This window comes from Streptomyces sp. NPDC048461 (assembly GCF_055587105.1).
The window spans coordinates 1-57220 of sequence record NZ_JBVJGW010000001.1 but is presented as its reverse complement, the minus strand read 5'-3'; the positions used below and the strand labels follow the sequence as shown (position 1 = coordinate 57220).

50 protein-coding genes (1 of these 50 cut by a window edge) are annotated in these 57220 nt (G+C 71.8%); 17 read left to right on the top strand and 33 right to left on the bottom strand.

The window, feature by feature from the left end:
- The 13 genes from ACZ6S8_RS00250 to ACZ6S8_RS00190 all read right to left on the bottom strand — a co-directional run.
- Positions 1-671, bottom strand: the 5' portion of a protein-coding gene (locus ACZ6S8_RS00250; RefSeq protein ID WP_469451079.1) for an ABC transporter ATP-binding protein. Its footprint begins 367 nt before the window's first position; 671 of the gene's 1038 nt are visible here — the first part of the coding sequence; the start codon lies at positions 669-671; its stop codon lies off the left edge, out of view.
- Entirely contained in the window at positions 664-1638 is a 975-nt protein-coding gene (locus tag ACZ6S8_RS00245; protein WP_469451077.1) for an ABC transporter ATP-binding protein, read from the bottom strand. Before ACZ6S8_RS00245 ends, ACZ6S8_RS00250 begins: the two co-directional genes overlap by 8 nt.
- Before the next feature lie 12 nt (positions 1639-1650).
- Complete coding sequence (locus ACZ6S8_RS00240) at positions 1651-2691, bottom strand: ABC transporter permease (RefSeq protein ID WP_469451075.1); 1041 nt, start codon at positions 2689-2691, stop codon at positions 1651-1653.
- Entirely contained in the window at positions 2684-3607 is a 924-nt protein-coding gene (locus ACZ6S8_RS00235; RefSeq protein ID WP_469451073.1) for an ABC transporter permease, read from the bottom strand. Before ACZ6S8_RS00235 ends, ACZ6S8_RS00240 begins: the two co-directional genes overlap by 8 nt.
- A 30-nt stretch (positions 3608-3637) precedes the next feature.
- Entirely contained in the window at positions 3638-5266 is a 1629-nt protein-coding gene (locus ACZ6S8_RS00230; RefSeq protein ID WP_469451072.1) for a peptide ABC transporter substrate-binding protein, read from the bottom strand.
- 108 nt (positions 5267-5374) lie between these two features.
- Positions 5375-6313 (bottom strand): GNAT family N-acetyltransferase, encoded by a 939-nt coding sequence (locus ACZ6S8_RS00225; RefSeq protein WP_469451070.1) that lies wholly within the window; start codon positions 6311-6313, stop codon positions 5375-5377.
- Between the two features lie 125 nt (positions 6314-6438).
- The gene (locus tag ACZ6S8_RS00220; protein WP_469451068.1) at positions 6439-7491 is read right to left on the bottom strand and encodes an ABC transporter ATP-binding protein; all 1053 of its coding nucleotides are present in this window, start codon (positions 7489-7491) and stop codon (positions 6439-6441) included.
- The gene (locus ACZ6S8_RS00215; protein ID WP_386522883.1) at positions 7484-8539 is read right to left on the bottom strand and encodes an ABC transporter ATP-binding protein; all 1056 of its coding nucleotides are present in this window, start codon (positions 8537-8539) and stop codon (positions 7484-7486) included. The genes ACZ6S8_RS00220 and ACZ6S8_RS00215 overlap by 8 nt, the downstream gene beginning before the upstream one ends.
- A gap of 13 nt (positions 8540-8552) precedes the next feature.
- On the bottom strand, positions 8553-9503 hold the full coding sequence (locus ACZ6S8_RS00210; RefSeq protein WP_469451060.1) for an ABC transporter permease: 951 nt from the start codon (positions 9501-9503) through the stop codon (positions 8553-8555).
- Positions 9496-10440, bottom strand: a complete 945-nt coding sequence (locus ACZ6S8_RS00205; RefSeq protein WP_469451058.1) for an ABC transporter permease — start codon at positions 10438-10440, stop codon at positions 9496-9498. The genes ACZ6S8_RS00210 and ACZ6S8_RS00205 overlap by 8 nt, the downstream gene beginning before the upstream one ends.
- 95 nt (positions 10441-10535) lie before the next feature.
- Complete coding sequence (locus ACZ6S8_RS00200; protein WP_469451056.1) at positions 10536-12158, bottom strand: peptide ABC transporter substrate-binding protein; 1623 nt, start codon at positions 12156-12158, stop codon at positions 10536-10538.
- A gap of 461 nt (positions 12159-12619) precedes the next feature.
- Complete coding sequence (gene typA / locus ACZ6S8_RS00195; RefSeq protein WP_383917850.1) at positions 12620-14524, bottom strand: translational GTPase TypA; 1905 nt, start codon at positions 14522-14524, stop codon at positions 12620-12622.
- 348 nt (positions 14525-14872) lie between these two features.
- Positions 14873-17236: an ABC transporter family substrate-binding protein gene (locus tag ACZ6S8_RS00190; protein ID WP_469451054.1), complete on the bottom strand. Its 2364-nt coding sequence runs from the start codon at positions 17234-17236 to the stop codon at positions 14873-14875.
- Between the two features lie 458 nt (positions 17237-17694).
- Between ACZ6S8_RS00190 and ACZ6S8_RS00185 the strand changes: the two genes are divergently transcribed.
- From ACZ6S8_RS00185 to ACZ6S8_RS00160, 6 genes are all read left to right on the top strand, one after another.
- Entirely contained in the window at positions 17695-17901 is a 207-nt protein-coding gene (locus tag ACZ6S8_RS00185) for a hypothetical protein (RefSeq protein ID WP_469451841.1), read from the top strand.
- Positions 17902-18063: 162 nt separating this feature from the next.
- A complete protein-coding gene (locus tag ACZ6S8_RS00180; RefSeq protein WP_469451052.1) occupies positions 18064-18888 on the top strand; it encodes a hypothetical protein in 825 nt (274 codons plus the stop codon).
- Between the two features lies 1 nt (position 18889).
- Positions 18890-20818, top strand: a complete 1929-nt coding sequence (locus tag ACZ6S8_RS00175) for a fumarate reductase/succinate dehydrogenase flavoprotein subunit (protein ID WP_469451051.1) — start codon at positions 18890-18892, stop codon at positions 20816-20818.
- On the top strand, positions 20815-21591 hold the full coding sequence (locus ACZ6S8_RS00170) for a succinate dehydrogenase/fumarate reductase iron-sulfur subunit (RefSeq protein WP_469451049.1): 777 nt from the start codon (positions 20815-20817) through the stop codon (positions 21589-21591). Before ACZ6S8_RS00175 ends, ACZ6S8_RS00170 begins: the two co-directional genes overlap by 4 nt.
- 161 nt (positions 21592-21752) lie before the next feature.
- Positions 21753-23825, top strand: a complete 2073-nt coding sequence (locus ACZ6S8_RS00165; protein ID WP_469451839.1) for a TPM domain-containing protein — start codon at positions 21753-21755, stop codon at positions 23823-23825.
- Between the two features lie 98 nt (positions 23826-23923).
- On the top strand, positions 23924-24643 hold the full coding sequence (locus ACZ6S8_RS00160; RefSeq protein ID WP_469451048.1) for a PspA/IM30 family protein: 720 nt from the start codon (positions 23924-23926) through the stop codon (positions 24641-24643).
- A 145-nt stretch (positions 24644-24788) separates the two neighbouring features.
- Here the strand turns inward: ACZ6S8_RS00160 and ACZ6S8_RS00155 are convergent, their stop codons facing one another.
- From ACZ6S8_RS00155 to ACZ6S8_RS00120, 8 genes are all read right to left on the bottom strand, one after another.
- Positions 24789-27410: a SpoIIE family protein phosphatase gene (locus ACZ6S8_RS00155; protein ID WP_469451046.1), complete on the bottom strand. Its 2622-nt coding sequence runs from the start codon at positions 27408-27410 to the stop codon at positions 24789-24791.
- Positions 27411-27558: 148 nt separating this feature from the next.
- Positions 27559-27987: an ATP-binding protein gene (locus ACZ6S8_RS00150; protein WP_469451045.1), complete on the bottom strand. Its 429-nt coding sequence runs from the start codon at positions 27985-27987 to the stop codon at positions 27559-27561.
- A gap of 153 nt (positions 27988-28140) precedes the next feature.
- The gene (locus ACZ6S8_RS00145) at positions 28141-28611 is read right to left on the bottom strand and encodes a (deoxy)nucleoside triphosphate pyrophosphohydrolase (protein WP_469451043.1); all 471 of its coding nucleotides are present in this window, start codon (positions 28609-28611) and stop codon (positions 28141-28143) included.
- 42 nt (positions 28612-28653) lie between these two features.
- The gene (locus tag ACZ6S8_RS00140; RefSeq protein ID WP_361590483.1) at positions 28654-28839 is read right to left on the bottom strand and encodes an SPOR domain-containing protein; all 186 of its coding nucleotides are present in this window, start codon (positions 28837-28839) and stop codon (positions 28654-28656) included.
- Between the two features lie 160 nt (positions 28840-28999).
- Positions 29000-30685 carry a purine-cytosine permease family protein gene (locus tag ACZ6S8_RS00135; protein ID WP_469451040.1) on the bottom strand — a complete coding sequence of 562 codons (1686 nt, stop codon included), beginning with the start codon at positions 30683-30685 and terminating at the stop codon, positions 29000-29002.
- Positions 30686-30975: 290 nt separating this feature from the next.
- Entirely contained in the window at positions 30976-31728 is a 753-nt protein-coding gene (locus ACZ6S8_RS00130; protein WP_469451039.1) for a GntR family transcriptional regulator, read from the bottom strand.
- 137 nt (positions 31729-31865) lie between these two features.
- Entirely contained in the window at positions 31866-33041 is a 1176-nt protein-coding gene (locus tag ACZ6S8_RS00125; protein WP_469451037.1) for a DUF4190 domain-containing protein, read from the bottom strand.
- 142 nt (positions 33042-33183) lie between these two features.
- Entirely contained in the window at positions 33184-34758 is a 1575-nt protein-coding gene (locus ACZ6S8_RS00120; protein ID WP_469451035.1) for a S8 family peptidase, read from the bottom strand.
- A 220-nt stretch (positions 34759-34978) separates the two neighbouring features.
- On the opposite strand from ACZ6S8_RS00120, the gene ACZ6S8_RS00115 reads away from it, so the two are divergent.
- The 3 genes from ACZ6S8_RS00115 to ACZ6S8_RS00105 all read left to right on the top strand — a co-directional run bounded on the left by ACZ6S8_RS00115 (position 34979) and on the right by ACZ6S8_RS00105 (position 38063).
- Positions 34979-36091: a pyridoxal-phosphate dependent enzyme gene (locus ACZ6S8_RS00115; protein WP_469451033.1), complete on the top strand. Its 1113-nt coding sequence runs from the start codon at positions 34979-34981 to the stop codon at positions 36089-36091.
- A gap of 160 nt (positions 36092-36251) precedes the next feature.
- Entirely contained in the window at positions 36252-37070 is an 819-nt protein-coding gene (locus ACZ6S8_RS00110) for an isocitrate lyase/PEP mutase family protein (protein WP_469451032.1), read from the top strand.
- A gap of 57 nt (positions 37071-37127) precedes the next feature.
- Positions 37128-38063, top strand: coding sequence for an EamA family transporter (locus ACZ6S8_RS00105; RefSeq protein ID WP_469451030.1), 936 nt, complete (start codon positions 37128-37130; stop codon positions 38061-38063).
- A gap of 74 nt (positions 38064-38137) precedes the next feature.
- Here ACZ6S8_RS00105 and ACZ6S8_RS00100 read toward each other — a convergent pair whose 3' ends face one another.
- The 4 genes from ACZ6S8_RS00100 to ACZ6S8_RS00085 all read right to left on the bottom strand — a co-directional run bounded on the left by ACZ6S8_RS00100 (position 38138) and on the right by ACZ6S8_RS00085 (position 42171).
- On the bottom strand, positions 38138-38929 hold the full coding sequence (locus ACZ6S8_RS00100) for a trypsin-like serine peptidase (RefSeq protein ID WP_469451028.1): 792 nt from the start codon (positions 38927-38929) through the stop codon (positions 38138-38140).
- On the bottom strand, positions 38926-40002 hold the full coding sequence (locus tag ACZ6S8_RS00095; RefSeq protein ID WP_469451026.1) for an alpha/beta hydrolase: 1077 nt from the start codon (positions 40000-40002) through the stop codon (positions 38926-38928). Before ACZ6S8_RS00095 ends, ACZ6S8_RS00100 begins: the two co-directional genes overlap by 4 nt.
- Before the next feature lie 292 nt (positions 40003-40294).
- The gene (locus ACZ6S8_RS00090; RefSeq protein WP_469451837.1) at positions 40295-41338 is read right to left on the bottom strand and encodes an alpha/beta hydrolase; all 1044 of its coding nucleotides are present in this window, start codon (positions 41336-41338) and stop codon (positions 40295-40297) included.
- 395 nt (positions 41339-41733) lie between these two features.
- A complete protein-coding gene (locus tag ACZ6S8_RS00085; RefSeq protein WP_469451024.1) occupies positions 41734-42171 on the bottom strand; it encodes a MarR family winged helix-turn-helix transcriptional regulator in 438 nt (145 codons plus the stop codon).
- Positions 42172-42264: 93 nt separating this feature from the next.
- Here ACZ6S8_RS00085 and ACZ6S8_RS00080 point away from each other — a divergent pair, with 93 nt between their 5' ends.
- Complete coding sequence (locus tag ACZ6S8_RS00080) at positions 42265-43329, top strand: SMP-30/gluconolactonase/LRE family protein (protein ID WP_469451022.1); 1065 nt, start codon at positions 42265-42267, stop codon at positions 43327-43329.
- Positions 43330-43335: 6 nt separating this feature from the next.
- Here ACZ6S8_RS00080 and ACZ6S8_RS00075 read toward each other — a convergent pair whose 3' ends face one another.
- The 4 genes from ACZ6S8_RS00075 to ACZ6S8_RS00060 form a co-directional block, all read right to left on the bottom strand.
- Positions 43336-43788, bottom strand: a complete 453-nt coding sequence (locus tag ACZ6S8_RS00075) for an NUDIX domain-containing protein (RefSeq protein WP_469451834.1) — start codon at positions 43786-43788, stop codon at positions 43336-43338.
- A 98-nt stretch (positions 43789-43886) separates the two neighbouring features.
- Positions 43887-46070, bottom strand: a complete 2184-nt coding sequence (locus ACZ6S8_RS00070) for a DEAD/DEAH box helicase (protein WP_469451020.1) — start codon at positions 46068-46070, stop codon at positions 43887-43889.
- A gap of 276 nt (positions 46071-46346) precedes the next feature.
- The gene (locus tag ACZ6S8_RS00065; RefSeq protein ID WP_469451018.1) at positions 46347-46601 is read right to left on the bottom strand and encodes a Txe/YoeB family addiction module toxin; all 255 of its coding nucleotides are present in this window, start codon (positions 46599-46601) and stop codon (positions 46347-46349) included.
- The gene (locus ACZ6S8_RS00060) at positions 46598-46879 is read right to left on the bottom strand and encodes a type II toxin-antitoxin system Phd/YefM family antitoxin (protein ID WP_469451016.1); all 282 of its coding nucleotides are present in this window, start codon (positions 46877-46879) and stop codon (positions 46598-46600) included. The genes ACZ6S8_RS00065 and ACZ6S8_RS00060 overlap by 4 nt, the downstream gene beginning before the upstream one ends.
- A gap of 188 nt (positions 46880-47067) precedes the next feature.
- Between ACZ6S8_RS00060 and ACZ6S8_RS00055 the strand changes: the two genes are divergently transcribed.
- Positions 47068-47649: a Uma2 family endonuclease gene (locus tag ACZ6S8_RS00055; RefSeq protein WP_469451014.1), complete on the top strand. Its 582-nt coding sequence runs from the start codon at positions 47068-47070 to the stop codon at positions 47647-47649.
- Between the two features lie 88 nt (positions 47650-47737).
- Here ACZ6S8_RS00055 and ychF read toward each other — a convergent pair whose 3' ends face one another.
- Positions 47738-48826, bottom strand: coding sequence for a redox-regulated ATPase YchF (ychF, locus tag ACZ6S8_RS00050; protein WP_469451833.1), 1089 nt, complete (start codon positions 48824-48826; stop codon positions 47738-47740).
- Between the two features lie 208 nt (positions 48827-49034).
- Here ychF and ACZ6S8_RS00045 point away from each other — a divergent pair, with 208 nt between their 5' ends.
- Positions 49035-49484, top strand: a complete 450-nt coding sequence (locus ACZ6S8_RS00045) for a DUF6542 domain-containing protein (RefSeq protein ID WP_469451012.1) — start codon at positions 49035-49037, stop codon at positions 49482-49484.
- Positions 49485-49537: 53 nt separating this feature from the next.
- Here the strand turns inward: ACZ6S8_RS00045 and ppgK are convergent, their stop codons facing one another.
- Together ppgK and ACZ6S8_RS00035 are read right to left on the bottom strand one after the other, a co-directional pair.
- Positions 49538-50275, bottom strand: a complete 738-nt coding sequence (gene ppgK, locus ACZ6S8_RS00040; protein ID WP_469451010.1) for a polyphosphate--glucose phosphotransferase — start codon at positions 50273-50275, stop codon at positions 49538-49540.
- A gap of 21 nt (positions 50276-50296) precedes the next feature.
- Positions 50297-51301 carry a 4-hydroxy-3-methylbut-2-enyl diphosphate reductase gene (locus tag ACZ6S8_RS00035; protein ID WP_469451008.1) on the bottom strand — a complete coding sequence of 335 codons (1005 nt, stop codon included), beginning with the start codon at positions 51299-51301 and terminating at the stop codon, positions 50297-50299.
- An 86-nt stretch (positions 51302-51387) separates the two neighbouring features.
- On the opposite strand from ACZ6S8_RS00035, the gene ACZ6S8_RS00030 reads away from it, so the two are divergent.
- From ACZ6S8_RS00030 to ACZ6S8_RS00015, 4 genes are all read left to right on the top strand, one after another.
- Positions 51388-52779 (top strand): APC family permease, encoded by a 1392-nt coding sequence (locus ACZ6S8_RS00030; RefSeq protein WP_469451007.1) that lies wholly within the window; start codon positions 51388-51390, stop codon positions 52777-52779.
- A gap of 33 nt (positions 52780-52812) precedes the next feature.
- Positions 52813-54111 (top strand): exodeoxyribonuclease VII large subunit, encoded by a 1299-nt coding sequence (gene xseA / locus ACZ6S8_RS00025; protein ID WP_469451005.1) that lies wholly within the window; start codon positions 52813-52815, stop codon positions 54109-54111.
- Positions 54112-54165: 54 nt separating this feature from the next.
- A complete protein-coding gene (locus ACZ6S8_RS00020) occupies positions 54166-54384 on the top strand; it encodes an exodeoxyribonuclease VII small subunit (RefSeq protein ID WP_469451004.1) in 219 nt (72 codons plus the stop codon).
- A 105-nt stretch (positions 54385-54489) separates the two neighbouring features.
- Entirely contained in the window at positions 54490-55083 is a 594-nt protein-coding gene (locus ACZ6S8_RS00015; protein ID WP_383917763.1) for a malonic semialdehyde reductase, read from the top strand.
- Positions 55084-55220: 137 nt separating this feature from the next.
- Here ACZ6S8_RS00015 and ACZ6S8_RS00010 read toward each other — a convergent pair whose 3' ends face one another.
- Positions 55221-55754 (bottom strand): DUF4245 domain-containing protein, encoded by a 534-nt coding sequence (locus tag ACZ6S8_RS00010; RefSeq protein WP_469451831.1) that lies wholly within the window; start codon positions 55752-55754, stop codon positions 55221-55223.
- 237 nt (positions 55755-55991) lie between these two features.
- Here ACZ6S8_RS00010 and glpX point away from each other — a divergent pair, with 237 nt between their 5' ends.
- Positions 55992-57023 carry a class II fructose-bisphosphatase gene (gene glpX, locus ACZ6S8_RS00005; RefSeq protein ID WP_469451001.1) on the top strand — a complete coding sequence of 344 codons (1032 nt, stop codon included), beginning with the start codon at positions 55992-55994 and terminating at the stop codon, positions 57021-57023.
- Positions 57024-57220 lie beyond the last annotated feature (197 nt).

The following is a 57220-nucleotide window of genomic DNA, read 5'->3' as shown; positions in this document are numbered from 1 at the left end:
ATGTGCCGGACGATCGACAGGTCGTGGGCGATGAAGACGTAGGACAGGTCGAACTCGTCCTGGAGCCTCTCCATCAGGTTGATCACCTGGGCCTGCACGGAGACGTCGAGCGCGGAGACCGGCTCGTCGGCGACGATGACCTCCGGCTGCAGGGCCAGGCCGCGGGCGATGCCGATGCGCTGGCGCTGGCCGCCGGAGAACTGGTGCGGGTAGCGGTTGATGTACTCGGGGTTGAGTCCGACCACGTCCAGCAGGTCCTGGACCTTGCGCCGCCGGTCGCCCTTGGGGGCGACCTCGGGGTGGATCTCGTACGGCTCGCCGATGATGTCGCCGACCGTCATGCGCGGGTTCAGCGAGGTGTACGGGTCCTGGAACACCATCTGGATGTTGCGGCGGACGGCCTTCAGGGCCCGCCCGGACAGCCGGGTGATGTCCTCGCCCTTGTACGAGATCGTGCCCGCGGTCGGCCGCTCCAGGTTGACCAGCATCTTGGCGACGGTCGACTTGCCGCAGCCGGACTCGCCGACGATGCCCAGCGTCTCGCCGGCCTTCAGGGAGAAGGAGACCCCGTCCACGGCCTTGACCGCGCCGATCAGTTTGCGGAAGACGACGCCCTGGGTCAGCGGGTAGTGCTTGACCAGGTCCTTCACTTCGAGCAGGGACTCAGCCATGGAGGCACTCCGTCCAGAAGAAGCAGGCGCTGGTCCGCTCCTCGGCGACCCGCGCGAGCGGCGGCACCTCCGTGCGGCAGACGGGCCGGGCCATCGGACAGCGCGGGTTGAAGGCGCAGCCGGGCGGGATGGCCAGCAGGTTGGGCGGCAGGCCCTTGATGGCGTACAGCTCCTGGCCCTTCTGGTCCAGGCGCGGGATCGAGTCCAGCAGGCCGCGGGTGTACGGGTGGGCGGGCGCCCGGTAGATCTCGTGGACGGGGGCCGCCTCGACGATCCGGCCCGCGTACATGACGGCGATCTTGTCGGCGACGTCGGCGACGACGCCGAGGTCGTGGGTGATCAGGATCAGGCCCATGTTCAGTTCGCGCTGGAGCTCCGCGAGCAGGTCCATGACCTGGGCCTGGACCGTCACGTCGAGGGCCGTGGTCGGCTCGTCCGCGATGATCAGCGAGGGCTCCAGGGCCAGCGCCATGGCGATCATGATGCGCTGGCGCATGCCGCCGGAGAACTGGTGCGGGTAGTCCCCCACCCGCTCCTTGGCCGCCGGGATCTTCACCCGGTCCATCAACTCGACGGCCTTGGCCCGGGAGTCCTTGCGGGACATCCCCCGGTGGACCTCGTACATCTCGCCGAGCTGGGCGCCCACGCTGAGGACGGGGTTCAGGGAGGACAGCGCGTCCTGGAAGATCATCGCCATCTCGGCGCCGCGGATCTTCCTGCGCCGCTCCTCCTTCATCTTCAGCAGGTCCTCGCCCTTGAAGAGGATCTCGCCGCCCGCGATGCGCCCGGGGGGCGAGTCCAGGATGCCCATCACGGCCTGCGCGGTGACCGACTTGCCCGAGCCGGACTCGCCGAGCACCGCGAGGGTCTCGCCCTCGTCCACCGAGTAGTCGACGCCGTTGACCGCCTTCGCGACTCCGTCGCGCGTCTTGAATTCCACGTGCAGGTCGCGGACTTCGAGCAGCATGTGCGGGGCTCCTCAGCGCAGCTTGGGGTCGAGGGCGTCGCGCACCGCGTCGCCGAGCATGATGAAGGCGAGCACGGTCAGGCTGAGCGCGCCCGCGGGGTAGAGCAGCATGTGCGGGGCGTTGCGGATCTGCGGGGCCGCGTTGGAGATGTCGATCCCCCAGGAGACGGTGGGCGGGCGCAGGCCGACGCCGAGGAAGGACAGGGTGGCCTCCAGGGCGATGTACGTGCCCAGGGCGATGGTGGCGACGACGATGACGGGCGCGACGGCGTTCGGCGCCACGTGCCGCAGCAGCATCCGGCCGTTTCCGGCGCCCAGGGCGCGGGCGGCCTGGACGTAGTCGTGCTGTTTGGCGGTGATCACCGAACCGCGGGCGATGCGGGCGATCTGCGGCCAGCCCAGCAGCACGATGAAGCCGACCACCGGCCAGACGGTGTCGCTGGTGACCACGGACAGGAAGACGAGTCCGCCGAGGACGACCGGGATGCCGAAGAAGATGTCGGCGACCCGGGAGAGCAGCGAGTCCGACCAGCCGCCGAAGAATCCGGCGAGTCCGCCGAGCGCGGAGCCGAGCAGGGCGGCGCCCAGGGTGGCGCAGATGCCGACGGTGATGGAGGCGCGGGCTCCGTAAACAGTGCGGGTGTAGACGTCGCAGCCCTGGGTGTCGTAGCCGAAGGGGTGTCCGGGGGACGCGCCCTGCTGGGACTTGGACAGGTCGCACTGGAGCGGGTCGCCGTCGGCGATGAGCTGGGGCCAGATCGAGATGACGATCAGGAAGAGGATCAGCAGGGAGGAGATCACGAAGACCGGATTGCGGCGCAGCTGGTGCCAGGCGTCGGACCACAGGGAGCGGGCCTTCTCCTGGGCTCCGGTGCCGCCGGCGGGTCCCGGTCCGGGGCCCTTCTCCAGGCTCTCGGCCTCCTCCAGGGCCAGATCCATGGCGCCTCCCTGGCCGGTGGGTGAGATCGCCTCGTGCCGGCGGGGGCCGACGGGGTCGTAGCCGCCGGGTCCCTCCGCGCGCTCGGGGCCCTCGGGACGCTCGGGCTCAGGCATAACGGATCCTCGGGTCCAGGACCGCGTAGAGCAGGTCGACGAGCAGGTTCGCCACCAGGAAGACGATGACGAGGATGGTCACGAAGCCGACGACCGTGGGGGCGTTGTTGCGCAGGATGCCCTGGTAGAGCTGGTAGCCGACGCCGTGGATGTTGAAGATCCGCTCGGTGACGATGGCGCCGCCCATGAGGGCGCCGATGTCGGTGCCGATGAAGGTCACCACGGGGATGAGGGAGTTGCGCAGCAGGTGCCGGGTGACGACCCTGCGGCGCGGCAGCCCCTTGGCCACGGCCGTGCGGACGTAGTCGGCCTTGACGTTCTCGGCGATCGAGGTGCGCGAGAGCCGGGTGACGTAGGCGAGGGAGACGAGGGCGAGCACGATGCCCGGCAGGATCAGCTCGCCGAACGGGGCGTCCGGGGAGACGGTGGGCCGGACCCAGCCCCATTTGACGCCGAAGAGGTACTGGAGCAGGTAGCCGGTGACGAAGGTCGGCACGGAGATGACGACGAGGGTCAGCACCAGCACGCTGGTGTCGACGGTCCTGCCGCGGCGCAGGCCGCTGACGACGCCGAGGGTGATGCCGACGACGACCTCGATGACGATGGCGACGATCGTCAGGCGCAGGGTGACGGGGAAGGCGGTCGCCATCAGGGAGGTGACGCTCTGCCCGTTGAAGGCGGTGCCGAAGTCGCCCTGGAAGATCTGGCCCATGTAGTGCAGGTACTGCTTCCACAGGGGCTGGTCGAGGTAGAGGTCCTTGCGGATGCGCGCGGCGGTGGCGGGGTCGGGGGCCTTGTCTCCGAAGAGGGCCGCGACGGGGTCGCCGAGCGCGTACACCATGAAGAAGATCAGGAACGTGCTGCCGATGAACACCGGGATCATCTGGAGCAGCCGCCGGATCACATAACGTCCCATGGACTGCTCCAGGATCGATCCGTCGGGGGGTCAGCTGACCTTGATCTGGTCGTAGACCGGGACGCTGAACTGGTTCAGGGTCACGTCCGAGAGCCGCTCGGAGTAGCCGGCGCTGCCGTTCTGGTACCAGAGCGGGATGGACGGCATCTGCTCGGCGAGGATCTTCTCGGCGTCGCGGAACGTGGCCGTGGCCTTCGCCGTGTCGCTCTCCTGGTTGGCCTGGTCGACGAGCTTGTCGAACTCCGCGTTGCTGAACTTGCCGTAGTTCGAGGAGGCGCCCGTGTAGTACAGCGGCTCCAGGAAGTTCTGGATCAGCGGGTAGTCGGCCTGCCAGCCGGAGCGGAAGGGGCCGGTGAGCTTGAAGCTGCTCTGCTGGTTGCGGAAGTCGGCGAAGGTGCCGATGGGGTTGACCGTGCAGACCGGGCCCTCGCCGAGGGCGTTGTTGATGCTGTTGCAGACGGCGTCCATCCACTCGCGGTGCGAGCCGGTGTCGACGTTGGAGGTCAGCGTGACCTTGCCGCCGGGCAGGCCGCCGCCCTCCTGGATGAGCTTCTTGGCCTCGGCGGGGTCGTAGACGCAGGCGTCGCCGCAGGCGGTCGCGGAGAAGCCGCCCTGCTCGCCGAGGGCGGGCGAGGTCCAGTCCTTGGCGGGGGTGCGGGTGTCCCGGAAGATCTGCTTGGTGATCTCGTCGCGGTTGATCGCCCGCGAGATGCCCTGGCGGACCTTCTCCATGCCCGCCTTGCCCCACTGGGGGTCGTACAGCGGGAAGGTGAGGGTCTGGATGATGAGGGCCGGCTGGTTGATGTAGCGGTCGCCGAGGTCGTTCTGGACGTTCTTGAGCTGCTGGGCCGGGACGTCGTCGACGAGGTCGAGGTTCCCCGAGATCAGGTCGGTGTAGGCGGTGTTGTTGTCGGTGTAGACCTTGAGGTCCACGCCGCCGTTCTGCGCCTTGTCGGGGCCGGTGTAGGCGTCCCACGCGCGCAGCTTCATGCCGGTGCCCTTGGTGTACGAGTCCACCGTGTACGGGCCGTTGCCGACGGGCTTGTTCAGCCAGCCGGCGTGATCGGTGAAGAAGGCCTTCGGCAGCGGGGAGAAGGCCTGGTAGCCGAGGGTCTCGGGCCAGGTGGAGAACTTCTCCTTCAGGGCCACCGTGAACGTCTTGGGGTCCTTGACCACCAGGCCGGACATCGTCTTGGTCTTGGGGTCGCCGGACTTCGGGTGCAGGTCGTCGTAGCCGACGATGTCGGAGAAGAACGGCGAGTTGTTCTGCTTGTTGCGGACGTCCGCGCCGTAGTTCCAGGCGTCGACGAAGGACTGCGCGGTGACGGGCTCGTCGTTGCTGAACTTCCAGCCGTCCTTCAGGGTGACCGTGAAGTTCTGGCTGTCCGTCGTCTCGATCTTCTCGGCGACCATGTCCTTGGCCTCGCCGGTCTTCGGGTCGTACCGCTTCAGGCCCCGGAAGATCATGTCGAGGACCTTGCCGCCCTGCACCTCGTTGGTGTTGGCCGGCTCCAGCGGGTTCTGCGGATCGCCCCACGAGGAGCTGACGACCCCGGCGCCGTCGCCGCCCCCGCTGTCGCCTCCGCCGCCGCAGGCCGTCGCCGCGAGGGCGACGGCCACGGCACATGCGGTCCACTTGGCGTGGGTGACTCCGCGCATGGAGTGCCTCCTCTGGGATCCCAAGACTCACGTAGGGGCCAATGTCACCCGATCCGGGGTCCCGCACACTCCTGGTTGGACCGATTGCACCCTCGCGTCACCCGCCTGTCACCCCTGTGGGTGCAATGGCAGCTCCCAGGTGTCCACCGCGTAGTGCAGCCCCATCCCGTGCGCCTCGTAGAGCGCCAGCGCGCCGGTTTCGTTGTGGGTGTCCACGCCGAGGCCGACCGTGTCGCGGCCCCGCGCCGCGTAGGCGGCGAAGCCGTGGCGCAGCAGGAAGCCGCCGATGCCGCGGCCGCGCAGGTCCTCGCGTACGCCGATGTGGCTGAGCCATCCCATGCTGGTGCGGTCGTCCCGGGTGAGGAGCACGGCCGCGTCGCCCGCGCCGGGCAGGCTCGCGATCCACACCAGCGACCAGTCGAGCTGCCGGGCGTCGAGGTGGTCCAGCCAGGGCTCGTACGCGCGGTCCACGTGCCCGAAGTGCGCCGCGAAGGTCTCCTCGACCAGGGCGTGGGCGCGCCGGCGGTCGGCCTCGTCGGCGCCGCAGTGGCGCAGGGTCAGTCCGGCGGGCGGGACGGGCGCCGGATCGGCGGCCGGGGACAGGGACTTGGTCATGACCTGGTAGCGGCGGATGGTGCGGTAGCCGCGGCCGGTCAGGAGCGGGAGGTCCAGGGTGGGTTCCACGTTGAGCTGGATCCGCAGTCCACCGGGGCCGGCGCCGGCGGCCAGCTCGCGGGCCCGCGCCTCCATGCGGTCCAGCAGGAGCGCGGCGGCCTGCGGGTGGCCGGGCAGGACGTAGTGGTCGCCGTCGACGCGGCCGGGGCCCGCGTCGGCCCAGACGAGGGCGTAGGCCAGGAGCCGGCCGCCCTCGAAGGCCAGCCAGGAGTCGGTGGCGAGGTCGACGCCGGGATGGTTGAGGTCGGCCTCGACGGTCCCCAGGTCGGTCTCCGGGCGGCCGATCTCGATCACGTCGACGGCGTTGAGCAGGGCGCAGATGTCGGACGCGTCCCCGGGCCCGGCGGGCCGGACGGTCAGCATGGCGGTCATCGGCCCACTCTCGGCCCGGCCGGCCGCCCGGTGCAACCGCCTTTCCCGTACGGGGAACGCCGGAGCGCCCGGTGCCGGAGGGATCCGGCGCCGGGCGCTCTGGGGGCGTACGCCCTCTGCGGGGGTCAGACGGCCAGGATGGCCTTCTCCTCCGCGAAGTGGCACGCCGATTCGTGCGCGGCCAGGACGTCCTGGCCCTTGAACCGCTCCGGGATCGCCAGCAGGGGCTCCTGCGTGGAGCAGATGTCCTGGGCCTTCCAGCAGCGGGTGCGGAAGCGGCAGCCCGACGGCGGGTTGGCCGGGGACGGCACGTCACCGGTGAGGATGATGCGCTCGCGGCCCTCGCGGGCGTCCGGGTCCGGCACCGGCACGGCCGACAGCAGCGCCTGGGTGTACGGGTGCGTCGGGTGCTCGTAGATCTCGCCGTCCGTACCGATCTCGGCCATCTTGCCGAGGTACATGACGCCGACGCGGTCCGAGATGTGCCGGACGATCGACAGGTCGTGCGCGATGAAGAGGTAGGACAGGTTGAACTCGTCCTGGAGCTTCTCCATCAGGTTGATGACCTGGGCCTGCACCGAGACGTCGAGCGCGGAGACCGGCTCGTCGCAGATGATGATCTCCGGGTTGAGCGCGAGGCCGCGGGCGATGCCGATGCGCTGGCGCTGTCCGCCGGAGAACTGGTGCGGGTATCGGTTGATGTACTCCGGGTTCAGGCCCACGACGTCCAGGAGGTCCTGGACCTTGCGGCGCCGTCCGCCCTTCGGGGCCACCTCGGGGTGGATCTCGAAGGGCTCCCCGATGATGTCGCCGACCGTCATGCGCGGGTTCAGCGAGGTGTACGGGTCCTGGAACACCATCTGGATGTTGCGGCGGACGGCCTTCAGGGCCCGCCCGGACAGCTTGGTGATGTCCTGGCCCTTGTAGAAGACCTCACCGGCGGTGGCGGACTCCAGGCTCATCAGCAGCTTGGCGACGGTGGACTTGCCGCAGCCGGACTCGCCGACGATCCCGAGGGTCTCGCCGCGGTAGAGGTCGAAGGAGATCCCGTCGACCGCCTTGACCGCGCCGACCTGCTTCTTGAACAGGATGCCCTGGGTCAGCGGGAAGTGCTTGACCAGGTTGCGGACCTGGAGGATCGGCTCGCGCTCGGTGACGTTCTTGGTGAGCTCAGCCATGGATCTGCTCCTTCCAGAAGTGGCACGCGCTGGTGCGGCCGGGCAGGTCGGCGCCGTCCCGCTCGGTCACCGGGTGCAGGACCGGCACGTCGGTGCGGCAGATGTCCTGCGCCTTGGGGCAGCGCGGGTTGAAGGCGCAGCCCGACGGGATGTTGAGCAGGTTGGGCGGCAGGCCCTTGATCGCGTAGAGCTCCTGGCCCTTCTGGTCCAGGCGCGGGATCGAGTCCAGCAGGCCACGGGTGTACGGGTGCGCGGGGCGCTTGTAGATCTCGTGGACCGGGGCGTTCTCGACGATCCGGCCGCCGTACATGACGGCGATCTTGTCCGCGACGTCGGCGACGACGCCGAGGTCGTGGGTGATCAGGATCAGGCCCATGTTCATCTCGCGCTGGAGCTCCGCGAGCAGGTCCATGACCTGGGCCTGGACCGTCACGTCGAGAGCCGTGGTGGGCTCGTCGGCGATGATCAGGTCGGGCTCCAGGGCCATCGCCATGGCGATCATGATGCGCTGGCGCATGCCGCCGGAGAACTGGTGCGGGTAGTCCCCCACGCGCGCCTTGGCGGCGGGGATCTTCACGCGGTCCATGAGCTCGACGGCCTTGGCCGTGGCGTCCTTCTTGGACATGCCGCGGTGGACGCGGAACATCTCGCCGAGCTGGGCCCCGACGGTGTGCACCGGGTTCAGCGAGGAGAGCGCGTCCTGGAAGATCATGGCGATCTTCTGGCCGCGGACCTTGCGGAACTCCTCGGCGGGCAGCTTCAGCAGGTCGGTGCCCTGGAACAGGATCTCGCCGTGCGGGATCTTGCCGGGCGGCATGTCGAGGATGCCCATGATGGCCTGCGCCGTCACGGACTTGCCCGAGCCGGACTCGCCGAGGACGGCGAGGGTCTCGCCCGCGTTCACGGAGTACGAGACGCCGTTCACGGCCTTGGCGACACCGTCGCGGGTGTGGAACTCGACGTGCAGGTCGCGCACTTCGAGCAGGGGGGTCCCCTCCGGCGCCGAACGGGGCGCGGGGACGTTCGAGGTCTTGTCGATGATGGTCAACGTACGCCCTTCCTCAGCGCAGCTTCGGGTCGAGGGCGTCGCGGACCGCGTCGCCGACCATGATGAACGCGAGCACGGTGACGCTCAGCGCTGCGGCCGGGAACAGCAGTACGTGGGGAGCCTGGAGCCAGCGGACGGAAGCGTCGCTGACCATCAGACCCCACGAGATCCCCGGCGGCTGGACACCGATGCCGAGGTACGACAGGGCCGCCTCCGCGGAGATGTACACACCCAGGCTGATCGCGCCGACCACGATGACGGGGGCGACGGCGTTCGGCAGGATGTGCCGGACCGTGATGCGCCAGGTGCCGGCGCCGAGGGCGCGGGCGGCCATCACGTAGTCGTTGTTCTTGTTCTGCAGCACCGAGGAACGCATGATGCGGAAGATCTGCGGCCAGCCCAGCGTCGCGAGGACGACCGAGACGGTCCAGGCGTTGCCCTGCAGGCCGGACATGATCAGCATGCCGCCGAGGAGCACCGGGATGGCGAAGAAGATCTCGGTGAAGCGGGACAGGACGCTGTCCACGACCCCGCCGACCCAGCCGGCGACCAGGCCGAGCGCGCTGCCGACGATCAGCACCAGGCTCGTGGTGGTGATGCCGACGATCACGGAGTTGCGGGCCGCCCACACGGTGCGCGTGTAGACGTCGCAGCCCTGGATGTCGTAGCCGAACCAGTGGCTGGCGCTGGGGGTCTTGAGGGAGTCCTGGAGCTTGCACGCGGTGGCGTCGAACGGGCTGCCGGTGGTGAACAGCTGCGGGACGGCGGCCAGGACGAGCAGGAACAGCACGAGGACGGCGCCGATGATGAACACCGGGTTGCGCCGGAGGTCGCCCATCGCGTCGGACCAGAGGCTGGCCTCGCGTTCCTTCTTCGCGGGCTTGGCGTGCTTGCTCGCCGAGGGTGCCGGGGCGGTCTGGGTGTCGGTCGTCAACTCGTCCCCCACCGTTGTCGTGTCACGCATAGCGGATCCTCGGGTCGAGCACGGCGTAGAGCATGTCCACGGCCAGGTTGGCGACGAGGTACACGAGGATCAGCAGCGAGACGACGCCGACGATCACCGTGCCCTCCTTCCGGTAGACCGATTCGGCCAGCAGGCCGCCGATCCCGTGGATGTTGAAGATCTTCTCGGTGATGACGGCGCCGCCCATGAGGGAGCCGAGGTCCGCACCGAGGAAGGTGACGATCGGGATCAGCGCGTTGCGCAGGGCGTGGCGGCCCACGACGCGGCTGCGGGGCAGGCCCTTGGCCGTCGCGGTGCGCACGTAGTCGGCGCGCATCGTCTCCATCAGGCTGGTACGGGTCAGTCGTGCCACGTACGCCAGGGAGGTCGAGGCGAGCACCAGCGCCGGGAGGAGGTAGGCGCGGATGCCGTCGGCCTCGTTGAAGGAGACCGGGAAGAAGTCGAAGCCGAAGTCGGTCTTGAGCTTCACGCCGAGGCTGAGCTGGAGCACGAAGCCGGTGACGAAGACGGGCACCGAGATGACCAGGAGGGTGGAGAGCAGCACCAGCTGGTCGAGGAACCTGCCGCGGCGCAGGGCCGCCATGATGCCGGCGAGGACGCCGACGACGGCCTCGATCGCGAAGGCGATGAGGGCCAGGTTGACCGTGTAGGGGAAGGCTTCGGTGATCTTGTCCCACACCGAACGGCCGGTGAGCGTCTCGCCGAAGTTCCCCTGGGCGAGGTTGGTGATGTAGTGCCAGTACTGCGCCAGGAAGGACTGGTCGAGGTGGTACTTCTCGCGCAGCATCGCCGCGACGAGGGGGTCGGCCTTCTTCTCGCCGGCCAGCGCCTGGATCGGGTCGCCGGGCAGCTTGAAAGCCAGCCAGTAGATGAGGAACGTGGCACCGATCAGGACAGGGATCGCCTGTATGAGTCGGCGGATGAGGTAGCGGCCCATCAGACCTCCAACAGAAGAGCAGGGGGAAGGGGCAGACAGGCGGAAACCTGCTTCCGCCTGCCCGCCCCGGTGTCCCCTTGGTGTGAAGAGGGGTGTTAGTTGCGCTCGACCTTGGCCAGGTCCATGCGGCCCTGGGCGTCGATCTCAACGTTCTTCACGGACTTGGAGTAGGCCGAAGAAGACATGTAGGTGAAGACCGGGATGTACGGCAGGTCCTTGATGATGACGTCATCGGCCTGCTGGTACAGCTTGAGGGCCTCCGCCGGGTCGGCGGTCTTGTCGGCCTGGTCAAGCAGGGTCTCGAACTCCTCGTTGACGTAGGCGCCGTAGTTGGAGCCGTTGTCGATCGCGACCTTCGAGAAGATCGGACGGAGGTAGTTCTCGGCCGCCGGGTAGTCCATGGACCACGCCATGCGGAAGGCGCCCTTGTACTTCTGGTCGCCCAGCTCGGTCAGCATGTCGCCGAACTTGGTGAACGGCTTGGCGGTGACCTCGATGCCGAGGTTCGCCTTCAGCTGGTTGGCGACGGCCTCGATCCACTCCTTGTGGCCGCCGTCGGCGTTGTAGCCGAGCTCGATCTTGTTGCCCGGGACGCCGCCGGCCTGGGTGTAGAGCTCCTTGGCCTTGGTCGGGTTGTACGTACCCGACTCGCCCAGCGCGCCCTTGCGGTAGCCCGGGATGATCGGGCTGATGAAGTCGTCCGCCGGCTTGCGGGTGCCGTTGAAGATGGTCTTCGTGATGGCGTCCCGGTCGATGGCCATCGAGATGGCCTTGCGGATCTCGGGCTTGCCGAACGCCTCGGCGTTCGTCTTCAGCGGGAGACCGATGTAGCCGACGCCGGACTCGGGCTTGTAGATGTAGCGGTCGCCGAACTCCTGCGAGACGCTGGCCATCGCCGAGACGGGGAGCTTGTCGACGATCTGGAGCGTGTCGGCGCGCAGGTCGTTGTACGCGGTGTCCAGGTTGTCGTAGATCTTGAAGGTGACGCCCTCGAGCTTGGCGCGACCCTCGGCCGGGTACTTGTCGTACCGCTTGACCTTGATCTGCTTGTTGTGCTCCCAGGCGCCGTCCATCTGGAAGGCGCCGTTGCCGATGGGGGCCTCGCCGAACTTCTTCGGGTCGGCCTCGAAGGCCTTCGGCAGCGGGTAGAAGGCGTTGTAGCCCAGCATGGTCTTGAACTGGGAGAACGGAGCCTTCAGCTTGACGGTGAAGGTCTTCTCGTCGACGACCTTCAGGCCCTTGAGCTCGGTGGCGGTGGGCTTCTTGTCCTTGCCCGGCGCCAGCTCGTCGGAGCCCTCGATCTTCGCGAAGAAGGGCAGGCCCTCGGCGGCGTTGTCCTGGTTGGCACCCCAGGTCCAGGCGCGGACGAACGACTGCGCGTCGACCTTCTCGCCGTTGTGGAAGGTGTAGCCGTCCTTGAGCTTGATGGTCCAGGTCTGCGAGTCCGTGGTGTCGATGGACTCGGCGACCGCGAGCTTCGGCTCGTTGGTCTTGTTGTCGTACTCGACCAGACCGGTGAAGAGGGCGTTGAGAACCTCGGCGCCCTCGGACTCCGCGGTGTTCTGGCCCACAAGACCGTGCTGCGGCTCGCCGAGCACCACGGTGATGCTGCCACCGGCACTGTTGCCGGCGTCGTCCTTGCCGGTACCACAAGCCGTGGCAGCCATCGCCACGATGACGGCACCCGCGACCCACTTGGCGCTCGTTGCTCCGCGCATGGGTAATTGCCTCCTCAGGAGTCACTGTCGATAAGTGAAGGGCCCGGCTGCGCTGACACCCCTGACAGCGAAATCCGGCCCCATCGTGCGTGCTCGTGAGTCGGCGCTCCCCACAGCGCCTTGACCCATTGACCCGAGCTCAATGGAGCCATCCTCAGGGACGCCCAGACCGTAAACCACACTTAAGTGGTCTCGTTTTCACAACATCACTCCATGACCAAAACCCGAAATCCGGACAAACGGATAGGAGACAGACACGTGCGAAACGGACGGTTAGCTCACCTTCCGGAGTGTCACGGTCGGTATGCGGACGCCTGAACCAAAAAATCCGGTTGACAAAAGCGAACAGCCCCTCCCGTCACGGACTCCGTGACGGGAGGGGCTGCCGATGCTCGCGGGTATTTCGGCCACCGCGTGCGCCGTCCAAGCGGCGCATGGGGTACGGCCGGGCTACTCCGGTACTACTTGGCGGACTTGGCGCGCGAAGCGGTGCGCGAGCGGTCCTTCTGGTCCAGGACGACCTTGCGGATGCGGACGGCCTCCGGGGTCACCTCGACGCACTCGTCGTCGCGGCAGAACTCCAGGGACTGCTCCAGGGAGAGCTTGCGCGGGGGCACCACGTTCTCGGTGTTGTCCGCGGAAGCCGCACGCATGTTGGTGAGCTTCTTCTCCTTGGTGATGTTCACGTCCATGTCGTCGGAGCGCGAGTTCTCGCCGACGATCATGCCCTCGTACACCTCGGTGCCGGGGTCGGTGAACAGGACGCCGCGCTCCTGGAGGTTGATCATCGCGAACGGCGTGACCGAACCGGAGCGGTCGGCGACCAGGGAACCGTTGTTACGGGTCACCAGGGGGCCGAACCACGGCTCGTGGCCCTCGTGGATGGAGTGGGCGATGCCGGTGCCGCGCGTGCCCGTCAGGAACTCCGTACGGAAGCCGATCAGGCCGCGGGACGGGACGACGAACTCCATGCGGACCCAGCCGGAGCCGTGGTTCGACATGTTGTCCATGCGGCCCTTGCGGACGCCCATGAGCTGCGTGACCGCACCCATGTGCTCCTCGGGGACGTCGATGGTCATGCGCTCGACCGGCTCGTGCACCTTGCCGTCGATCTCCTGCGTGACGACCTGCGGCTTGCCGATGGTCAGCTCGAAGCCCTCGCGGCGCATCTGCTCGACCAGGATGGCGAGCGCGAGCTCACCACGGCCCTGGACCTCCCAGGCGTCCGGGCGCTCGGTGTCGAGCACGCGGAGCGAGACGTTGCCGACGAGCTCGCGGTCGAGGCGGTCCTTGACCTGGCGCGCGGTGACCTTGCGGTCCTTGACCGCGGACTTGGCGTCCGCGCCCTTGCCGCTGCCGCCGCGGCCGACCATCGGGGAGGTGTTCGTACCGATGGTCATGGAGATCGCCGGCTCGTCCACCGAGATCAGCGGGAGCGCGATCGGGTTCTCCGGGTCGGCCAGGGTCTCGCCGATCATGATGTCGGGGAAACCGGCGACCGCGCAGATGTCACCCGGGCCCGCCACCTCGGCCGGCTTGCGGGTGAGCGCCTCGGTCATCATCAGCTCGGTGATGCGGACGTTCGACATCGTGCCGTCACGCTTGATCCACGCGACCGTCTGGCCCTTGCGCAGCTCGCCCTGCTCGACGCGGACGAGCGCGATGCGGCCGAGGAAGTTGTCGGCGTCCAGGTTGGTGACGTGGGCCTGGAGGGGGGCCTCCTCGTCGTACACCGGGGCCGGGACGTGCTCCAGGATGGTGGAGAAGAAGGGCTCCAGGCTGTCGCTGTCCGCGGGGACGGTGCCGTCCTCCGGCTTGGTCAGCGAGGCCACGCCGTCACGGCCACAGGCGTAGACGATCGGGAACTCGATCTGCTCCTCGTCCGCGTCCAGGTCCAGGAAGAGGTCGTACGTCTCGTTGACGACCTCGTCGATCCGGGAGTCGGGGCGGTCGGTCTTGTTGATGCACAGGATGACCGGCATCTTCGCCTGCAGGGCCTTGCGCAGGACGAAGCGGGTCTGGGGCAGCGGACCCTCGGAGGCGTCCACCAGCAGGACGACGGCGTCCACCATCGACAGACCGCGCTCGACCTCACCACCGAAGTCGGCGTGGCCGGGCGTGTCGATGATGTTGATCGTGATCGGGGCCCCGCCGTCCTTGGGGTGATACTTCACCGCCGTGTTCTTGGCGAGGATCGTGATGCCCTTCTCACGCTCCAGGTCGTTCGAGTCCATCATGCGGTCGTCGAGGTGCTGGTGGGCGGCGAAGGCACCGGCCTGCTTGAGCATGGCATCGACGATGGTCGTCTTGCCATGGTCGACGTGGGCGACGATGGCGACGTTACGGATGTCGTGGCGCGTGGGCACTTCGGCGCTTCTCCCGGGATCGTGGATGGCGTCGCGTACGGCCTGGCACGCGCGCCTCGACCGGGCGGAAACCTGCCACGGCCTTACCCCATCGTACGTCGCGCAGCGGGAACCGCCTGCCGGGGGGTCTGTCAAGAGGCCGGACGAATGAGGACGGCCGGGTGTGGAGCGGGGTGCCCCGACCGCCCGTCCTGCCGGTGTTCATGCGGGTCAACGGGTATCCACGACCTTGCCCGCCGGGGATCCGGCGGGCAAGGAACTTGAGTCACTTCTGAGCTTGTGACTCGCCGGTCACCCTCTCTGGAACCGGTTTGTCACCACTTCTTCTCGCCTTCTTCTCTCCTTCTTCTACTTCCGCTTGTCCTTGGCGCCCGCCGCCTTCTTCCAGCCGATGTCCTGGAAGCGCGGGGCGCCGAGGCCGAAGGCTCCGGCGTTGACCAGACCCGGCTTGGCCGCCACCAGCTCCGGGCGCTGGTAGAGCGGGATGGAGCCGGCGGCGGCCCAGATCCGGGCGTCCGCCTTGCGCACCAGCTCCCGCGACTGCTCCTCGTCCAGCTCGCCGACCGCCTGGTCGAAGAGCTGGTCGATGTGGTCGGTGCCGACCCGGGTGTAGTTCTGTTCGACGAGCAGCGAGCCGTCCGCGGCCGGCTCCGGCTTCGCGAAGATCGGCCGGGCGTCGGTGGCCGGGTACGCGGTCGCCGGCCACGAGTAGAGCGCCAGGTCGTACTGGCCCGAGGCGATGTGGTCCTTGAAGAAGCTCTCGTCGGCCACCTTGGTGATCTCGGTGCTCACCCCGAGCTTCAGCAGCATCTGGCTGATCCGCTCGCCGACCGCCCGCAGCGACTCGGAGCCGGGTCCCGACGGGAGGACGAACCGCAGGGCCAGCGCCTTGCCGTCCTTGGCGAGCACCGATCCGGAGGTGCGGGCCGCCTGCTTGGCCGGGGGCGGGGAGGTCGGGACCCCCTCGGCCGCGTCCACCTCGGCGACTCCGGCCGCCTCGGCGTCGAGGGCCGGGCTGCGCTTGCCGTCGTCCACCGACGCGGCCGACGCGGCCTGGGTCAGCAGCGAGGCCCGCTGCTCGGCGGCGAACGGCGCGGGGGCCAGCACCGGGGAGGGGCCGTCCTGCTCGGCCTCCGCGCCCGGGGCGAAGGCGTCGGCGTCGACGATCTCGCCGTCGGGGGCGTGCCGCGGGTCCTCGGCGACGAGGCCGGCGCCGTTGCGCCCGTCGTCCCGGCCCACGATGTAGAGGCCGTCGTTCCCGGTGCCCGGGCCCGACGGGGTCTTCCCGTCGTCCTTGCCCTCGGCCTCGGCGCCCGCCTTCGCGCCCGCCGGCTCGGTCAGCCTGCCGCCGCGGCGCCAGCCCGCGTCCGCCAGGAGGGCCTGGGCCGCCTGGGTGTCCTGGCCGCCGAGCGCCCCGCTGTTGTCGGCGTACGCCCGCTGCCCGGCGAGGGCCACGTGGCTGCCGACGGGCTTCGCGGGCAGGCCGAGGGGCTTCAGTACGATCTCCGCCAGCGCCTGGCGGTCCAGGGCGCGGGCGATCGCGCGGCGCACCCGCTCGTCGGCCAGCGGGCCGGAGGCCCCGTTCATGGCGAGCTGCGTGTAGGCAGGCTCCAGGGACTTGCGGACGGTGAAGGTGCGCAGGGCCGCCTGCTCGTCGGCGTACTTCTTGGCCGCCTCGGCGTTCTTCTGCCGGGACTCCTGCTCGGCCGCGGCCTTGCCCTCGTCCGCGCCGAAGGCGACGGCCCACGACAGGGTGGCCTGGGCGGCCGTCACCGACGCGCCCGGACCGTGGGCCGGGGCCCCGCCCGAACCGGCGGCCGCGCCCGTGGCGCCGCCGCGGCCGGCGTCCCGGCGGGCCAGTGCGATCCGGTCGGCGCCCGCGCGGTCGATCTCCGCCAGGTCGACCTTCCCGGCGGCCAGCGCGGCCGGGCGGTCGGCCCGCGGCACGGCCGTCAGGACCAGGGAGTCCAGCTTGGCCGTCTTGCCCCACCAGCGGGGGTTGCGGGTCAGGGCGACGGAACCGGTCTTCTTGTCGACCGCGCCGAGGTTGAAGGGTCCCGCGGTGACCTTGAGGGCCCCGCGGGCGCCCTCGTTGAAGGCGTCCGGGGTACCGGTGACCTGCTTGGGGTAGAGCGGGCTGAACAGGGAGCGCCAGTCCGTGTACGGCTTGGCGAAGGTGACCTTGACCTCCAGGTCGGTCTTGCCGCGCTCGATCTTCTCGATCCGCTCGTAGCCCGCGTTGCGGGCGGTCCAGTACGCGGAGTCCTTGCCGTTGAGGGCCCTCCACTGCGCCAGGAAGTCGGCGGCGCCGATCTCCCGGCCGTCGCTCCACACCGCCTGCTGGTTGAGCTTGTACAGGACCACCTGCTTGGGCTCGCGCTCGACGACCTCGGCCTTCTCCAGGTAGTCGGGGTTGGCCACCGGCCGGCCCTTGCCGTCCAGGACGAACAGCTGGGGCAGCACGGCCCCGGCGATCCGGCCGGTGGTGGCGTCCGCGTCGGCCTGGAAGGCGTTCAGGGTCTCGGGGAGGGCGTCCACCGCCCAGCGCAGCACGCCCCCGTCGGCGACCCGGTCGCGGGCGGTCGTGGCGATGTCCTGCCCTGCGGCGGCCGGACCGCCCTCGTCGTCGCCCGCGCCGCAGCCCGCGAGCAGCGGCAGTGCGAGGACTCCCGAGGTCAGGAGCGCCAAGGACCTGCGCCTTCTCTGGGACATGGGTCGTACCTCCGGGGGCGGGGCGTGGGGGAAGCATGATCACGTTTGGCGGTATATGGAGCTGATCACACCGGTTGCCGGGACCCACTGAAATCGACGGCCCCCCACGCCTCCCGCAGCCGCCTCGCGCCACGCCGCGAACCCCACCCGTGCGGACCAATCCACCCCGCGGAACGGGCGGGCGTTCCCCCGGAAGGGGGACGGAACCGGGTGCGGGGGCGCACGGATCGAGCCTGCGCGCCCGTAATCGCTGCACGTCCCTTCACACCGGGGACAGGAGGCGCAACACTCTCAGGCGCACACGAGCGTTGCCACCGCACCCTGCGGAAGTGAGGGCAGGAACCATGTCCCTGAACGACTCACCGCACGACGCACCGCACGACGCACCGCACGCCCCGGCGCCCGACTCGCCGCCCGACTCGCCGCCCGGCTCGCCGCCCGGCTCGCCGCACGACGAGCTGAAGGCCGTACGGCGCACCCTCGACGAGCTGACCCGCACGGTCGAGCGCCTGGAGCAGCGGGCCGGGCGGGGCAGACCCGCGGGCCCGTCCGCCGTGACCGACCCGTCCCTGATGGTGACGGTCCCGGACACCCCGTACGACAGCAGCCTGTGGACGGACTCCGACGACGAGGGCCTCGGCGCCCGCGACCGCCGCGCCCCCTGACGCGGGACCTCTGCCCCCGGCACCCGACCCTGCCCTCGGCGCGGGCCCTCCCGGCCCCGCCGCGCGGACCCGTACCCCGTCCGGCCCGCACCCCATCGGACCCGGCCGCCCCGGCGGCCGGGTCTCCTGGGCCACCCCTCATCACTCCACCCGGAGTCCCCTTTGGCCACAGGCACGGAACCACCCCGACAGCGGCCCTCCGGCGTCCACGGCGCCTCGCGGGCCGCCATCGCCGCCCGGCACCTGCGGACCGACCGGTGGTGGCTGGCCCCGGCCGGCACCGCGGCCGGGCTGTTCGCCTTCATCGTCTACTCGACCTGGCGGGCCTTCGCCAACGCCGACTACTACGCGGCCCCGTACGTCTCGCCGTTCTACTCCCCGTGCCTCGCGGAGAACTGCCAGGAGATGCGCGGCGGCCCCAACTGGGACCTGTTCGGAAGCTGGTGGGGCCTGTCCCCCGCGCTGCTGATCCTGATCTTCCCGCTCGGCTTCCGGCTGACCTGCTACTACTACCGCAAGGCCTACTACCGGGGCTTCTGGGCCTCGCCGCCCGCGTGCGCCGTCGCCGAGCCGCACGCCGCGTACACCGGGGAGACCCGGTTCCCGCTGGTCTTCCAGAACGCGCACCGCTACTTCTTCTACGCGGCGGTCCCGGTCGCGGGCATCCTCACGTACGACACCGTGCTGACCTTCCGCGACGAGCACTACGCCTGGGGCCACATGGGCCTCGGCACGCTGCTGTTCCTCGTCAACATCGCCCTGATCTGGGCGTACACGCTGTCGTGCCACTCCTGCCGGCACATCATGGGCGGCAAGCTCAAGCACTTCTCGAAGCATCCCGTGCGCTACCGGCTGTGGGGCTGGGTCAGCCGGCTCAACGCCCGCCACATGCAGCTGGCGTGGGCCTCCCTGATCAGCGTCGCGCTGTGCGACTTCTACGTCTACCTGGTGGCCAGCGGCGCCTTCACCGACCCGAGGATCTTCTGAGATGACCCAAGTGGAACGGCAGCAGTGGGACGTGGTCGTGGTCGGCGCGGGCGGTGCCGGGCTGCGTGCCGCGATCGAGGCCCGGGAGCGCGGCGCCCGGACGGCCGTGATCTGCAAGTCCCTCTTCGGCAAGGCCCACACGGTGATGGCGGAGGGCGGCATCGCCGCCTCCCTGGGCAACGTCAACGAGGGCGACAACTGGCAGGTGCACTTCCGCGACACGATGCGCGGCGGCAAGTTCCTCAACCAGTGGCGGATGGCGGAGCTGCACGCGAAGGAGGCCCCGGACCGGGTCTGGGAGCTGGAGACCTGGGGAGCGCTCTTCGACCGCACCCCGGACGGCCGGATATCCCAGCGCAACTTCGGCGGCCACGAGTACCCGCGCCTCGCCCACGTCGGCGACCGGACGGGCCTGGAGCTGATCCGGACCCTCCAGCAGAAGATCGTCCAGCTCCAGCAGGCGGACTTCGAGGAGTTCGGGGACTACGAGGCCCGGCTCAAGGTCTTCCAGGAGTGCACGGTCACCCGGGTCCTGAAGGACGACGGCCCCGCGGGCGGCGGGCGGGTGGCGGGCGCCTTCTGCTACGAGCGCGAGTCGGGCCGCTTCTTCGTCCTGGAGGCCCCCGCGGTCGTCCTGGCCACCGGCGGGATCGGCAAGTCCTTCAAGACCACGTCCAACTCCTGGGAGTACACGGGCGACGGGCACGCGCTGGCGCTGCTGGCCGGGGCGCCGCTGCTGAACATGGAGTTCGTGCAGTTCCACCCGACGGGCATGGTCTGGCCGCCGTCGGTGAAGGGCATCCTGGTCACCGAGTCGGTGCGCGGCGACGGCGGGGTGCTGCGCAACAGCGACGGCAAGCGGTTCATGTTCGACTACGTCCCGGACGTCTTCAAGGAGAAGTACGCCGAGTCGGAGGAGGAGGGCGACCGCTGGTACGACGATCCGGACCACAACCGGCGGCCCCCCGAGCTGCTCCCCCGCGACGAGGTGGCCCGGGCCATCAACTCCGAGGTGAAGGCCGGCCGCGGCTCCCCGCACGGCGGGGTCTTCCTGGACGTGTCCACCCGGATGCCGGCGGAGCGGATCCGCCGGCGCCTCCCCTCGATGTACCACCAGTTCAAGGAGCTGGCGGACGTGGACATCACGGCCGAGCCGATGGAGGTCGGCCCGACCTGCCACTACGTGATGGGCGGCATCGCGGTCGACTCGGACACCGCCGCCACGGCCGGCGTGCCGGGGCTGTTCGCCGCGGGCGAGGTCGCGGGCGGCATGCACGGCTCCAACCGGCTCGGCGGGAACTCCCTGTCCGACCTGCTCGTCTTCGGCCGGCGCGCCGGTCTGCACGCCGCCGGGTACGCGCAGGAGCACGCCTCCTCCCCGGCCGGGCGGCCGGCCGTCTCCCAGGCCCGGATCGACGAGGCGGCGGCGGAGGCGCTGGCCCCGTTCCACGCCGCCGAGGGTGCGGAGAACCCGTACACGCTCCACCAGGAGCTCCAGAGCACCATGAACGACCTGGTCGGGATCATCCGGCGGGAGGGCGAGATGGCGCAGGCGCTGGAGCGGCTGGCGGCCCTGCGCGTACGGGCCTCCCGGGCCGGCGTCGAGGGGCATCGGCAGTTCAACCCGGGCTGGCACCTGGCGCTGGACCTGCGGAACATGCTCCTGGTCAGCGAGTGCGTGGCCCGCGCGGCCCTGGAGCGCACCGAGAGCCGGGGCGGGCACACCCGCGAGGACTGCCCGGGGATGGACCGCGCCTGGCGGCCGGTGAACCTGCTGTGCCGGCCGGTGGACCCGGCCCCGGCCGATCCGGCGGCCGACCGGATCGCCCTCGTGCACACCCGCACGGACCCCATCCGTCCCGACCTGCTCGCCCTGTTCGAGAAGGAAGAGCTGGTCAAGTACCTCGCCGAAGAGGAGCTCTACGAGTGACTACCTACGACGCACGCTTCCGGATCTGGCGGGGCGACGCGGAGGGCGGGGAGCTGCGGGACTTCACCGTCGAGGTGAACGACGGCGAGGTCGTGCTGGACATCGTCCACCGGCTCCAGGCGACGCAGGCCCAGGACCTCGCGGTCCGCTGGAACTGCAAGGCGGGCAAGTGCGGTTCCTGCAGCGCGGAGGTCAACGGCCGGCCGCGGCTGATGTGCATGACGCGGATGTCCACCTTCGCGAGCGGGGAGACGGTCACCGTCACCCCGCTGCGGGCGTTCCCGGTGGTCCGTGACCTGGTCACGGACGTGTCCTTCAACTACGCGAAGGCCCGCGAGGTGCCGTCCTTCGTGCCGCCGGAGGGGGTGGCGCCGGGCGCGTACCGGATGCAGCAGGTGGACGTGGAGCGCTCGCAGGAGTTCCGCAAGTGCATCGAGTGCTTCCTGTGCCAGGACACCTGCCACGTGGTGCGGGACCACGAGGAGAACAAGCCCGCCTTCGCCGGTCCCCGCTTCCTGATGCGGGTGGCGGAGCTGGACATGCACCCCCTGGACGCGGCGGCGGAGTCAGGCCTGGACCGGGGGCGCTCCGCGCAGGAGGAGCACGGGCTCGGGCTCTGCAACATCACCAAGTGCTGCACGGAGGTCTGCCCCGAGGGCATCAAGATCACCGACAACGCGCTGATCCCGCTGAAGGAGCGGGCGGTGGACCGCAAGTACGACCCGCTGGTGTGGCTGGGCAACAAGATCGGCCGCCGCTCCGGGACCCCGTAGGCGCTCCCCCCGTACCACCCCCTCCCACGCCGTCGCGGGAGCGGGCGGTGCGGGGGCGGACGGCCGGGTCCGGACTCCGCGTGCGGAGGCGGTAAACCGCCCATACCCTCCGAATTGTGATTCCGCCGAGAAGCAGGACGCAGAGACGCACCTCCGCCGGCATACCGCTCCGGGCGGGGCTCGCCCTGGCCGCCGCGCTGCTCGCGTTCGGCGGCTGGGGGGTGGCGGGGGCGCCGCCGGCGCGCGCCGACGACCCCGTGGCCCTGTCCCGGCAGGGCCAGATCACCGACCGCGTCGGGGCCCTGGGCGACCGGCGGGAGTCGGTGACCGCCGCCCTGGACAAGCTCTACGCCGACCGGCGGGTCCAGCTCTTCGTCGCGTACGTCCGTGACTTCTCCGGCCGGTCCGCGCAGAGCTGGGCCGATGCCACCGCGGAGAAGAACGGCCTCGGCCAGAACGACGTCCTGCTGGCCGTGGCGACCGGAGACCGGCAGTACGCCTATTCGGCCGACGCCGCGTCCGGTTTCACCGAGGAACAGCTCGCGACGGTCGCCCGGACCGCCATCGAGCCCGCCCTGCGGCAGAACGACTGGGCGGGCGCCGCGATCGGCGCGGCCGACGGCTACAACGCCGTGCTCGGCGGGCTGCCCGTTCCCGCGCCCGCCATCACCCCGGGTCCGGCGGACCCCGGCGGCGGGGAGAGCGGGCACACCGGGGCCGGGGACTTCGTGCTCCCGGTGGTGGCGGTCGGCGCGGCCGGCGCCCTCGGGGCGTACGCGTACACCCGCCGCAAGCGCCGCGGCGACGGCGCCGGGCGCGGTACGGGCACCGGGCAGGGCTGGGGCGGCGGCGGAGCGGGGCAGCTCCCGCTGCCGGAGCTGGACTCCCGGGCCAAGGCGCTGCTGGTGGAGACCGACGACGCGATCCGCACCAGTACGGAGGAACTCGGCTTCGCCTCGGCCCAGTTCGGCGACGAGGCGGCGGCTCCCTTCACCGCGGCCGTGGAGTACGCCAAGGGCGAGCTGACCCACGCCTTCCGGCTGCGCCAGCAGCTGGACGACGCGTACCCGGAGGACGACGCGACCCGGCGCCGGATGCTCGACGAGATCGTCGCCCGGTGCACGGAGGCCAGCCGGCGCCTCGACGCCGAGTCCGCCGACTTCGACCGGCTGCGGGACCTGGAGAAGAACGCCCCGCAGGCCCTGGCCACCGTGGAGCTGCACTTCCGGGCGCTGGCCGGGCGCACCACCACGGCCGTGGCCACCCTGACGGCGCTGGCCGGCCGGTACGCGGACTCCGCGTCGGCGCCGGTCGCCTCCAACCCGGAACAGGCGGAGGACCGGCTGCTGTTCGCGACGACCAGCCTGGGCGAGGCGCACGCCGCGGTCGACGCCGGCGACAACGGCCGGGCGGCCGTGCACGTACGGGCCGCCGAGGGCGCGGTGGACCAGGCGGCGACCCTGGTCGACGCGGTGGAGCGGCGGGCCCAGGAGCTGGCGGAGGCGGCCGGGAAGCTGCCGGGCGCCCTGAACGAGGCCGACACGGACCTCGCGGACGCCCGCGGGCTGCTGACCGGCACCGCCGAGGGCACGTCGACGGCGGACCTGCGGGGCCGGATCGGCCGGGCGGAGGCGGTACTGGCCGACGTACGGCAGGAGCAGGCGGCCGGACGGTACGACCCGATCGACGCCCTGCGCCGGGTCGAGGAGGCGGACGCGGCCCTGGACGAGGCGCTGGCCGGGGCGCGCGAGCGGGAGTCGGGGCGCCAGCGCGCGGCGGCCCTGCTGGACCAGGCCCTGCTGTCGGCCCGCAGTGCGATCGGCGCCGCGACGGACTACATCACCACCAGCCGGGGCGCGGTCGGCAGCCAGGCCCGCACCCGGCTGGCGGAGGCGGGCCGGCACCTGGAGCGGGCGGGGACCCTGACGTCCGCCGACCCGTCGGGCGCGCTGGCGGAGGCCCAGCAGGCGGACTCCCTGGCGCGGCAGGCGCAGCAGCTGGCGGAGCAGGACGTACGGGGCTACCAGGACCCGTACGGCGGCCGGAGCTCCGGCGGCGGCCGGGGCGGCGCCATACTCGGCGGGATCATCCTCGGCGAGCTCCTCCGGGGCGGCGGCGGCTTCGGCGGGGGCGGAGGCTTCGGCGGAGGCGGAGGCGGCCGCGGGGGCCGCGGTCCCGGCTCCTTCGGCGGAGGCGGCACCCGTGGCCGCATGGGCGGCGGCGGCCGCTTCTGAACGCACGGGGCGGGGCCCCGGCACCACCGGGCCCGCGGCGCCACCCACCACCGTCCCTCCCCCACCCGGCACACCATCCCCACCAGGAGAGACCCACCATGAGCAAGCAGACCATCCTCGGCCGCGTCACCCAGCTCGCCAAGGCCAACATCAACGCGCTGCTGGACCAGGCGGAGGATCCGCAGAAGATGCTGGACCAGCTGATCCGCGACTACACGAACAACATCTCGGAGGCGGAGCAGGCGGTCGCGACGACGATCGGCAACCTGCGGATGCTGGAGGCGGACCACACGGAGGACGTGGAGGCGGCCTCCGAGTGGGGCGGCAAGGCCCTCGCGGCGAGCCGGAAGGCCGACGGGCTGCGCGCGTCGGGGGCGGCGGCGGACGCCGACAAGTTCGACAACCTCGCGAAGGTGGCGCTGGGCCGCCAGCTCCAGTCGGAGAAGGAGGCGAAGACGGCGGAGCCGACGATCGCCGCCCAGACGGAGGTGGTCGACAAGCTCAAGTCGGGCCTCGGTTCCATGCGGAACAAGCTGACGGAGCTCCAGGCCAAGCGGGACGAGCTGGTGGCGCGGGCCAAGACCGCGCAGGCGCAGAACACGATGATGGACGCGGTGAAGAACATCGACGTCATGGACCCGACGAGCGACCTGAACCGCTTCGAGGAGAAGGTCCGCCGCGAGGAGGCCATGGCGCTGGGCAAGCAGGAGCTGGCGGCGTCCTCGCTGGACGCGCAGTTCGAGTCCCTGGACGACCTCGGGAAGACCTCGGAGATCGAGGCCCGCCTCGCCGCGCTCAAGCAGGGCCGCGCCGCCTGAGCGCCACCGGGACGGGCCCGCCCGCCGGTACGGGGATCCCGCCGCGGCGGCGCGCCCCCGCGGCGGGGGCCCGGCCGGGCGGGGCCGGGGCCGCCACCGCGGCGGTGCCGCAGCGGCCCCGGCCCGGCCCGCCCCGGCCCGCGCCCTACCCCCCGTACATGCTCAGCAGCTGTTCCGCCGACAGCTCGGCGACCGCGTCGGCCACCGCGCCGGGCAGCGGGAGCTCGAACCACACCGTCTTGCCCCGGTGCGTGCGCCGCGTGCCCCACCCGGCCGAGAGCAGGCCGACCAGCTGGAGGCCGCGGCCTCCCTCGTCCGTGTCGCGGGCCCGGCGCCGCCTGGGCTGCACCAGGTTCGCGTCCCAGACCTCGCAGACCAGGGTGCGGTCCAGCAGCAGGCGCAGCCGGATCTCCCCCTCGCCGTACCGCAGGGCGTTCGTCACGAGCTCGCTGACCAGCAGTTCCGTGGTGTCCAGCAGCCCTTCCAGGCCCCACGCCGGCAGCTTGGCCCGGGCCAACTCCCGTGCCCGGCCCACCGAGCGGGCCTCGCGGGGCAGCTGCCAGTCGCCGACGGCGTCCACGGGCAGGCCCTGGACGCGGGCCATGAGGAGCGCGATGTCGTCCTCCCCGTGCCGGGTGTCGAGGGTGTTCAGGACGTGGTCGCAGACGTCCTCCAGCGGGCGCACCGGATCCGCCAGCGCCGCCCGCAGGCCGCGCAGCCCCTCCTCCAGGGGGTGGTCGCGGGACTCCACGAGCCCGTCGGTGTACAGGGCGAGCAGCGCCCCCTCGGGCAGTTCCACCTCGACCTCCTCGAAGGGTTCCCCGCCCACCCCCAGCGGCATGCCGGGCGGCACCTCCAGCAGGAGCGCGGGCCGCGGTACGCCGTCCTCGTCGGGCGGCTCCACCAGGACGGGCGGCATGTGGCCGGCGTTGGCGATGGTGCAGCGGCGGGTGACCGGGTCGTAGACCGCGTAGACGCAGGTGGCCAGGTACACCTCGGAGCGGTCCGCGTCCCGCGAGTGCAGGGCCGCCCGGGAGGCCTGCTGGGAGCCGCCGGGGGCGCCGAGCCCGCGGGCGACCTCGTCCAGGGCGGTGAGCACCTCCGCCGGTTCCAGGTCCAGCAGCGCCAGGGTCCGTACGGCGGTCCGCAGCTCGCCCATGGCGACGGCGGCCCGCAGTCCGCGGCCCATCACGTCGCCGACGACCAGGGCCGTGCGGTGGCCGGGCAGTTCGATGACGTCGAACCAGTCCCCGCCGACCTCGGTCGCCGCGTTCCCCGGCAGGTACCGGCAGGCGATGTCGAGGCCGGCCGCCTCCGGGTCGCCGGGCGGCAGCAGGCTGCGCTGCAGTATCAGCGCCCGCTCGTGCTCGCGCCGGTAGAGGCGGGCGTTGTCGATGCAGACGGCGGCCCGTGCGGCGAGTTCCACGGCGACCGCCCGGTCGCGTTCGCCGAAGGGCTCGCTGCCCTTCGTACGGGAGAACTGCGCGACGCCGACGACCGTGTCGTGGGCGACCATCGGCACGATCAGCGTCGACTGGACGAGGTCCTCCGGTCCGCCCCGCTCGATGAGCCGCGGCCGGGCCGTCCGCAGGGCGAGCGCGCCCGGCGACCCGGCCGGGTAGCGGTGGATCTCCCCTACGGACACCAGCGCGCCCGGCCCCGACAGCGGGGCGTCGGACACGGCCGAGGCGAAGGCGACCCGCCGCAGCGGCGCGGACGGCGCCCGGCCCGCGCCCTGGCCGGGCAGCGAGGGCACCCCGGGGCCCTGCGGCCGGGCGGGGCGGTCGTCGTCGCCGAGCAGCAGGCCCTGGTAGAGGTCGACGGCGGCCAGGTCGCAGAAGCCCGGGACGGTCACGTCCAGGAGCTCCCGGGCCGTGGTCTCCAGGTCGAGGGAGTTCCCGATCCGGTGGCCGGCCTCGTTGAGCAGGGCGAGGTTGCGCCGGACCCCGGCGGCCTCGCGGGCGGCGAGGTGGCGGCGGGTGACGTCGGTGCCGATGCCGGCGACGCCGATGGGCCGGCCGGTGCCGCCGTGGACCCGGTAGAGGTTGATGGACCAGTGGCGGTTCTCCCGGCTGCCGGGGGCGGCCCCGGTGATCCGGAGGTCGGTGACGGACTCCCCGCTGTCCAGGACCCGGCGCAGGGCGTCGGCCATCCGGTCGGCCTCGTGCGCCGGCAGGTAGTCGTGCACGGTCCGGCCCCGGTGCTCCTCGGCGGCGCCTCCGAAGACCGTGGCGAAGCGGCGGTTGGCCCGCTGCACGGTGAGGTCCGTGCCGAAGAGCAGGAACCCGAAGGGAGATTGGCCGAATATCGCCTGCGAGGCCGCCAGATCGGATTCGATCCGCCGTAGCGCGCGCACGTCGACGACGACGCACAGCGCGGCCCGCTCGGACGCCTCGGTCTGCGTGGGCATCACGTAGATCTCGGCCACGCCGTGCGCGCCGGCCCCGCCGGGGATGCGGAAGGGGATCAGGCCCGTCCACTCCTTGCCGTCGAGGATCTCGGCGACCCGGCGGTGCGCGCCCGCCCGCAGATCGGCCGGCATGAACGCGTCCACCGGGTCCCGGCCCACGGCCTGGGACGCCGACAGCCCGAACAGCTCCTCGGCGCGCAGGCTCCACTGGTCGATCAGGCCGTCCGGCCCGATCGAGAAGGAAGCAACCTTTATGTAGTCATATATCGAGCCAGGCGGACTGCTGTGCCACAGGGAGTCGTGCCATGTCTCCCCGGGCACGTCGGAATCATGTGCCTGCGCAGGTATCTCGCTCACGCGACCGTCCCCTCCAGCTCACCGCAACCGGACCGGCCTGACCGAAGTATTCAGCACCACGGCCCCTGACGGCACGGCGTTCACGATCACAAAAAGGTCCCGTTGCTTTTGAGCCACGTCGTGTGATCGTCGGTCACCCTTCACCTTGTTACTCACCAGGAAGAGCCAACTCGAACCACACGGTCTTGCCCGACTTCCCGTGGCGGGTCCCCCAGCGCTGTGACGAGACCGCGACGAGGTGCAGTCCGCGACCCCCCTCGTCGTCCGGCCGGGCGACCCGTTCGCGGGGCGGATCCGGAAGCGGATCGGAAACTTCCACGAGGAGCGCGGGGCCGCCGGGAGCGCCCTCGGCGGCCGGATTGCGCCGTTCCAGGCGGACCCCGATGGGGCCCGACGCGTACCGGAGGGAGTTGGTGACGAGCTCGCTGACCAGCAGGACGGTCACATCGCCGACGGAGTCCAGGCCCCAGTCCCGGAGGGTGCCGCGCACGGCGTGGCGGGCGGTGCGGACGGCGCCGGGCTCGGCGGGGAAAGCCCACTCGGCGCACTCACCGTCTGTGTCGATCACGCCGATCACTTCCCGGGCCAGCAGTGACCCCAGTCCGGTTCGTCGGGGACGAAAGAGGGACGAGATAGGGATTAATAGCGACATACCCGATATTTGGGGCGTCGTACCACTCGATCCGCCACCACCGGCGCACTGTGGCGCATACGGCCTACAGCGTGCGCGTCACGCGCCCCCGCGGGCGCCCCCGACGGCACCCCGGCCGCCGGCACCGGCCCCTCCGGCACCGGCCCCGCCCGCATTGCCGTCGCGCAGCCGCCGCCCGGCCTCGGCGACCGCCGGGCGGTCCTGGTCGAGCCAGTCCACCGAGTCCAGCTCGTCCGGCCGCAGCCAGCGCAGCTCGTCGTGATCCTCCAGCGGGGCGGGCTCCCCCGAGAGCAGCCGCGCGGTCCACACGTGCAGGACGAGGCCGGGTTTCAGCGGCCACTCCCCCGGGATGCGCTCCAGCGGCTCGGCCTCGACGCCGAGCTCCTCGCGCAGTTCGCGGACCAGCGCCTCGGGGACGGACTCGCCCGGCTCGGCCTTCCCGCCCGGCAGCTCCCAGCGGCCCGCCAGCTCGGGAGGTGCGCTGCGGCGGGCGGCCAGCAGGCGGCCCTCATGACAAAGGGCTCCGCCCACGACCACGCGTTCAGTCATGGGGCGGAGCCTATGCCAGCGTCGCGACAGCTGCGACGCCGCTCAGTTCATCGTGGCGGTCTGACCGATCCGCTCGACCCAGTAGAGCTGTTTGTGTCCTCGGTCGTCGAGACTGTCGGCGACCTTCTGGGCCTCGGCCCGGGTGGGGTACCGGCCCACCCGGTAGCGGTTGCCGTTGTCGTCCTGACGTATGACCAGCCACGGGAGCAGGGCACCGCTGTCGTTCATCGCGTTTCACCCTCCGCCGACGTGCCTGACCGGGAAACCGCATTGCGCATATGCCCGAGCTTACGCCCGACCCTTACTCAGCGGATACGGTTTTTCACGAAGAGGTACCTCCCAGGCGTACGCATCCGGCCATGCGTACGAGTGGGCCGTGCGCGCCGGTTCAGACGGGGCGCACGGAGGGCAGGGGAAGGAGCACCGCCCCGCCCGGCGGCACCTTGCGGCAGGCGTCCCCGCAGGTCGCGTCGAGGGAGCAGCAGAGCGAGCAGACCGGGCCCGCGTGGACGGGGCAGTCGGCGATGTCCGGGAGTTCGTACGCCGTCTCGCAGACCGCGCAGTCGTGCGTCGCGGTGATGTCGGCGACGGCGGCGTCCGGTCCGTTCACCGCGTTCGGCCGGGCCAGGTAGTACTTGCCGCTGGTCATCCATGCGATCAACGGACACAGCAGGAGGGCGAGTCCGGCCGCGATGAAGGTCGAGAAGGCCTCGGCGTAGGTGCCGAAGAGTCCGAAGAAGGCGAGGATCGAGACGGTGGAGGCGATCACCATCGCGCCGAAACCCGCCGGGTTGACGGCGTAGAGGTAGGCGCGCTTGAACTCGATGTAGGGCGGGCTGAGTCCGAGCCGCTTGTTGATCACGAGGTCGGCGGCGACGGCGGCGATCCAGGCGATGCCGACGTTGGAGTAGAAGCCGAGCAGCTTGCCGAGCATGGCGAACATGTTCAGCTCCATCAGCGTCAGCGCGATGCCGAGGTTGAGGAAGATGTACCAGACCCGGCCCGGGTGACGGTGCGTGATCCGGGAGAAGAAGTTCGACCAGGACAGCGAGCCGCTGTAGGCGTTGGTGACGTTGATCTTGACCTGGGAGACGATCACGAACAGCGCGGCGGCGGGCAGCGCGAGGCCGCCGAGCCAGGGCCGCAGGGCCTCGATCTGCGGGGCGATCGGCTCCAGCGCGTGGGTCTTGCCCACGGCCTCCAGCGCCACGAAGGCGAGGAAGGCGCCGCCGAGCTGCTTCGCGGCCCCGATGATCACCCAGCCGGGGCCCGCGGCGAGCACGGCGAGGTTCCACTTCCGGCTGTTGGCCGGGGTCTTGGCGGGCATGAACCGCAGGTAGTCGGCCTGCTCCCCGATCTGCGCGATGAGCGAGAGGGCGATGCCCGTGCCGAAGCCGAAGCCGATCCAGGAGAAGCCGGAGCCGGCGCCCTCGGTACCGCCGAAACCGGTGAAGGCGCCCCAGGCACCGGGGGCCTCGAAGGCCAGTACGAGGAAGGGCAGCACGAGCCCGATCAGCCAGACGGGCTGGGTCCAGGCCTGCACCTTGGCGAGCGCGCCCATGCCGCGGAAGACGATCGGGATCACGATGAGGGTGGTGACGAGGTAGCCGATCTCGACCGGCAGCCCGAAGGCCTGGTGCATGGCCTGGGCCATGATCGAGCCTTCGAGGGCGAAGAAGATGAAGGTGAAGGAGGCGTAGATGAGGGACGTCAGCGTCGACCCGAAGTACCCGAACCCGGCGCCGCGCGTCACCAGGTCCATGTCCAGGCCGTACGTCGCGCACGCGCGGGCGATCGGGATGCCGGTCAGGAAGATGACCGCGGCGGCGGCCAGGATCGCGGCGGCGCCGCTGGTGAACCCGTAGGCGAAGACGATGGACGCGCCGATGGCGAAGTCGGCGAGGTAGGCGATCCCCCCGAGGGCGGTGCCGGCGACGGTGCCGGGTCCCCAGCGGCGGAACGAGTGGGGCGCGTACCGGAGCGAGTAGTCCTCGCGGCTCTCGTCGGCGGCGAGCTTCGCGTACCGGCGGGGCTCCGCCGCGGGCGCGGGGGCAGGGGTGGCGGTGTCGGTCATACCGCCGGAAGGTAGGCCCGCGCCGTGACGGCCCGTCACTCCGCGGCGTTGCCCGCCGGTTACGTCGGCGCCCGCCGCGTCACCGCGGCGTTACGCCGTCCGCGCGCCCCTGTCCGCTCACCGGTACGGTCCCGCCCGCCGCGGCGGGCGGGACCGCGGCGCGGTCGGCGTCAGCGCGGCCGGCGGCGGTGCGGGGCGCTGCGGCTCACCGGGCGCTGCGGTTCACGGGGCGCCGCGGTTCACGGGGCGCCGCGGCTCACCGGGCGCCGCGGCTCACCGGGCGCCGCGGTTCACCTCACCGGCAGGTGGTAGGCCAGGCGGTAGCGGTCCGCCGGGACCACCACGTCGGCCGTCTCCACGGCGCGGCCGGACGCGAAGTACGTACGCCCGATCACCAGCACCACGTGTCCCGGCACCCCGCCCAGTTGCAGGAGTTCCTCCGCCAGGCCGGGCCGCGCGCCGACCTCCTCCACCACGTTGTCCACGACGACGTCGATGGCGGCCATCCGGTCGACGACGCCCGAGCCGCCCAGCGGGCCCTCCTCCGGCAGCATCACCGGGGTCCGGCCGGTGACGGCGAGGGGTTCCCAGGAGGTCGACAGCATCATCGCCTCCCCCGCGTCGCGGTAGACGTACCGCGTCCGCATGACCCGCTCGCCCGGCTCGATGCCGAGCCGTTCGGCGATCTCCGCCGGGGCGGACTCCTGCTCGCTGCGCGATTCCCACGTGCCGCGCGCGCCGGACTCCGCCTGCTCCTGCCGGAAGGGCGTCGAGGTGCCTCCCGTGCGGTAGCCGGAGCGCGCGACCCGCCGCGGCACCGGCTGCTCCCGTACGTACGTCCCCGAACCGGACCGGCCCTCGACGAGCCCCTCCGCCATCAGGACCTTGCGGGCCTCCAGCGCAACGGTGTCGGAGACCCCGTACTCCTCGCGGATGCGGGCCTGCGAAGGGAGCCGGGCGTGCGGGGGCAGGGAACCGTCGACGATCTTCCGTCGGAGATCCCCGGCCACGCGCAGATAGGCCGGCTGCTCACCGAAAGTCACTGGCCACTCCCATCAGGTTGACAGACAGCTACAGCCTGGCAACCTACGGTTGTCCATCGCAAGCAAGGGCCAGAGTTTCACCCGAAGTGATGAAGCCAGGTCACTCAAACCCGTTACCGCGCGTCACCCCGTCGACGTCAGGCGGACTGCGTCGGGGGCCTGCCTCCGGAGCCGCCCGAACCGCCACCGCCCGGCCCCTGGAGGTCCTCCTCCAGCCAGTCCGGAACCGTCGTCGACAGCCCGTACGCCCCGCGCAGCGCCTTCTCGGTCCGGACCGACATCGCGTCCGCGGCCTGCTCCCACGTCCGGTCGAACTCCGCCGCCGTCTTCGCCTGCGCGGCCCGCTGCCACCCCGCACGGGCGGCCTCGACCTCCTTGAGCTGCGCCCGCGCCGCCCGGCCGATCGCCGGCCGGTCCGCGTGCCGTTGCAGCACCGCGGCCTCGTCGCCCAGCGCGGCCCACACCTCCAGCGCCCACGCCCGGTGCTCCGGCAGCGCGTCCGCCACGTCCTCCTCGGGGGCCCGGCCGAAGGCGAGGTCGACGGCGTTGGCCGCCGTCAGGAACTCGGCCTGCTCGGCGGTGAGCGACGCCCGGTCCCTGCGCAGGCTGCCGCTGTGCTCCCGCGGGGTCGTGCCGATCACGCAGAGCAGTTGCCGGTCGCCCTCGTCCCAGGACTGGCGCGAGGGGGCGAAGTAGTACATCTCGGCGTTCGCCGGCAGCGCCCAGCTGTCCATCGCGTACGCGTCCTGGGCCTTCCAGCACTCCTGCTGCGCCTGCGCGTCCGCGGCCGGCGAACCGGCGGGGTCGGTGACGGCCGGGACGAACGGACCGGAGGAGGTCACCTCGGCGTGGTGGGGCTCCGCGCAGTCCACCGGGTACATCAGCGCCCGGCGGCCCGTCAGGTCCCCGCCGGGGACGGTGAAGCAGTCGCCGGCGGACAGGTCCTCCATGGCGGTCGCCGCGCCCTCCGCGCCGGCGGACCGCGAGGCCGCGTCGAGCCGGTCGCCGACGGCCGTCAGGACCGGGCCGGCGGTGAGGGCGAGCACGCCGGTCGCCAGCACCGACACCGCGAGGCCGGTGACCGCGAGCGCCTTGCCCCGCTGGCGTCCGCCGGCGATCTGTACGAGGGCCACGACGCCGAAGACGATGCCGAGCGGCGGGAAGCAGAGCAGCCCCACGAGGAGCGAGGCGAGCGCGAACCCGTTGAGCGCCGGAGCCGCCGGCCCGTGGGGCGGCGGCGGCCCCCACGCGTACGGCGGCGACGGCGGGGCCCAGGGGCCCGGTCCGGAGGGCGGGGGCGGCGGAATGCTCACGGGGCGGGGAACTCCATCGGGGCGGGCCGCGCTCGCGCGAAGACGCGAACGCATGCGCGAATGGTACGCAGCAGGGGCGACCGGCCCCCCGGTCGCCCCTGCACGTTCATCGCGGCTCAGTCACTGCTGTCCCCGGCGTTCCTCAGAACTGGAGCGCCCAGGAGTCGATCTTGCCGACGTCGGCGTTCGCCAGGTCGGCGACCCGGAGCTTCCAGACGCCGTTGGCGACCTCGGAGGAGGCGTTCACGGTGAAGGTCTGGATGATGTTGTCCGCGCTGCCGCCGGTGCGGTTGCGCAGGTTGTAGACGGTGCCGTCCGGGGCGACGAGGTCGACCTTCAGGTCACCGACGTAGGTGTGCTTGATGTCGACCGGAACGCTCAGCGTGGCCGGGGCGTTGCCGGAGATCCCGCTGACGGTGATCGGCGACTCGACGGTGGCGTTGTCGGCGATCGCGTAGTCGTTCAGGTTCTCGAAGCGCGTGCCCGGTCCGGGCGGGGTGGTGCCGGCGCCGATGTAGAGCAGGCGGTTCGGGGAGCCGGTGCCGGGGCTGGTCACCACGTTCGGGGTGGCGGCGGCGACGAGGCCCGCGGAGATCTGGGCGGGGGTGCTGCCCGGGTTCAGCGACAGGTAGATCGCGGCCGCGCCCGCGACGTGCGGCGAGGCCATCGACGTGCCGGAGATGGTGTTGGTGGCGGTGTCGCCCGTGCCCCACGAGGAGGTGATCGAGGAGCCCGGCGCGAAGATGTCCAGGACGGAGCCGAAGTTGGAGTAGCTGGCCTTCGCGTCCGTGTTGGTGGTGGCGCCGACCGTGATGGCCTCGGCGACGCGCGCCGGGGACTTGGTCGAGGCGTCGGCCGTCTCGTTGCCCGCCGCCACGGCGTAGGTGATGCCGGAGGCTATGGAGTTGCGGACGGCGGTGTCGAGCGCGGAGTCCGCGCCGCCGCCGAGCGACATGTTGGCCACGGCCGGCTTGACGGCGTTCGCGGTCACCCAGTCGATGCCGGCGACGACCTGGGCGGTGGTGCCGGAGCCCTGGTTGTTGAGCACGCGGACGCCGACGATCTTGGCCTTCTTGGCCACGCCGTACGCGCCGCCGCCGACGGTGCCGGCGACGTGCGTGCCGTGGCCGTGGCCGTCCTGGGCGGTGTTGTCGTTGTCGATGGCGTCGTAGCCGTAGGTGGCGCGCCCGCCGAAGTCCTGGTGGGTGATCCGGACGCCGGTGTCGATGATGTACGCGGTGACGCCCTCACCGGCCTTGTCCGGGTAGGTGTAGCTCTGGTTCAGCGGCAGCGCCCGCTGGTCGATGCGGTCCAGGCCCCACGACGGCGGGTTGGGCTGGGTGGCGTCGACCGTGAAGGTGCGGTTCTGCACGACGGACTTCACCGCGGGGTCGGCGGCGAGTTTTCTGGCCTGCGCCTCGGAGACCTCGACGGAGTAGCCGTTGAGGGCCGCGCTGTAGGTGCGGTCGATCTTCGCTCCGTAGCGCTTGGCGACGGCCTTGCCGCTGTCGGCGGTGGAGCGGGCCGCGGTGTCCTTCAGGGTCACGATGTAGCTGCCGGGGACGGACCCGGCGGCTCCGGCGTTCTCGATGACGCCCAGTGCGCCGCTGTCGGCCGCCGAGGCGGGGAGCGCGGCGGCCGCGCCGAGCGCGAGGGCCGCGACGGCGATCGCGCTGATGCCGGTGATCTTCCGGCGGGTGTGACGCATCACGGACATGTGAGGGGTCCTCCTCATAGGTGGTGCGCTGCGGGGGGTGGGGCGGTGCCGTACGGGTGGGGATGGGCACAGGTTTAGCCATGCTCATGACAAGGCATTCGGCCCAGCGGGGCGCCGCCCTCGAAAGATTGACCCACCGTCAGCGCTTCCCACAAGAGGACAACGGACGCGTAACATCCGTGCCATACAACGGCCATGATTGAGCAAAGGCGCTCCGCACATGACGCACGCACTCCCCGGTTACGTCTGTGCCGAGGACGGCACCCGCGCCGACGTCCGGACCGCCCCCTGGTGCTGCCCGGTCTGCTCGGGGCCGTGGGACCTCGATTTCACGCCGGATCCGGCGGCCGTGCTGGATCCCGCCTCGGGACCCAACTCCCTGTGGCGGTACGGGCCGGCGCTGCCGCTGCCGGGGGCGTTCTCCGTGTCGCTCGCGGAGGGCCACACTCCGCTGGTGCCCCTGGCCGAGCGGATTCACGCCAAGCTCGACTTCCTGATGCCCACGCTGTCGTTCAAGGACCGGGGCGCCGTGATGCTCGCCGAGGTGGCCCGGCGGCTGGCTCCGGAGCGGGTCGTGGCGGACAGCAGCGGCAACGCGGGGACCTCGGTGGCGGCCTACTGCGCCCGGGCCGGACTCGATTGTGAAGTTTTCGTGCCCGAGGGCACCTCGGAGAAGAAGACCGGTCGGATGCGGGCGCACGGCGCGGCGGTACGGGTGGTCCCCGGCGGCCGCGAGGCCGCCGCGGCCGCGGCCCGGGAGGCCGCCGACGGGCCGGGGGTCTTCTACGCGAGCCACGTCTTCAACCCGTACTTCCTGCACGGCACGAAGACGTACGTGTACGAGGTGTGGGAGGAGCTCGGCGGCCGGCTGCCGGAGGTCCTGGTCGTCCCGGTGGGCAACGGCACCCTGCTGCTCGGCGCCGCGCTCGCGGTGGCGGAGCTGTCCCGGCGCGGGGTCCGGCCGCCCGCGCTGATCGCCGTCCAGGCGGAGGCGGTGGCCCCGCTGGCCGCGGCCTTCGCCGCCGGTTCCGAGGACGCCGCCCCGGCGCCGCAGCGGCCCACCCTCGCCGAGGGCATCGCGATCCCGGCGCCGCCGCGGGCCCGGCAGATCCTGGCCGCCGTCCGCGCCTCGGGCGGCACCTTCCTGACCGTCCCGGAGGGACGCCTGCGGGAGGCCCGGCGGGACCTGGCCCGGCGCGGCCTCTTCGTGGAGCCGACGGCGGCGGCCTGCTGGGCGGCCGTCGGCCCGTCCGCCCCCGACGACCCCCTGCGGGGCCGCACGGCGGTGGTCCCGCTGTGCGGCGCGGGCGCCACGACGGACCTGGCCCCGTAACCCGACCGCCCGCCCCCGCCCCGCGGACGCGGCCGACGCAGCGGACGCGGCATAACCGGCGGACGCGGGGGAACCGGCGGACGCGGCGGAACCGGCGGCGGCGGACGCAGGCGTCGGAAAATCGCGAGCCCGCGCCCGGCCCGTCTGGTGGACTGCGCCCATGACCACGCACACGGACCTCGCCTCCCTGGCCGGCGCCTTCGCACGCCTGCACACCCCCGCCGCGCCCCTCGCCCTCGCCAACGCCTGGGACGTGGCCAGTGCCCGTCTCGTCGAGGCCGCCGGCGCGCCCGCCGTCGCCACCACCAGCGCCGGCGTCGCCTGGTCCCTCGGGTCCCCCGACGGCGACGCCCTGTCCCGCGAGCGGGCCCTCGACCTGATCGCCCGCGTGGCCGCCGCCGTCGACGTGCCCGTCACCGCCGACATCGAGGGCGGCTTCGGCGCCGACGCCGCCGCCGTCGGCGAGACCGTCACCGGGGTCCTGGCCGCCGGCGCGGTCGGCGTCAACATCGAGGACGGCAACCGCCCGCCCGCCGAGCACGCCGAGCGGCTGGCCGCCGCCCGCGCCGCCGCCGACGCCGCCGGGGTCCCGCTGTTCGTCAACGCCCGCATCGACACGTTCCTGTTCGGCCTCGGCGACCCCGCCACCCGCCTCGACGAGACCCTGGCCCGCGCCGCCGCCTACCTCCGGGCCGGCGCCTCCGGCATCTTCGTACCCGGCGTGACCGACCCGGCCGCGGTCGCCGAGCTCGCCCGGGGCATCGACGCCCCGCTCAACGTGCTCGCCGGTCCGGGCGCCCCCTCCGTGGCCGCCCTCGGCGCCCTCGGCGTGTCCCGCGTGAGCCTCGGCTCCTGGGTGGCCGAGGCCGCGTACGCCGTCGTCCGCCGCGCCGCCGAGGAGCTGGTCTCCGACGGCACCTACGGCCCGCTCGGCCGCTCCCTCCCGTACGGCGAGCTGAACGGCCTGCTCAAGGGCTGACGGCCGGGGCCGGACGACCCCGGGAACCACGCACCCCGACGACCCTAGGATCTGGTCATGCCCACCTCATCGCCGACGCGGCGCGCGCCCGCGGGCGCCCCGCGCCGGCAGACCACCGGCGCCGTCTGGACCGCGCTCGGTCTCGTCTACGTCCTCTGGGGCTCGACCTACCTCGGCATCCGGATCGTCGTCGGGACGATGCCCCCGTTCCTCTCCGCCGGAGCGCGCTTCATCACGGCCGGGCTGGTGCTGGCCGCCCTCGTCGCCTGGCGGTACGGTCCGGCCGCGCTCAAGGCCACCCGCGCCCAGCTCGGCTCGGCCGTCCTGGTCGGGCTGCTGCTGGTCCTCGGCGGCAACGGCCTGGTCGTCCTCGCCGAGACCGACGTGCCCTCCGGCCTCGCCGCGCTCCTGGTGGCGGCGGTACCGATGTGGCTGGTGGTCCTGCGGGCGGGCAGCGGGGACCGGCCGCCGCTGCGCACCCTGGCCGGTGTGCTCGTCGGTCTCGCCGGGCTCACCGTGCTGACCGCTCCCGGGTTCAGCGGCGAGGTGCGGCTGACGGGGGTCCTGCTGGTGCTGGCGGCCTCGGTGCTGTGGTCGCTGGGCTCGTTCTCGGCGTCGAAGCTGAGCCTGCCGGGCAATCCCTTCACGGGCTCCGCGTACCAGATGGTCGCGGGCGGGGCCGGCGGGGTGCTCGTGGGCCTGCTGCGCGGCGAGCACCGCGGGCTGGACCCGGCCGCGTTCTCCACCGCGTCCTGGCTGGCCCTCGGCTACCTGGTCCTCTTCGGCTCGCTGATCGCCTTCACCGCGTACGTGTGGCTGCTGCAGGCGGCTCCGCTGTCGCTGGTGGGCACGTACGCGTACGTCAACCCGGTCGTGGCCGTGGCACTCGGCGCGCTGATCCTCGACGAGGCCCTGACCTGGCCGATCCTGCTCGGCGGCGCGATCGTCGTGGCGGCGGTGGGCGTGATCGTCAGTACGGAGCGCCGCGGATAGCCACCGCACGGCGCCGCTGGGGGGTGCGTCCCCCGGGCCCGGCCGCCCGGCCCGCCCGGCCCGGCGGCCGCCGCTCAGCCCCGCGCGGCCCGCTCGTACAGAACCTTGGCGTGCTCGTCGAAGACGGCGGCCGTGGAGTCCACGTCCGTGTCCCCGCCGCTCAGCACGCCGATCAGCCGCCCCGGCTGCCCCGGGCCGCCCCGGTCGGCGATCCAGGGGCTGCCGCTGGTGCCCGTCCAGAACCCCGCGCAGCTGATGTAGAGCATGTCGGGGTCCTCCTCGTCGTGGCGGGTCTGGGTGGTGCAGGAGACGGGCTTGTTCTGCGGGTTGTGCTCCGACTCCGGGTAGCCGACGACGGTCACGTCCCGGTCGTACCCGGAGGTCCAGTCCGGCGCCGGGGCCTCGCCGCGCCCGCCCACGGCCTCCTGGACGCTGCGCCCGTCCGCGTCCGGGGCGATGGTGAGGAAGGCGAAGTCGGCGGTGTCCTCGCCCCACTTCGTCCAGCGCTCGTCCACGTGGATCGACCGGACCTTCCAGACGCCCAGCGGCTGGGTGCCGGAGCCCTCCCCGGAGAACGCGGGGGCGAACGCGAGCTCGCCGATCGCCAGGCCGTCGTGGGCGACCTCGCCCGGCTCCCCGTCCTCGCCCGCCGGGGCCACGCAGTGGGCGGCGGTGGCGACGACGTTGCCCTCGGGGCTGTCGACGACGCTCGCCGTGCACCAGTGCTCGCCGTTGGCCATGAGCACGCCGACGGTGGGGAAGGGGTGCACCGGGCGGTCTCCCGGCGCCTCGACGAAGGCGACGGCGAACACCGCCATGATGCCCGCGGCCGCGGCGGCCGACGCCCCCTTCACCACGGTGCTCACGGCACGGCGGGGTCGGGTGTCGGCGCGGCCATCACCTTGCTGATCCACGCCAGGGAGCCCTCCCTCATGCCGCGTACGTACGACTTTCCGTTGTGCTCACCATCCTGGATCACCTGGAGCCGGGTGTGCACGGGGCCCTTCCCGTACTCCTTCATGAACTTCTCGGCCTTGTCGCGGCCGCTCTCGGCGGTGCCGATCTGGAAGTTCACGTACACGTCCGGGCCGCCGGCCTCGATCAGCTTCGCGGCGAGCTTCTCCGGGTTGTTCTCGTCCATGGCCCGCGTGTTCCCCTTCCACAGCGGGGAGTCGGGGACGACGTCGACCCCGCTCGCGATGGCCGCCTTGAAGCGGTCGGGGTACTTGAGGACGTGCTTGAAGGCGCCGAAACCGCCCGAGGAGGAGCCCATGAAGGCCCACCCGTCGCGGGAGGTGAAGGTGCGGAAATTGGCCTTCGCGAAATCCGGGACGTCATCGGCCATCCAGGTGCCCATCCTGGGCTCTCCGGGGATGTCCGAGCCGTCGAAGTGGTGTTTGGTGTCGGCGTTGATCACCGGCATGACGAGGACGAAGGGCAGGCTGGTCCCGGCCTGCACCCCGTCGCTCACGGCCTTCTGGAGCCCGAGGCCGGGGCCGGTGCCCCAGTAGTTCGTGGGGTAGCCGCGGCCGCCGGGCAGGGAGATCAGGACGGGGAAGGCGCTCTTGGCGTACCTCGGGTCGTCGTACTCCTTCGGCACCCACACCCACACGTCGCCCGTGAAGCCGGACTTCTTGCCGGTGAGGGTGGTCATGGCGATCTGGGTGCCGTCCGGAAGCCGGCTGGTGCGGGCGAAGCCGGCCGGCGGACCGGTGGGCATCCGGACGCCCGGCCGGACGCCCGGGTCCTCGGCGGCGTCCGAGGCGGTTGACGCCGCGGCCGTCTGCTCGTGGGCCCCGCCGAAGGAGACCGGCTCCCCTATGTCCGAGAAGAGGCCGTACTTGTACGCCACCGCCCCGCCGGCGGCGAGGGTGAGCGCGAGCCCACCGCTGATCAGAAGCAAGCGCAGGCGCTTGGGGCGACGGGTTCCCCCGGTCATGGGGTCACCGTCGCCTTGCTGGTCATGCTGCACGGAATTGTCCCGTTCCTTCTCCGGCGCCCGTTCCCGGCGCGGGTCGGACCGATCGGTCCCCCTTACACCTCTTACAGAGGTGTGAACGACGGGATGGGTTGCCTGGGACGGGTGCGACGTGGCGAGCGCCACGGACCTGCGGGCGCCACGGACCTGCGGGCGCCGGACGGTGGCGGGTGCCGGACGGTGGCGGGCGGTGCCGGGCGGTGGCGGGCGGTGGCGGGTCCGGCGGGGCCCGGCCGACGGGAGGGGGCGCGCGTCAGCCGGCCGGGGCGGGCTGGGGGGCCTTGAGCACCTTGCTGATCCACTCCAGGGAGCCCTCCCGCATGCCCCGGACGTAGTGCCAGCCGTTGTGCTCGCCGTTCTGGATGTCGCGGATGGTCGTCTTGACCGGCCCCTTGCCGTACTTCTGCTGGAAGGCGAGCATCTTGTCCTTCCCGCTCTCCTTGGTCCCGACCTGGAAGTTGATGTGGACCTCGGGGCCCTTGCCGTCGATCAGCTTCTGGGCGAGCTTCTCGGGGTTGTTCGCGTCCATCTCCGCCTGGTGGCCCTTCCAGAGCGGGGAGTCGGGAACGATCTCGCCGCCGCTGGCGATCACGGCCTTGAACTTGTCCGGGTGCTGGAGGACCGTCTTCATGCCGACGAAGGCGCCGGAGGACGAGCCCATGTAGGCCCAGCCGTCGCGGGACTTGTAGGTGCGGAAGTTGGCCTTGGCGAAGTCCGGGACGTCCTCGGCGATCCAGGTGCCCATCTTGGCCTGGCCGGGGATGTCGGCGCCGTCGTAGTAGTACTTGTTGTCCGGGTTGAGCACCGGCATGATCACGACGAACGGCAGGCTGGTGCCGGCCTTGACGCCGTCACTGATGGCCTTCTGGAGGCCGAGGCTGCGGTCGGACCAGTAGTTGGCCGGGAAGCCGTTGCCGCCGGGGAGCGCGATGAGCACCGGGAAGCCGCTCTTGGCGTACTTCGGGTCGTCGTACTCCTTGGGCGCCCACACCCACACGTCGCCCTCGAAGCCCGATTTGACGCCCGCGAGGCGGGTCTTGGCGATGATCGTGCCGTCGTCGAGCTTCGCGGTCTGCTTGAAGTCGGACTTCGGCCCGGACGGCATGAGCACGTCCGGGTCACCGGACGGCTTGGCGGGCGCCGGGGCGTCCGGGGCCTTCTTCTCCGCGGCGGGGGGCGGGGCGTTCTTGCCGAAGCTCACGGTCTCGCCGTTGCCGGAGAACCATTCGAGCTTCCAGGCGGCGAAGCCCCCGCCGCCGAGCAGGAGCGCGAGGGCGACCACCGCGCCGACGGCTATCGCGCGCCGGGAACGCCCGGGCCCCGGCGGCGCCGGGGGCTCGGGGTACGGGCCGGGCGCCGGGGGATCGGGGAACTCGGGGTAGGCGGGGTACGGGGGCTGCTCCGGGCGGCCCTGGTACTCCGGCCGGCCCTGGTACGGATCCGCGTACGGCGGCGCGTACCCCTGGGCGGCGGAACGCCCCTGGGGCGGATGCTCCTCGTACGACGGGCGGCCGTCCGGCCGAGGGCGCTGCGGGTACTCGTGCACGGACTTCGCTCCGAACGGTCATGGCTGCCCTAGGGCAGGAACGGCTGGGGATCCCTTGGTTCTGATGCGCGGATCCCCCGCGGAGTTCCAAATCCAAGCAAAAAGATGACGGGGGACACAGTGGATGGAGGTTCCGCCGCGCGCGCTCAGCGCTGGGCGTCGAGCACCTCGGCGCACCGCCCCAGCAGCCGGATGAACTGCTCCCGCTCCTCCGCGCTGAACGCGGCGGCGAGCGCCCGTTCCACCCGCACCGCGCCGGAGTCCGCCAGCTCCATCACCGCGCGGCCCTCCTCGGTGAGGCGGGTCTCCAGCACGTTGCGGTGCAGCTCGTGCGGGGTGCGGTCGACGAGCCCGCGCTCCAGGAGGTTCTTCAGCACGGTGTTCATGGTCGGCGGGGTCACCCCGCACAGCCGGGCGAGCGAGGCGGCGGAGAGGCCGGGCTTCTCGGCGAGCCAGAGCAGCGCGGCGTACTGGGGAACCGTTACTGCCGCCGGTTTGCAGGCCGCGTTCTTCGCCGCGAGGAGCGCCTGCTCGGCGCGCTTGAGGTGCGAGCCGATGCGCTCCTCGGGGGACATGGAGGTCATCCCGGAATCCTACGACCCTTGCGCCCATTAGGGCTCTAACATAGATTCGCCCCCACTCATCCAGAAGAGAACGAACACGGGGGCGTACTCGCCATGACCATGACCGCGACGGAGAAGACCGGCACACGGACCACGACTGGGGCCGGGACCGCGCGCGGCCGCCGGCGCCCGGCGTCCGCCAGGACGGCGGCCTTCGCGACGGCCCTCGCGACGGCCTTGGCCGCGACCCTCACCCTCGCGGCCGCCCCGGCCCCCGCCCTGGCGGCGGACGCCCGGGTGTCCACGGCGTTCACCCTGCCCGGCGCCCGGGTCTACCCCGAGGGCATCGCCACCGATCCCCGTACGCACACGGTCTACGTCGGCTCGTACGCGGACGGCACCGTCTACCGGGCCCGCCCCGGCCGGCGCACGGCGGAGGTGTTCCTGCCCGTCGGCACCGACGGCCGCCGCACGGCGAACGGCCTGCGCGTCGACGCCCGCGGCCGCCTGTGGGTCACCGACTCCACCGCCGGGGTGTCGGTGTACGACACCGCGACCGGCGCCCGTCTGGCCCGCTTCGACGTCGCCGGGACCGCCCCCCGCTTCGTGAACGACCTGACGGTCACCCCGGACGGCACCGCGTACCTGACGGACAGCTTCCGCGCGGTGGTCTACCGGGTGACCCCGGCCCAGCTGGCCGCCGGCGGCGGCCCGTTGACCGAGGCGTACGACCTCTCCCCCGCCCTGCGGCCGCAGCCGCCGGGCACGGTCACCCTGAACGGCATCACCGCGGACCGGGCGGGCCGGTACCTCCTCGCGGTCGACATGACGGCGGGCGACCTCCTGCGCGTCGACCTGCGCACGGGTGCCGTCTCCCGGGTCGCCCTCGTCGGCGGCGACCTGAAGGCCGGCGACGGCCTGGACATCTCCGCCGACGGCACCCTGCGCGTGGCGCACAACACCACCAACACCCTGACCCGCTGGCACCTCGCCCCGGACGGCACCCGCGCCCGCCTGACCCGCACCCTCACCGACCCGTCGCTCCAGATCCCGACGACCCTGTCCCACGTCCCGGGGCGCACCCTGGTGGTCCGCTCCCAGTTCGACAAGGGCGGCCCGATGTCCCCGGGCGCGGGCACCCCGACCACGTTCACGGTGGCGGCGGTCCGCACCTTCTGACCGCTCTCACCCGGCGGGCCAGCCGCGCAGGGAGACCTCCACCCCGGCGCCGCCCAGGTACCGGCGCAGGGCGCCGGCGGTGCTGGGCACGAAGGGTTCGGGGAGGTCGTCCACGTCGGCCCAGCAGACCCGGGCGTGCTTCCCGGGCTCACGGTTCTCGGGCTCCCCGGACCACGCGTGGGCGGCGAAGACGACGGTGAGGTAACCGTTCGGCGCCTCGACGCCCCAGGCTCCGTGGACGATGTGGGCGACCTCCAGCGCCTCGGGCGCCACCGTGAGCCCGGTCTCCTCGTACAGCTCGCGCACCGCGGTCACGGTGACCGGCTCCCCCGGCTCGCTCTTCCCGACGGGCAGGTCCCACATGCCCCGGCCGAACCTGGCGCGCTCCCCGCGCTGGAGGAGCACGACGCGACGCTCCGCCCGGTCGTGCACGATGACGGCCGCGACGAGCACGGCCATCGCCCCGACCGCCGCCCCAACCGCTCCGTCCCGTCCACCGGCTTCCTTCTGACCGGCCGTCCCCCCGTGGTCGTCGTGCGCGGGGTCCCGGCGGGCGCTCACGGGTGTCCCGCGGACACGTCGCGGACCGCTCCCAGCCGCGCCTGCTCTTCCTCGACGATCCGGCGGGCCATCGCCGTGTCCGAAACGTCGACCGCGTCCGGCGTCGATTCGGCGACCGCGCTGCGCCGCGCGTACGCGTCGAACAGGCGGGTCTTGTTCTTCAGCATCTCCACCATCCGCTCGTCCACCCCACGGGTGGTGAGCAGCCGGTGCACCAGGACCGGGCGCACCTGCCCCATCCGGTGGGCCCGCGCCACTGCCTGGTGCTCGGTCGTCGGTTTCACCTGCGGCTCACAGATGATCACGACGGATGCGGCCTGCATGTTGAGGCCCACCCCCGCCGCCTCGATCTGCGCCAGCAGCACCGCATGACCCGGTACGGCGCCGAAGTCGTCCACCAGCTGCTGACGCCGCGCGGGCGGCACGCTTCCGGCGATCGGCCCGAACACCCGGCCTCTGCTACCGCTCCGCACACCGTCCAGGGAGGCCTGCACCGTTCCGAGGACGTCCTTGAAGTTGGAGAACACCACCACCTTCAGCCCGTTCTCGGCCGCGTCCTCGACGATCTCGCGCAGCCGGTGCAGCTTGGCCGACTTCTCGGGGCGCGCGTACGCCGCTCTGCGCATCGCCATGAAGTTGCCGGCACGGACGGCCTCGCGGTAGGCGTCCTCGTCCGAGGCGCTCAGGTCCTCCCACTCGTCCGTCTGCTGGAGCGCCGGCAGTTCGGTCAACACGTCCTGCTGGTTGCGGCGCAGATAGACCGGGGCGACGGCCTTGCGGAACGCCGTGGAGCCGGCCGCTCCGTCCCGGTCGCCGACGGCTTCGGCCAGATGCGGCTGGAGGATCTGCACGAGGCTGCGGAACTCGGCGACCCGGTTCTCCATGGGGGTGCCGGTCATGAAGAGCACGTGTTCGCAGCGCCCGGACCACTCGGTCACGGCCTGCGCACGGCGCGTCTTCGGATTCTTCACGTAGTGCGCCTCGTCCACCACGAGCATGCCCAGCTCGCCGGCTCCGGGAGCCGGGAAGCCGCGCAGGGCGTCGAAGGTGGTCACCCCGACGCCGCCCCGGCCCCTCCACTCGGCGTGCGCCTCCCGCTTGTCGGGGCCGTGAAGCACGGTGACGCGCAGCGTGCTGCGGGCCTCGATCTCGCGCGTCCAGTTGATCAGGACGCTGGCCGGGCAGACGACCATGAAGTGGCTCCGTCCTCCGGCGGCGAGGTGGGCCAGGGCGGCAATGGCCTGGATGGTCTTGCCGAGCCCCATCTCGTCGCCGAGGATCACCTTGCGCTGCGCCAGCGCAAAACGCGCTCCGAAGGACTGGTAGCCGCGCAGCGACACCCGCCGGTGGGTGTCGTCCAGCGTCTGGTCGCGGACCCGCCCGGCGACCTCGTCGGGCAGGAACCCCTCGGCCGCGGCCGAGTCGGGGGCCCTGCCGGAGATCTCCGCGAGCAGGCTGTAGTACTCGGCGGACCTCAGCTCGAAGTCGACCCAGGCCGCGGCTTCGGTCGAGGTGCCGCGCAGCAGGTCCACCGACGTCTGCGCGAGCAGCTCCGGCACACCGTCCCGTACCGCTTCCTCGGTCAACCCCCGGACCTCGGCGACGGCCTCCAGCGCCCGGGCCCGCCGATCCTGCCCCGCCAGCAGCATCCGCAGCCGCCCGGCGGCCGGACCGGCGTCGGCCAGCAGCGGCCCGAGCCGCTCCGAGAGGGCCGTGGCCGCGCCGACGGCCCGCCGCGCTTCGGGGCCCGCTTCCACCAGCACGTGCAGGGCCATGAGGAGTGAGGTGGTTCGCGGCTCGGGCCGATCCACGTCGATGTGGACGGCGACGGTCTCCCGAACCGCGTCGGAGATCTGCCGCGCCGCCGCGATGACCTGGTCGGCGGTCCGCTGTCCGACACCGGGAATCTGCCGCAGCCGGTAGGACCCGGCGTCGAGGACCTGCCGGACCGACCCCAGCCCGCTCCTCTCGACTTCCCCGAGCCTCACCCTCCCCTCGGTGACCTCCTTCAGCCGCGCCACCGGGATGGCGTCCAGCGCCTGTTCCGCCGCCGCGTCGCAGATCGGCTTCAGCGCCGCCCGTACCGCCTCGACAGCCAGCCCGTGGTCGGCGACCACCGCCTGCGCCGCCGCGTACAGCCGCCCTCCCTCGGCAACCGCCTGCTTCTCGCTGCGCCCCATCCCGCCCCCTCGCGTCCCTTCCCCGCATCCTGCCACCGCGCCCCCGCCCCCGACCGGTGCTGCGGAAATCACCCGGTCGGCGACTCCGCGCGGCGGCCGACCACGCGTGGGACCGGGACGCCCGGTGCCCATCGAGGTCAACCTGGACCTCGACCCGCTCACGCCGCCCCGGAGCAGCTGAGAAGCCGGCACCACGTCGGCACGGAAAAGCAGAAGGGGTCGGACTCACCCGAGTCCGACCCCTTCTGACTGGGCGTCCGTTGGAGCGGTCAGATGTCAGTAGTGATACCGGGCAGCGAGGATGACGATCGCCTTGTCCGTCACCAGGTAGACGAGGCGGTGCTCGTCGTCGATCCGCCGCGACCACGCCCCGGGCAGGTGGTACTTCAAAGGTTCAGGCTTGCCGATCCCTGAGAACGGGTCCCGCCTGACGTCCTCGATGAGCCTGTTGATCCGGGCGAGCATCTTGCGGTCGTTCTTGAGCCAGGAGGTGTAGTCCTCCCAGCCCTGGTCCTCGAAGACAAGCCTCACGCGGCACCCGTACCAGCGTCCGCCGACTCCGGGTCGATCAGCTCGCGCTCCGACACGTTGGTGTTGGCCAGGGCGTTCTCGTAGGCCTTGAGCAGCCGACGAGCGTTCGCCGGAGATCGCAGCAGGTACGAGCCCTCGCGCAGCGCAGCGTAGTCCTCGGCCGAGACGAGCACGGCGTTGCCGTGCTTGGAGACGATCTCGATGGCCTCGTGGTTCTCGTTGACCTTCTTGATCAGCGGAAAGAGTTCCTTGCGGGCTTCGCTCGCGGTTATGGACATGTCCCGACCCTTCCCTCAAGTGGTACCTAATAACGTACCACTCTCGGCGTCCTTCGGGAGAGGAATGACCGAGTCGCTCATGACCGGATGCCAGGCAGATGGCCGGTTACAGCGTGGAAGTTGCCGAAAATCATCCGGCTGAGATCGTTGGCTCTCCGGCCTGAGCTTCAGGCCGCTACCGTGAAGCCATGACCGCACTGCCCGACTGGATGCGCCCGCCGCGCGCGGAAGGCTGGTTCGCGGAGGACCTCGACCGCCTCCCCGAGGCACCCCGCCACACCGAGCTGATCGACGGTGCCCTCGTCTTCATGATGTGGCCCCAGAGCTGGTGGCACGGCCACCTCGTCGCCATGCTCACGGTCGCCCTCATGGAGCAGGTGCCCGCCGACACCAGAGTCGGCCGCGAGATGACCATCAAGCTCGACCCGCGCAACCGTCCCGAACCGGACCTGCTGGTGACGACGGCCGACTTCGACGGTGACCGCACCTGGTTCGCACCGGAGGACGTCCGGCTCGTCATCGAGGTCGTCTCCCCCGAGTCCGCCCACCGCGATCGCACCGTGAAGCTCCGCAAGTACGCGGAGGCCGGCATCCCGCACTACTGGTGCGTCGAGGACGAGGACGGGGCCCCGGTCGTCCACGTCTACGAGCTCGACGAACCGACCGGCGCCTACGCGCCCGCCGGGATCTTCCGGGGCACGCTCCAGCGCCCGGTGCCCTTCGAGGTCAGCCTGGACCTCGACAAGCTCACACCGCCCCGGAGCAGCTGAAAGGCCGGCACCATGTCGGCACGGGAATGCAGAAGGGGTGGGCTCACCAGAGCCCGACCCCTTCTGACCTGCATGTGTGCCGAACCGACTACACGTTGAAGCGGAACTCCACCACGTCGCCGTCCTGCATGACGTACTCCTTGCCCTCCATGCGGGCCTTGCCCTTCGCGCGGGCTTCCGCGACCGAGCCGCATTCGACCAGGTCGGCGAAGGAGATGACCTCCGCCTTGATGAAGCCGCGCTGGAAGTCCGTGTGGATGACGCCCGCCGCCTCCGGGGCCGTCGCGCCCTGCTTGATCGTCCAGGCGCGGGTCTCCTTCGGGCCCGCCGTCAGGTACGTCTGCAGGCCCAGGGTGGCGAAGCCGACGCGGCCCAGGGTGGCCATGCCCGGCTCGTCCTGGCCGACCGACTGGAGGAGTTCGAGGGCCTCGTCGTCCTCCAGCTCGACGAGCTCCGCCTCCAGCTTGGCGTTCAGGAAGATCGCCTCCGCGGGGGCGACCAGCGCGCTCTGCTCCGCCTTGAAGGCCTCGTCCGTCAGCTCGTCCTCGTCCACGTTGAACACGTAGAGGAAGGGCTTCGTCGTGAGCAGGTGCAGCTCGTGGAGCAGGTCGCCGCGCTCCGTGCCCTTCGTGATGCCCTTGGAGAAGAGGGTGTCGCCCGCTTCGAGGATCTTCTTGGCCTCGACGACGGCCGCCAGGACCGCGACCTTCTCCTTCTGGAGGCGCGACTCCTTCGCGAGGCGCGGCTCCGCCTTCTCGATGGACTGCAGGTCCGCGAGGATCAGCTCGGTGTTGATCGTCTCGATGTCGTCCTTCGGCGAGACCTTGCCGTCGACGTGGACGACGTTCTCGTCCACGAAGGCGCGGATGACCTGGCAGATCGCGTCCGACTCGCGGATGTTCGCGAGGAACTTGTTGCCCAGGCCCTCGCCTTCCGAGGCGCCGCGGACGATGCCCGCGATGTCGACGAAGTCGACGGTCGCGGGGATGACCTTCTGCGAGCCGAAGATGCCGGCCAGGACGGCCAGGCGCTTGTCCGGGACGCCGACGACGCCGACGTTCGGCTCGATCGTGGCGAACGGGTAGTTGGCCGCCAGCACGTCGTTCTTGGTCAGGGCGTTGAACAGGGTCGACTTGCCGACATTCGGCAGGCCGACGATTCCGATCGTGAGCGACACGTTGGCGACTTCCCGTAGTGGAGGGGCGGCGGCCCGGGTGCGGGCCATGGAGCAGTTTACTTTCCGATGAGCGGGGGTGGATGTACGCGTGTCCGCGGCCCGATCCGAGGGGCCGCCCGCCTACTTTGGTGACGTGGAGCAACACAGGACGCGACCGGCCCCTCACACCCGGCGACCCCCGGCCCAGCGCCGGCGGCCGCCTGCCGCCGTGCCCCCCGTCCAGGGCGGCGCGCCGCGGCTCGCGCTCGCGCGACGGCTGCCCCGGCCCCGGCTGACCGGGCTCGGCGGCGGGCTCTTCTCGACCGCGGCCATGGTGCTGGTCGCGGGGTTCTGCTGGCTGGCGTTCGACTCGTCGCTCTTCGTCTACGGGCTGCTCTTCCTGCCCGTGGCGGCCGCCACCGCCCTCTGGGTCCGGCCCGCCGACCTGATCACCGCGCCGATCACCGCGCCCATCGCCTTCGCCGCCGGAGTGTGGCCCGTCGCGGGCGGCTCCGGCGGCTTCGGCGGTCATCTGATGGGGCTGGTGTCCGCGCTCTCCCTGCACGCCGGCTGGCTGTACGGGGGGACGCTGGTGGCGGCGCTCATCGCCGTCGTGCGCAAGGCCGTGCTGATCGGCCGGCGGCGGATCCCCCGCCGCCCGCCCACCGCCCAGCGCTAGCTGGCTGGCTGGCTGGCTGGCTGGCTACCGCAGCCGCCCCGCCCGCACCGCCGTCACTGCTTCGCCGCCATCGCCGCCCCGACGATGCCCGCGTTGTTCTGGAGCTTCGCCGGGACGATCTCCGCGCGGACGCCCTCGATCAGGGGCAGGAACTTCTCCGGCTTGCGGCTGACGCCACCGCCGAGGATGAACAGGTCCGGGGAGAACAGCATCTCCACGTGCTCCAGGTACTTCTGCAGGCGGTGGGCCCAGTGCTCCCAGCTGAGGTCGCCGTCCTCCTTCGCCTTCACCGAGGCCCGCTTCTCCGCGTCGTGGCCCTTCAGCTCCAGGTGGCCCAGCTCCGTGTTCGGGACGAGGCGGCCGTCCGTGAACAGGGCGCTCCCGATGCCCGTGCCCAGCGTGAGCAGGATGACGGTGCCGCCCCGGCCGCGGCCGGCTCCGTACGTCATCTCCGCGACGCCCGCCGCGTCCGCGTCGTTGAGGACCGTGACCGGCAGGCCGCCCAGCTCGCGCGACAGGAGGTCCGCCGCGTCGACGCCGACCCAGCCCTTGTCGACGTTGGCCGCCGTACGGGTGATGCCGCCGGTGACGACCCCCGGGAAGGTGACCCCGACCGGGCCCGTCCAGGAGAACGCGCGGACCACTTCCGCGACGCAGCCGGCCACCCCGTCGGGGGTGGCCGGCTGCGGTGTCAGTACTTTGTGGCGCTCTTGCGCCAGATCGCCCCGGTCAAGGTCCACGGGGGCACCCTTGATACCGGAACCGCCGATGTCCACACCCATGATCTGCATGGACATACCGTACGAAAAGACTTACTTCTCGGCGACCAGTTCGGCCGCTTCCGCACGAAGGTCGCGGCGCAGCTCCTTCGGCAGCGAGAACACGATCGATTCCTCGGCCGTCTTGACGATCTCCACGTCCGCATACCCGCGCTGCGCGAGGTAATCCAGGACTTCCTCGACCAATACCTCCGGAACCGAGGCGCCCGAGGTCAGGCCGACCGTGGTGACGCCCTCCAGCCAGGCTTCGTCGATCTCGCTCGCGAAGTCGACGAGGTACGCGGCGCGCGCGCCCGCGTCGAGGGCGACCTCGACCAGACGGATCGAGTTCGAGGAGTTCTTCGAGCCGACGACGATGACCAGGTCGGAGTCGGCGCCCATGACCTTGACGGCCGCCTGCCGGTTCGAGGTGGCGTAGCAGATGTCGTCGCTGGGCGGCGAGACGAGCAGCGGGAACTTCGTCTTCAGCGCGTCGACCGTCTCCATCGTCTCGTCGACCGACAGCGTGGTCTGGGACAGCCAGACGACCTTCGACTCGTCGCGCACCTCGACGTTCGCGACGTCCTCGGGCCCGTCCACGATGGTGATGTGGTCCGGGGCCTCGCCGGAGGTGCCGATGACCTCCTCGTGGCCCTCGTGGCCGATGAGGAGGATGTCGAAGTCCTCGTTCGCGTACCGGATGGCTTCCTTGTGCACCTTCGTGACCAGCGGGCACGTCGCGTCGATCGTGGCGAGCTTGCCGCGGGCGGCCTCCTCGTGCACCACCGGCGCCACGCCGTGCGCGGAGAACATGACGATGGAGCCCTCGGGCACCTCCTCCGTCCGCTCGACGAAGATGGCCCCCTTCTTCTCCAGGGTCTGGACCACGTACTTGTTGTGGACGATCTCGTGGCGGACGTAGACCGGCGCGCCGTACTGCTCAAGGGCTTTCTCGACGGCGATCACGGCTCGGTCCACGCCCGCGCAGTAACCGCGGGGGGCGGCGAGCAGGACGCGGCGGGAAGCGGGAGCGGGGGCGGGAGCAGTCATGTGGTCCATCGTACGGGGGTCCCTGAGAGGCCGGACGTCGCCCGTTCGGCAGAGACTGGGTCGAAAGCGTGTCCCCCCTATCGCCCGGAGGACGGATGGCGTCCGTGACGGATTCCAGTAAGGCGGCGCCCGCCGCGCTGCGGCGGACCCTCGGCTTCCGGGACCTCGTCGTCTACGGGCTGCTCTTCATCGCCCCCATGGCGCCGGTCGGCGTCTTCGGCACCCTGGACGCCAAGTCGCACGGTGCCATCGCGCTCGTCTACCTCGTCGCGACGGTCGCGATGGCGTTCACGGCGTTCAGCTACGCGCAGATGGTGCGGGTGGCCCCGCAGGCCGGCTCGGTCTTCACGTACGCCCGCAAGGGGCTGGGCGAGGGGCCGGGGCTGATCGCCGGGTGGATGGCGATGCTCGACTACCTGCTGATCCCGGCGGTCGCGTACCTGTTCTCGGGGATCGCGATGAACGCGCTGGTCCCGGAGGTGTCGCGGTGGGTGTGGACGGCGCTGGCCGTGGTGATCACGACGCTGCTGAACCTGTGGGGCGTACGGGCGGCCGCGCGGGTGGGCTTCGCGGTGCTGGCCCTGGAGATCGTGGTCCTGCTCGTCTTCCTGGTCGCCGCGGTGACCGCGCTGGCGCAGGGCGGGGCGCAGCGCGACTGGCTCTCGCCGCTGACGGGCGACGGCTCGCTGGGCTTCTCGCTCGCGGCCGTGCTCGGCGCGGTGTCGGTCGCGGTGCTGTCGTACCTGGGCTTCGACGCGATCGCCTCGTTCGCGGAGGAGGTGACGGGGGGCAGCGCGAAGGTGGCGCGGGCGGTGCTGTTCTGCCTGGCCCTGACCGGGGTGCTGTTCGTCGCGCAGACCTACCTGGCGGCGCTGCTGTCGCCGCTGACGGCGGCGGAGCTGGCGGCGCGGCCGGTGGAGCAGGGGCCGGCCTTCTACAACACGGTGGAGTCGGCGGTCGGACCCTGGCTGCACGACCTGGTCGCGGTCAGCAAGGCGATCGGGGCGGCCTTCGCGGCGCTGGCGGGGCAGGCGGCGGCCGGCCGGCTGCTGTTCGCGATGGCCCGGGAGCGCCGTCTGCCGCGCGCACTGGCCCGGACGTACGGCGGCACCCCGCGCCCGGCGCTGCTGGTGGCGGCCACCGTCACCCTGGTCGCCGCGGTGTGGGCGGCGCGGCGCGACGACGGGCTGGACCACCTGGTGTCGGTGGTGGACGTCGGGGCGCTGGTCGCGTTCACCCTGCTGCACGCCTCGGTGGTGGGCTGGTTCGTGGTGCAGCGGCGGGAGGGCCCGCCGAACTGGCTCCGGCACCTGGTGGTCCCGGTCCTGGGCGCGGCGGTGACCGTCACGGTGATCGTGGAGGCCTCGTGGGCGGCGCAGCTGGTCGGCGCGGTGTGGCTGGCGGTCGGCCTGGGCGTGCTCCTCGTGCAGCGCGGGCGGCGCGGTCCGCGGGCGGCCGCGGGCGGCGACACCCCCGGCGGACCCTGAGACGCTGTCACCCGGGCCGGATAGCCTGCGTGCATGGGTCTGAATACGTCGGCCGAGGCGCCGCTGCCGGTAGGCCAGGTGTCCCGGCTCATCGGGGGCTGGATCGACAAGCTCGGCCAGGTGTGGGTGGAGGGGCAGATCACGCAGCTCTCGCGGCGGCCGGGAGCGGGGGTGGTCTTCCTGACGCTGCGCGACCCCTCGCACGACATCTCGGTCAGCGTGACCTGCTTCCGCCAGGTCTACGACGAGGTCGCGGACGCCGTCTCGGAGGGCGCGCGGGTCGTCGTCCTCGCCAAGCCGGAGTGGTACGCCCCGCGCGGGCAGTTGTCCCTGCGGGCGACCGAGATACGGCCCGTCGGCATCGGCGAGCTGCTGGCCCGCCTGGAGCGGCTCAAGCGGTCCCTCGCCGCGGAGGGGCTGTTCGCCCCGGACCGCAAGAAGCCGCTGCCCTTCCTGCCCCAGCTGATCGGGCTGGTGGTCGGGCGGGCGTCGGCGGCCGAGCGCGACGTACTGGAGAACGCCCGGCGGCGCTGGCCGGCGGTCCGCTTCGAGGTGCGCAACGTGGCCGTGCAGGGGGTGCACGCGGTGCCGCAGGTGATCCAGGCGGTCCGGGAGCTCGACGCCCTGGACGAGGTGGACGTGATCATCGTGGCGCGCGGCGGCGGCAGCGTGGAGGACCTGCTGCCCTTCTCCGACGAGGAGGTCGTCCGGACGGTCGCCGCGGCCCGTACCCCGGTGGTCTCCGCCATCGGCCACGAGCCGGACTCCCCGCTGCTCGACCTGGTCGCGGACCTGCGGGCGTCCACCCCCACGGACGCGGCGAAGAAGGTGGTCCCGGACGTGGGCGAGGAGCTGGAGCGCGTGCGCCAGCTCCAGGACCGGGGCCTGCGCGCGGTACGGGGCCTCCTCGACCGGGAGGAGCGGGGGCTCGCACACGCCCTGGCCCGGCCGGTCTTCGTCCACCCGCAGCGGATGGTGGAGACCCGGGAGGACGAGGTGGACGCGCTGCTGGCCCGCAGCCGCCGCACGCTGGGGCACCTGCTCGACCGGGCCGACTCGGAGCTCTCGCACACGCTGGCCCGGGTGGTGGCGCTGTCCCCGGCCGCGACCCTGGAGCGCGGCTACGCCGTGCTGCAGCGGGCCGACGGGCACGTGGTCCGCTCGCCGGAGGAGGTCGCGGGGGGCGAGGTGCTGCGCGCACGGGTGGCGGAGGGCTCCTTCTCCGTACGGGCCGGCGACCCGGTCGGCGATACCGGAGCAGACAGCGGGGCCGCCGGGACCACCGGAGCCACTGGGGCCGCCGAGGCAGCGGCCGCACCGGCTTCCGAATAACGACACACTGCCGCAACGAACGCGTCGGACAACGAACCTAGGGTGGAAACGGGAATGACAGAGGCCGGGACGGCATTGGGGTACGAGCAGGCCCGCGACGAGCTCATCGAGGTCGTCCGCAAGCTGGAGGCGGGCGGCACCTCGCTGGAGGACTCGCTCGCGCTCTGGGAGCGCGGCGAGGAGCTCGCGAAGGTCTGCCGCCACTGGCTGGAGGGGGCCAGGGCCCGCCTGGACTCGGCTCTCGCGGCGCGGGAGGCGGCCGGCGAGGAGTGATCCCGGTCACCGGCGGACCGGTTTAGTTGAAAGTTCACCTACTTTCGCCGTAGAGTCGGGGACATCGCTCCATCGCTTCACCTCCGTATGGAAGAAGGCTTTCCGATGTCTCTCGTTCTCGACCCCGCCGCGCAGGACCTGCTGTTCCGCGAGGCCCGCACGGCCAACTCGTTCTCCGACGAGCCGGTCACCGAGGAGCAGGTCCAGGCGATCTACGACCTGGTGAAGTTCGGTCCCACCGCTTTCAACCAGACCCCGCTGCGCATCACCCTGGTCCGCTCCCCCGAGGCCCGCGAGCGCCTCGTGAAGCACCTCGCCGAGGGCAACCAGGCCAAGACCGCGGCCGCGCCGCTCGTCGCGATCCTCTCCGCGGACAACGAGTTCCACGAGGAGCTGCCGACGCTGCTCCCGCACTTCCCGCAGGCCAAGGACCTCTTCTTCGCCGAGCGTCCGGTCCGCGAGCAGTCCGCGCTGCTGAACGCCGCGCTGCAGGCCGCGTACTTCATCGTCGGCGTCCGCGCCGCCGGTCTGGCCGCGGGCCCGATGACCGGCGCCGACTTCGGCGGCATCCAGAAGGAGTTCCTGGACGCCGACCACACCCCGCTGATGGTCGTCAACATCGGCAAGCCGGGCGAGGACGCCGTCGGTTTCCCGCGCTCCCCGCGCCTGGAGTTCGACCAGGTCATCACCACGGTCTGAGTCCGGACGGCGCCCGGCTCCGCACCGAACGAAGAGGCCGCCCTCCCCGGAATCCCGGGGAGGGCGGCCTCTTCGGCGTACGCGCGCGAGGGCGGGGACGCGACGGGCGGCACCGGGCCGGCGCCGCCCCCGGGCCGCTACCCGCCCGTCGTGGTGGCGCCCTGCTTGAACTCCAGCGCCGACGCCATCGCGCCGAGCTGCTCGAAGGAGGCCGTACCGGTCACCACCGTGACGAAGCCCTGGTCCTGCTTGACGAGGGCGTCGTACTTCTCGCCCTCCCAGCGCTCCCAGGCCGCGTCGCCGACCTGCTGCGTCTGCCCGGTGGCCGTCGCCTGCCGGGTGACCCGGCCCAGGTACTTCCCGGAGACGTCGGTGGACTGCTCCAGCGCCACGTACTCCTGCTTCGGGTCCAGGAAGCCCAGGTGCCAGGCGTTCGCGTTCTTGCGTTCGTACGTCACCGAGGTCGCGCGCCACTCCGCCGGGAGCCCGACCGGGACCGCCAGGGGGTACGGCGCCGCACGGCGGGCCGTGATCGTCTCCACCCGGTAGTCGACCGTGCGCGTCGGATCGGCCTTCTCGTCATGGGGGATGAAGAGATAGATCCCCGCCACGACGAGGCCGATCACCCCCAGCGACCGGACCATGTCCCAGACCGTCTGCTTGCCTTTCATACCTGCCACGGGACCATCGTCCCGCATCGCCGCCGGCGATCACCGCCGGGGTGGCCCCGAGCGGGCGCGCGGCGGCGGCCCGGCGGGGCGGGAGCGGGCCACAAGACGTCCGCACTGGCCAATCGGCTGACCGATATGGCGCTCATACGTGCCCCGGCCTGCTCAATATGTCGACGTACCGATAGAGTTCGGGCACCCTCACATCCCGGCCGTCGTCGTACAGAAAGGTGCGCTCCGATGACCGAGCACAACCTGCCGCCCCAGCTCGAAGTCTCTCCCGAAGCTCCCGACCGCAACCTCGCCCTGGAACTGGTCCGGGTCACCGAGGCCGCCGCCATGGCCGCGGGCCGCTGGGTCGGCCGCGGTGACAAGCTCGGCGCGGACGGCGCCGCGGTCAACGCCATGCGGACCCTGATCTCCACCGTGTCAATGAACGGCGTCGTCGTCATCGGCGAGGGGGAGAAGGACGAAGCCCCCATGCTCTTCAACGGCGAGCGGGTCGGCGACGGCACCGGCGCCGAGGTCGACATCGCCGTGGACCCGATCGACGGCACCACCCTGAACGCCAAGGGCATGCCGAACGCGATCGCCGTCCTGGCCGCCGCCGACCGCGGCACCATGTTCGACCCGTCGGCCGTCTTCTACATGGAGAAGCTGGTCACGGGCCCGGAGGCCGCCGACTTCGTCGACATCAACGCTCCCGCCTCCGTCAACATCCGGCGCGTCGCGAAGGCCAAGAACATGGCCGTCGAGGACGTCACCGTGGTGATCCTGGACCGCCCGCGCCACGAGGGCATCGTCAAGGAGATCCGCGAGACCGGCGCTCGCATCAAGTTCATCTCGGACGGCGACGTCGCGGGCTCGGTCATGGCGGTGCGCGAGGGCACCGGCGTCGACCTGCTCCTCGGCATCGGCGGCACCCCCGAGGGCATCATCTCGGCGTGCGCCATAAAGTGCCTCGGCGGCACGATCCAGGGCAAGCTGTGGCCCAAGGACGAGGCCGAGCGCCAGAAGGCGATCGACGCGGGCCACGACCTGGACCGGGTCCTGCACACGAACGACCTGGTCTCCGGCGACAACGTCTTCTTCGTCGCCACCGGCATCACGGACGGCGAGCTGCTGCGCGGCGTCCACTACCGCTCCGAGACGGCGACGACGTCCTCGCTGGTGATGCGCTCGAAGTCGGGCACGATCCGGCAGATCGACTCGACGCACCGGCTGTCGAAGCTGCGTGCGTACAGCGCGATCGACTTCGACCGGGCCCAGTAGGCCCGCGGGCGCGGACGGAACGACACAGCGAGAGGGGGGGGGGGGGGGGGGGGGGGGGGGGGCGGCGGGGGGGGCGGGGGGGGGGGGGGGGGGGGGGGGGGGGGGGGCCGCTGCCGCCGGGATCGGGATCGGCGTCAGGTCCAGGCTGAACCCCTGCGCGACCGTCACCGGGCGCGGCCGCCTCGGCGCGGCCTGCG

Excerpts from the sequence above, each read along its gene's own strand:
- ACZ6S8_RS00235 (WP_469451073.1), bottom strand. The coding sequence starts at position 3,607 with ATGGGACGTTATGTGATCCGGCGGCTGCTCCAGATGATCCCGGTGTTC.
- ACZ6S8_RS00115 (WP_469451033.1), top strand. The coding sequence starts at position 34,979 with ATGACGCACGCACTCCCCGGTTACGTCTGTGCCGAGGACGGCACCCGC.
- ACZ6S8_RS00210 (WP_469451060.1), bottom strand. The coding sequence starts at position 9,503 with ATGCGTGACACGACAACGGTGGGGGACGAGTTGACGACCGACACCCAG.
- ACZ6S8_RS00060 (WP_469451016.1), bottom strand. The coding sequence starts at position 46,879 with ATGTCCATAACCGCGAGCGAAGCCCGCAAGGAACTCTTTCCGCTGATC.
- ppgK (WP_469451010.1), bottom strand. The coding sequence starts at position 50,275 with ATGCAGATCATGGGTGTGGACATCGGCGGTTCCGGTATCAAGGGTGCC.
- ACZ6S8_RS00135 (WP_469451040.1), bottom strand. The coding sequence starts at position 30,685 with ATGACCGACACCGCCACCCCTGCCCCCGCGCCCGCGGCGGAGCCCCGC.
- ACZ6S8_RS00110 (WP_469451032.1), top strand. The coding sequence starts at position 36,252 with ATGACCACGCACACGGACCTCGCCTCCCTGGCCGGCGCCTTCGCACGC.
- ACZ6S8_RS00035 (WP_469451008.1), bottom strand. The coding sequence starts at position 51,301 with ATGGACCACATGACTGCTCCCGCCCCCGCTCCCGCTTCCCGCCGCGTC.
- ACZ6S8_RS00160 (WP_469451048.1), top strand. The coding sequence starts at position 23,924 with ATGAGCAAGCAGACCATCCTCGGCCGCGTCACCCAGCTCGCCAAGGCC.
- ACZ6S8_RS00190 (WP_469451054.1), bottom strand. The coding sequence starts at position 17,236 with ATGTCCCAGAGAAGGCGCAGGTCCTTGGCGCTCCTGACCTCGGGAGTC.
- ACZ6S8_RS00010 (WP_469451831.1), bottom strand. The coding sequence starts at position 55,754 with ATGAAAGGCAAGCAGACGGTCTGGGACATGGTCCGGTCGCTGGGGGTG.
- ACZ6S8_RS00055 (WP_469451014.1), top strand. The coding sequence starts at position 47,068 with ATGACCGCACTGCCCGACTGGATGCGCCCGCCGCGCGCGGAAGGCTGG.
- ACZ6S8_RS00080 (WP_469451022.1), top strand. The coding sequence starts at position 42,265 with ATGACCATGACCGCGACGGAGAAGACCGGCACACGGACCACGACTGGG.
- ACZ6S8_RS00145 (WP_469451043.1), bottom strand. The coding sequence starts at position 28,611 with ATGACTGAACGCGTGGTCGTGGGCGGAGCCCTTTGTCATGAGGGCCGC.
- xseA (WP_469451005.1), top strand. The coding sequence starts at position 52,813 with ATGGGTCTGAATACGTCGGCCGAGGCGCCGCTGCCGGTAGGCCAGGTG.
- glpX (WP_469451001.1), top strand. The coding sequence starts at position 55,992 with ATGACCGAGCACAACCTGCCGCCCCAGCTCGAAGTCTCTCCCGAAGCT.
- ACZ6S8_RS00140 (WP_361590483.1), bottom strand. The coding sequence starts at position 28,839 with ATGAACGACAGCGGTGCCCTGCTCCCGTGGCTGGTCATACGTCAGGAC.
- ACZ6S8_RS00245 (WP_469451077.1), bottom strand. The coding sequence starts at position 1,638 with ATGCTGCTCGAAGTCCGCGACCTGCACGTGGAATTCAAGACGCGCGAC.
- ACZ6S8_RS00225 (WP_469451070.1), bottom strand. The coding sequence starts at position 6,313 with ATGACCGCCATGCTGACCGTCCGGCCCGCCGGGCCCGGGGACGCGTCC.
- ACZ6S8_RS00015 (WP_383917763.1), top strand. The coding sequence starts at position 54,490 with ATGTCTCTCGTTCTCGACCCCGCCGCGCAGGACCTGCTGTTCCGCGAG.
- ACZ6S8_RS00030 (WP_469451007.1), top strand. The coding sequence starts at position 51,388 with ATGGCGTCCGTGACGGATTCCAGTAAGGCGGCGCCCGCCGCGCTGCGG.
- ACZ6S8_RS00175 (WP_469451051.1), top strand. The coding sequence starts at position 18,890 with ATGACCCAAGTGGAACGGCAGCAGTGGGACGTGGTCGTGGTCGGCGCG.
- ACZ6S8_RS00120 (WP_469451035.1), bottom strand. The coding sequence starts at position 34,758 with ATGTCCGTGATGCGTCACACCCGCCGGAAGATCACCGGCATCAGCGCG.
- ACZ6S8_RS00240 (WP_469451075.1), bottom strand. The coding sequence starts at position 2,691 with ATGCCTGAGCCCGAGCGTCCCGAGGGCCCCGAGCGCGCGGAGGGACCC.
- ACZ6S8_RS00230 (WP_469451072.1), bottom strand. The coding sequence starts at position 5,266 with ATGCGCGGAGTCACCCACGCCAAGTGGACCGCATGTGCCGTGGCCGTC.
- ACZ6S8_RS00085 (WP_469451024.1), bottom strand. The coding sequence starts at position 42,171 with ATGACCTCCATGTCCCCCGAGGAGCGCATCGGCTCGCACCTCAAGCGC.
- ACZ6S8_RS00200 (WP_469451056.1), bottom strand. The coding sequence starts at position 12,158 with ATGCGCGGAGCAACGAGCGCCAAGTGGGTCGCGGGTGCCGTCATCGTG.
- ACZ6S8_RS00205 (WP_469451058.1), bottom strand. The coding sequence starts at position 10,440 with ATGGGCCGCTACCTCATCCGCCGACTCATACAGGCGATCCCTGTCCTG.
- ACZ6S8_RS00070 (WP_469451020.1), bottom strand. The coding sequence starts at position 46,070 with ATGGGGCGCAGCGAGAAGCAGGCGGTTGCCGAGGGAGGGCGGCTGTAC.
- ACZ6S8_RS00220 (WP_469451068.1), bottom strand. The coding sequence starts at position 7,491 with ATGGCTGAGCTCACCAAGAACGTCACCGAGCGCGAGCCGATCCTCCAG.
- ACZ6S8_RS00095 (WP_469451026.1), bottom strand. The coding sequence starts at position 40,002 with ATGACCGGGGGAACCCGTCGCCCCAAGCGCCTGCGCTTGCTTCTGATC.
- ACZ6S8_RS00020 (WP_469451004.1), top strand. The coding sequence starts at position 54,166 with ATGACAGAGGCCGGGACGGCATTGGGGTACGAGCAGGCCCGCGACGAG.
- ACZ6S8_RS00075 (WP_469451834.1), bottom strand. The coding sequence starts at position 43,788 with ATGGCCGTGCTCGTCGCGGCCGTCATCGTGCACGACCGGGCGGAGCGT.
- ACZ6S8_RS00105 (WP_469451030.1), top strand. The coding sequence starts at position 37,128 with ATGCCCACCTCATCGCCGACGCGGCGCGCGCCCGCGGGCGCCCCGCGC.